The following is a 54,093-nucleotide window of genomic DNA, read 5'->3' as shown; positions in this document are numbered from 1 at the left end:
GCATCGGCGGCAACGCCTGGCTGATGGACAGCGCCCGCCTGCTCACCGCCAAGGCCGTCGACCTTGGCGAGAAGCCCTCGGTGCTGTCGGCCATTCTCAAGTACCACCTCACCGAGCGCGGCCGCGAATGCATCCAGCACGCCATGGACGTGCACGGCGGCAAGGGCATCATCATGGGCCCGAACAACTACCTGGGCCGCAACTGGCAGGTGGCGCCGATCTTCATCACTGTCGAGGGGGCCAATATCCTGTCGCGCAACCTGATGATCTTCGGACAGGGCGCGATTCGCTGCCATCCATTCGTACTCAGGGAAATGTCCCTGGCCGGGCGCGAGGATCACGAGCAGGCGCTGAAGGAATTCGACGACCTGCTGATGCAACACATCCTGTTCGCCGCTGGCAACGCCGCCAGTACCCTGGTGCTGGGCCTGGGGCTGGGCCATTTCGAAAAAGTCCCGGGCGACGCCTTGAGCCAAGGCTACTTCCGCGCCCTCAATCGCCAGGCAGCCGCCTTCGCCCTGCTGGCCGACCTGTCGATGATGTTGCTTGGCGGCGCACTCAAGCGCCGCGAACGCCTCAGTGCGCGCCTGGGCGATGTACTGAGCTACCTGTACCTGTCCAGCGCCGCGCTCAAGCGCTACCACGACCTGGGTTCGCCCGAGCACATGCGGCCACTGCTACGCTGGGCGCTTGAAGAAAGCCTCGGCCAGGCGGAGAAAGCGCTGGACGCACTGCTCGACAACTTCCCCAACCGCTTCATCGGCTGCGCCCTGCGGGTGCTGGTGTTCCCCTTCGGTCGCCGCTACACCGGGCCAAGCGATGAGCTGGATGCCGAGGTGGCCGGGGTGATCGGGAGGCACAAGGGCGATCCAGCCCTGGAAGAACTGCTGGCAGGTTGCTACAGGCCTGAAACTGATGGGGATCCAGTCGCGGCGCTGCAACAGGCCAGCGACTTGCTGGCCGAGGCCGCGCCTCTGCACAAAGCGCTGCATCAGGGCATCAAGGAAGGTAAGGTGCGACCAACGCCGGGGCAATCGCCGATCGACGCAGGCCGGGAAGCCGGGGTCCTGCAACCCTCCGAAGCTCAGCGCCTGCATGACGCTGAAAAGGCCCGACGAACGGTGATCGATGTCGATGCCTTCGACAAGGAGCAATTGCGCCCGACGCCCGGTTCGATCCGATAACCGCCCCCTGTAGGAGCCAGCCTTGCTGGCGAACCACCCTCAAGCCAAGCGCGTGAGCCGGTTCGCCAGCAAGCTGGCTCCTACAAGAGACCCCACCCTCGCCTGAACCGGCGTATACTCCGCGCCCGTTTCAACCATACCGAGGAGCGCCCCATGGCCAACCCCCACCTGGAATACCACCTGCAACTGCTCAACCACCTGCGCACCATCCTGGCCGCACTGGGTGAAGCCGAACAGGTACCGGAGGAAAGCCACGCCCTGTTCCTCGAGCGCTTCGACGAGCTGCTGACCCTGCTGCCGCAGGACCCGCTGGAAAGCCAGTACCTGGGCCAGGACCTGATCTGCCAGGTGATCCAGCGCTACCCGCAGATCGCCCACCTGGTGCCGCGCGACCTGCTGTGGTTCTTCGGCGGCGACTGCCTGCACTTCATGCCCGACGAAGAGCTCGACCTGTACCAGCGCCTCGAAGAGCGCCGCTACGAAGCCGAGCAGAACGGCGAACCGTTCGACTGGCACCAGGAGAAGCAATTGCTGGGGCAGCCAGGCGTCGGCAGCCAGCACTGATCACGACTGGGCGGGTTTCGTACCCGCCCCTTCAACCCCCAAAAAATCAGGGCAAAAAAAAACGCCACTTCATAAGAAGTGGCGTTTTCGATTTGGAGCGGGAAACGAGACTCGAACTCGCGACCCCGACCTTGGCAAGGTCGTGCTCTACCAACTGAGCTATTCCCGCAGGGTGAAGCTTTACCGCATTCGGCGTGAAGCGCCATTTAGACCTTCACCACCTGCACCGTCAAGAACGACGCCGTTTAAACTGGAGCGGGAAACGAGACTCGAACTCGCGACCCCGACCTTGGCAAGGTCGTGCTCTACCAACTGAGCTATTCCCGCAAATGGCGTCCCCTAGGGGACTCGAACCCCTGTTACCGCCGTGAAAGGGCGGTGTCCTAGGCCACTAGACGAAGGGGACAAACCCAACGCTTTTCAGCGCACCAGATCATGAACCTCACGATTCAGCCTGGATTTTCTTTTCCTGCCCTGCCGAAGCAGTGCCGGAGAAACTGGAGCGGGAAACGAGACTCGAACTCGCGACCCCGACCTTGGCAAGGTCGTGCTCTACCAACTGAGCTATTCCCGCATTGGCGTCCCCTAGGGGACTCGAACCCCTGTTACCGCCGTGAAAGGGCGGTGTCCTAGGCCACTAGACGAAGGGGACACGCTACAACATTCACTCCCTGCCGCGTTTCGCTGTGTGCTTTACGCTGCAAGTGGCGCGCATTCTATGGATGCCTTGAGAAGCCGTCAACCCCTTTGTAGAAATTTATTTAAATCAATGACTTCCCGTCTTCATAGGAGGTGATGCAGGATGCGTCCGGGGATTGACGTTGCTTTTCTGACAGCTGCCCGGCAAGCTCATGTCAAAGTGCTACCACCTTGAGAAATCGGGGCCTTGGCCGACACATAGACTGCACGGGAGCTTTCATGGGCAAACCCGCGAGGAAAACACCTCGGCCCTGTCCGCCAGGCTGCACTGTTCGCCCTCCAGCGAACTTACTACACTCAATGATGCAAAACTTCTTCATGAGGCGTTAACGGTGACACCACTTCTGATCACCCTGCTTATCGTTGCGGGTATCGCGCTGCTGATCGTGATCGGCTACCTCAACAATGTGGTCGAGAACGGCAAGCTCGAGCGGGCGCGCCTGAAGGTCGAACTGGCCGACCGCCTGCGCCGCTGTGGCGAGATCACCGAAACCTTCCCCGGCCAGTTCATGACCCCGGCGCTCAAGCTGCTGCTCACCCGCCTGGAGCTGAACCTCAACCAGCGCCAGCTGGCCCTGGACAAACACAGCAGCGAGTTGAAGGCGCGCATCGCCGAGATCGAGGGATTGATCGCCCTGGGCGACAAGATCCCGGTGCGCAACCCGCCCTCGCCTATCCAGACCGAGGTCAAGGCCAAGGATGTGCGCTTCCTGCTGGAACTGATGCACAACCAGATCGTGCGGGCCACCCAAGAGGGTTTCCTGGCCAGCAACGAAGGCAAGTACTGGGTGAAGGAGATCCGCCATATCCTGGTGCTGCTGCACATCGAGTTCTTCAACAACCTCGGGCAGCAGGCGTTGCAGCAGAACCAGCCGGGCCAGGCGCGCCTGGCGTTCGAGCGTGGCGTGCAGTACCTGCGCAAGCAGCCGGAACCTAAACAGTATGATGAGCAGCTCACCTACCTGGAGAAACTGCTGAACCGGGCCAACGCCCAGGTTCTGGACCAGATGGAGCCGGCGGCGGATGAACAGAACGCGCTGACCCAGGGGCTCAAGACCGACGAGGACGAGACCTGGAAGAAGAAGGTCATCTACGACTGATCGATTGGGGTGCAGCCCAGTTCGCCGGCAAGCCGGCTCCTACCGGTATCGTGTAGGAGCCGGCTTGCCGGCGAACAAGGACACACGCAAGAGAAAGGGGCCTTCACAGGCCCCTTCTTCATTTCAGCAGTCGGTCAACTCAAGGAAGATCGCCGCCAAGCGCTCCAGCCCTGCCTGGTCGGCTTCGCTGAAGCGCGCCAGCTTCGGGCTATCCAGGTCTAGCACGCCGACCAGCCTGCCCGCCTTCACCAACGGAATCACCAGCTCGCTGTTGGACGCGCTGTCACAGGCGATATGCCCGGGAAACGCATGCACGTCCTCGACCCGCTGGGTAATGCGGGTGGCCGCCGCGGCGCCACACACACCCCGGCTGAAGGGAATGCGCACGCATGCCACCTGGCCCTGGAACGGGCCGAGCACCAGCTCTTCGTTGCGGTTGATATAGAAGCCCGCCCAGTTCAGGTCATCCACCTGGTTGTACAGGAAGGCCGAGAACTGCGCGGCATTGGCGATGAAGTCGCGCTCGTCGGCGAACAGCGCCTGCACTTGCGCGGCCAGCAGGTCGTAGCCATCGAGGCCTTGGCCACTGGCGTTGAGGTCGATCATTTATTTCTGCTCCAGCAATTGCAGCCCGACCCAGTAGCGGGCGAACTGATAGGCACAACGGCCATTACGGTTGCCGCGGCCGGTGGCCCAGCGCACGGCGAGGATGTCGAGTTCTTCGGTGCGCTGCCAACGCAGCCCGGCCTGGCGCGCCAGCTGGCCGATCCAGTGCTCGACCACATCGAGGAAGTGCTCCTGGGAGAACGGATAGAACGACAGCCACAGGCCGAAGCGGTCGGACAGGGCAATCTTGTCCTCCACCGCTTCGTTGGGGTGCAGCTCGCCGTCGACCATTTTCCAGTTCTCGTTGTCGCTCTGCTTTTCCGGCACCAGGTGGCGGCGGTTGGAGGTGGCGTACAGCAACACGTTGTCGGGGGCCTGTTCGAGCGAGCCGTCGAGCACGCTCTTGAGCACGCGATAGTCACCCTCCCCGGCCTCGAACGACAGGTCGTCGCAGAACAGGATGAAACGCTGTTCGAGCTTTTGCAGTTGCTCGACCACTCGCGGCAGGTCGGCCAGGTGGTCGCGCTCGATCTCGATCAGGCGCAGGCCCTCGCCCGCGTGTTCGGCAAGCAGCGCGCGCACCAGCGACGATTTACCGGTGCCGCGCGAGCCCCACAGCAGGGCGTGGTTGGCAGGCATGCCGTTGATGAACTGGTGGGTGTTGCGGCCCAACTGGTCGCGCTGTTTGTCGACGCCGATCAGGTCGGACAGGCGGATGTCGAGGCTGACCTCCAGCGGCAGCAGGTAGCCGCTGCGGCCGTCACGCTGCCAACGGGCGGCCAGGGTGCGGGACCAGTCGATATCCGGGCGTGGGGCGGGTAACAGGGGTTCGAGGCGCGCGAGAACGGACTCGGCACGGTCGAGGAAAGCGTTGAGGCGAGCGTCCATGGAGGCTCCTAGCAATGATTTCAGTTTCTCTGAAGGACCGCTGTGCGCCCAGTTCGCCGGCAAGCCGGCTCCTACGCATTTTTTTGTAGGAGCCGGCTTGCCGGCGAACGGCCCGCAGCGGTAATCAACTGAAATGAACAGACAGACCCGCCAGCAGCCAGGGCTGATCGGCTATGCTTGCGCAGCGCACGGAGCAAGTAACCGGCTTGGGACCCATGGATATCAAGTTCACCAATCGCCTGTCATACAAGCAAGCCCGGTTGACAGTCCTGGTCGGCTTCATCCTGGGAACATTGCTCAGTCTCATCCAGATCGGCATCGATTATGCCAGCGAAGATGCGTCCATCAACCGTGAAATTCAGGCGCTGCTGAAGATCAGCCACGACACGGCCTCGCGCATCGCCTACAACATCGACAGCGAACTGGCCCAGGAGCTCACCGGCGGCCTGCTCAAGTCGCCCGCGCTGATCCGAGCGCGGCTGATCGACAACAACGAGACCGTGCTGGCCGACGCACAGCGCCCACGCCTGGAGAGCCGCTACCGGCCGCTGTCGGACTTCCTGTTCGGTGACCAGCGCCAGTTCCAGGACCGGCTGTTCCTCACCCATATGCCCGATGAGTACCTCGGCACGCTCTACCTCGATGTCGACACCTACGCATTTGGCGGGCGCTTCCTCGACCGTGCCGGGGTCACCCTGGTCAACGGCTTCGCCCGCAGCCTGGTGCTCACCGGCATCCTGCTCGCACTGTTCTACCTGATGCTGACCAAACCCCTGGTCACGGTGATCGGCGCCTTGAGCGGCAATGATTCGCGCACGCCCAGGCAAACCCGCGTCGACTGCCCCAATGGCCACGAGAATGACGAAATCGGTGTGCTGGTGCGGGTCGCCAACCAGCAGTTCGTCAGCATGGCCACCGAGATCCAGCAGCGGCGCACGGCGGAGAACCGCCTCACCCAGTACCTCAACGAACTGGAAGACATCGTCTCGGCCCGCACCGACGAGCTCAAGGCCAGCAACAGCCGCCTGAGCCAGTCCAACCAGGAGCTGGAGGAAGCCCGCCGCCGCGCCCTGGACATGGCCCAGGCGCGCGCCGCCTTCCTGGCCAACATGAGCCACGAGATCCGCACCCCGCTCAACGGCATGCTGGGCATGATCGCCTTGTCCCTGGACAGCGGCCTGGCCGCCGAGCAGCGCCAGCAGCTGTCGATCGCCCACGATTCGGGCAAGGTGCTGGTGGAACTGCTCAACGATATCCTCGACCTGTCGAAGTTCGACGCCGGCCAGCTGGAGCTCGAGCGCATTCCGTTCGACCTCGGGGCGATGGTCGAGGACACCGCCAACCTGCTGTCGCAGAATGCCGCGCCCAGCGTCGAGCTGACCTGCCTGATCGCTCCGGACTTCCCCAGTACGGTACTGGGCGACCCCACCCGGGTACGGCAGATCGTCAGCAACTTGCTGTCCAATGCCCTCAAGTTCACCCGTTTCGGCCGCGTCGATGTGCGCCTGACCGGCATCGTCGGCGGCGTGCGCCTGGAAGTCAGCGACACCGGCATCGGCATCCCCGAGGAAGCACAGGCGCGGATCTTCCAACCCTTCACCCAGGCCGGTGCCGGCATCACCCGCCAGTACGGCGGCACCGGCCTCGGATTGGCCCTGACCCGCAACCTGTGCAAAGCCATGCAGGGGCACCTGCACATCCAGTCCGAAACCGGCTTTGGCAGCCGCTTCAGCGCCGAGCTGCCCCTGCCCGCCCATACCGAAGCGATCCCGCCGGCACCGCTGGCCGGGCGCATCGTAGCCCTGGGCAAGGCCGGCAGCGGCTTGGCCGAACTGCTGCAGGAACTGCTGCCGCGCTGGGGCCTGGACTATGCGCGCTTCGACAGCGCCGCGCAGCTGGCGGGCAGACCCGTGGACCTGCTGATCACCGACGACCTCGATCACATGCTCGAACTGCGCCCGGCGATCCAGGCGCCGATTCTGCTGGTAACGGCCTACGGCAACTTCCTGCCCAGCGAACAGGCCACCCAGCTGGCGCCCTTGCACCAGCTGGCCCGGCCGCTGGCGCGCAACGCCCTGTACCAGACGCTGCGCCGCACCCTGCAAGGCGAGCCCAACGCGCCGCTGCCCCACGAGGTACCCGCCTCCAGGGAGCGCCGGGCGCGCATCCTGCTGGTGGAGGACAACCCGGTGAACCAGCTGGTGGCCAAGGGCATGCTCGCCAAGCTCGGCTGCCACGTGCAGGTCGCCGCCCATGGGGCCGAGGCCCTGGAATTGCTGGAGCAGGAAAGCTTCGACCTGGTGTTAATGGACTGCAACATGCCGGTGATGGATGGCTACGAAGCCAGCCGACGCATCCGCCAGAGCGGGCGCTGGCCAGAACTGCCGATCGTCGCGCTGACCGCCAACGCCATGCCCGAGGAACGCGAGCGCTGCCGCGCCGCGGGCATGAACGACTACCTGGCCAAGCCGTTCCGTCGCGAAGAACTGCTGGCGCTGATCGACCACTGGGCGCCGGTCAGCGGTTGAGCAGCGCCTCAATGGACGGCTTCAGCGCCTCGGGCTTGGTGGTCGAGCCGAAACGGGTGACCTTGCCGCTGGCCGGGTCGAGCAGGAACTTGGTGAAATTCCACTTGATCTTCTGCGTGCCCAGCACGCCCGGCGCACGCCGCTTGAGCTCGACGAACAGCGGGTGGGCGCCGGGGCCGTTGACCTCGACCTTGCGAAACAGCGGGAAGCTCACGCCGAAGTTGAGCTCGCAGAACTGCGCGATCTCCTTCGCATCGCCCGGCTCCTGCTTGCCGAACTGGTTGCAGGGGAAGCCCAGCACCACCAGGCCTCGCTGGCCGTAGTCCTGCCACAGGCGCTCCAGGCCCTTGTACTGCGGGGTGAAGCCGCACTGGCTGGCGGTGTTGACCACCAGCAGCGCCTTGCCGGCATAGTCGCCCAGTACTTTCTGTTCACCGGAAAGGGTGACGCAGGGAATGTCCAGCAGTGCATCGGCCATGCGTTTGCTCCTTCAATCGCGGGGTTTGAGGTCCAGGCACACCGAGTTGATGCAGTAGCGCAGGCCAGTCGGTGGCGGGCCGTCGGGGAACACGTGACCCAGGTGGGCGTCGCATTGCGCGCAGGTGACCTCGGTGCGGATCATGCCGTGGGAGGTGTCGCGGATCTCGATCATCGCGGCCTCCTCGATGGGTTCGTAGAAGCTCGGCCAGCCGCAACCGGAATCGAACTTGGCCTTCGAATCGAACAGCGCCAGGTCACAGCAAATGCAATGGTAGACACCATCGCCGCGTTCACTGTTGTACTTGCCGCTGAATGGCCGCTCGGTGCCCTTCAGGCGGCACACCTGGTACTGGGCGGGGTCGAGCATGGCGCGCCACTCTTCCAGTGTCTTGTCGATCTTTTGCATGAATGGACCTCGGCAGGCTGAATTTCACCTCGCACCGTCTTTATTTATGGCGCGGGTGGAACGTATATTAGTTGGCTTTCCCAGCCAGCCAGTCTGGCATGCGCCTCGCCCTTTTCAAACCATTGCCGGCGGCGCGCCGCGCCTTGTCCAACCAGGATCACATCATGCAGTTCAGCAAATCGAACAAGCTCGCCAATGTCTGCTACGACATTCGCGGCCCAGTGCTCAAGCACGCCAAGCGCCTGGAAGAGGAAGGCCACCGCATCCTCAAGCTGAACATCGGCAACCCGGCGCCGTTTGGCTTCGAGGCGCCGGACGAGATCCTGCAGGACGTGATCCGCAACCTGCCCACCGCCCAGGGCTACAGCGATTCGAAAGGCTTGTTCAGCGCGCGCAAGGCGGTGATGCAGTATTGCCAGCAGAAGCAGATCGAAGGCGTCGGCATCGAGGATATCTACCTGGGCAACGGCGTGTCCGAGCTGATCGTCATGTCCATGCAGGCCCTGCTGAACAACGGCGACGAAGTGCTGATCCCGGCCCCTGACTACCCGCTATGGACCGCCGCGGTGAGCCTGGCCGGCGGCAAGCCGGTGCACTACCTGTGCGACGAGCAGGCCGACTGGTTCCCTGACCTGGACGACATCAAGGCCAAGATCACCCCGAACACCAAGGCCCTGGTGATCATCAACCCGAACAACCCGACCGGCGCCGTGTATTCGAAGGAGCTGCTGCTGGGCATGCTGGAGCTGGCGCGCCAGCACAACCTGGTGGTGTTCTCCGACGAGATCTACGACAAGATCCTCTACGACGAGGCCGTGCACATCAGCACCGCGTCGCTGGCCCCGGACCTGCTGTGCCTGACCTTCAACGGCCTGTCCAAGTCGTACCGCGTGGCCGGTTTCCGCTCCGGCTGGCTGATCATCTCCGGGCCCAAGCACCACGCCCTGAGCTACATCGAAGGCATCGACATGCTGGCCAACATGCGCCTGTGTGCCAACGTGCCGGCTCAGCATGCGATCCAGACCGCGCTGGGGGGCTACCAGAGCATCAACGACCTGGTGCTGCCACCGGGGCGCCTGCTCGAACAGCGCAACCGCACCTACGAGCTGCTCAACTCGATCCCGGGCGTAAGCTGCGTCAAGCCCATGGGCGCGCTTTACGCGTTTCCGAAGATCGACCCGAAAGTGTGTCCGATCCACAACGACGAGAAGTTCGTCCTCGACCTGCTGTTGTCGGAGAAACTGCTGATCGTCCAGGGCACCGCGTTCAACTGGCCGTGGCCGGACCACTTCCGCGTGGTAACGCTGCCGCGGGTGGATGATTTGGAGCAGGCCATTGGCCGTATTGGTAACTTCCTGCGCACCTATTCGCAGTAAGTTCGGCTCAATAGTTGGGGTGACGCGGCAATCGAGCGCCGCCCGCGCGGCGCTCGATCTCACACGCGCCGCAACACCCACGCCAAACTTCCTTACATCCTGCAACGCTCTATCCCACGGCACCCCCGGCATCCTCTGCCATACTCCGCCGTACACAGTTTGAAATAGTCGCCCGGTTGAATCGCCGCGCCCTCCCCCTTATATACCCCGCAGTACGCAACAAACTCATCCGTCAGGAGAACGTGACAACCATGATGCGCATTCTGTTGTTTGTAGCCACCAACCTCGCGGTGGTGCTGGTTGCAAGCATTACCCTGAGCCTGTTCGGCTTCAACGGGTTCATGGCAGCCAACGGGGTTGACCTCAACCTCGGCCAACTGCTGGTCTTCTGCGCCGTGTTCGGTTTCGCTGGCTCGCTGGTCTCGCTGTTCATCTCCAAGTGGATGGCGAAGATGACCACCGGCACCCAGATCATCACCCAGCCTCGCACCCGCCACGAGCAGTGGCTGCTGCAAACCGTCGAGGAGCTGTCCCGCGAAGCCGGCATCAAGATGCCCGAGGTGGGTATCTTCCCGGCCTACGAGGCCAACGCCTTCGCCACCGGCTGGAACCGTAACGACGCGTTGGTGGCGGTGTCGCAGGGCCTGCTCGAACGCTTCTCGCCGGACGAAGTGCGCGCAGTACTGGCCCACGAGATCGGTCACGTGGCCAATGGCGACATGGTCACCATGGCGCTGGTGCAGGGCGTGGTGAACACCTTCGTGATGTTCTTCGCCCGCATCATCGGCAACTTCGTCGACCGGGTGATCTTCAAGAACGAAGAAGGCCACGGCATCGCCTACTTCGTCGCGACCATCGTCGCCGAGCTGGTGCTGGGCATCCTCGCCAGCATCATCGTCATGTGGTACTCGCGCCGCCGTGAGTTCCGCGCCGACGAGGCCGGTGCCCACCTGGCCGGTACCGGCGCGATGATCGGCGCCCTGCAGCGCCTGCGCTCCGAACAGGGCCTGCCGGTGCACATGCCCGACACCATGAAGGCCTTCGGCATCAACGGCGGCCTCAAGCACGGCCTGGCCGGCCTGCTGATGAGCCACCCGCCGCTGGAAGACCGCATCGACGCCCTGCGCCGTCGCGGTTGATCCCGGCAGTAACAAGAAAGGGCGACTTCGGTCGCCCTTTCTTGTTTGCGATCCCCCTGTAGGAGCCGGCTTTGCCGGCGAAGCAGGCGACGCGGCGCCTGGCACCGGCCTTGCCGGTGTTCGCCGGCAAGGCCGGCTCCTACCGAGCCAGGCGGTAGACCCGCTCGACCAGGCTCGATACCCCGGCCTTGATGAACTTCGGGCTATCTTCGAGAATCTCCAGCCCCTCGACCTCGTCGACCTGCCACCCGGAAAACCCTGCACGCACTTCGGCATCCGGCACCGAGAACGGTGGCCCGTCGATCAACGCCTGGTCGTAATCCAGGGTCACCAGCACCCCGCGACACGCCGTCGGCAACTTCTCGCCCAGCAACGCCATGTAGCGCGCGCGCATCTCAAGCGGCAGCGCAATCAAGGCCGCCCGGTCATACACCCCCGCGCAATCGGCAAGGTCCTCGGCACGCAAGGCAAACACATCCCCACACCAGATCTCCACCTCATCGCTGCGCCAGGCCTCGAACGCGCCGTGCTGCGTCACCTGCGCCGGCAACCCATGCTCGGTGAAGAAATCCTCCACGGCGCGCCGCGACAACTCCACGCCCAGCACCCGATACCCCTGCGCGGCCAGCCAGAGCATGTCCAGGCTCTTGCCGCACAACGGCACCAGCACCCGCGCTCCGGGGGCCAGCCCCAATGCCGGCCAGTGCGCCTGCAGGTACGGGTTCACCTGGGGTTGGTGAAAGCCGATCTGGTTGTCCGCCCAACGCTTGTGCCAGAACGCTGGCTCCATGATTCCTCCGAATTATTCGATAGGTAGCCGTAAAAACTTATATTGGATCTCGATCGTTGGCTGACCGAAGATGGGCCATCTTACCTGCCAGGACTTCGCCATGCTGCCCAGCCTGTTCATCTCCCACGGTTCCCCCATGCTCGCCCTGCAACCCGGCGCCAGCGGCCCGGCCCTGGCCGCCCTGGCCCGCGCCCTGCCGCGCCCGAAGGCGATCGTGGTGGTGTCGGCGCACTGGGAGAGCCGCGAGCTGCTGGTGATGAGCACCCCACAGCCACAAACCTGGCACGACTTCCATGGTTTCCCACCGGCCCTGTACGCCGTGCAGTACCCCGCGCCCGGCGCGCCAGAACTGGCCCAGCGGGTCGCCGAGCGCCTGGGTGCGCGACTGGATGCGCAGCGGCCATTCGACCACGGCGCCTGGGTGCCACTGTCGCTGATGTATCCACAGGCCGACATCCCGGTCATCCAGGTGTCGCTGCCCAGCCAGGCCGGCCCCGCCCTGCAACTGAAGGTCGGCCGGGCGCTGTCGGCGCTGCGCGAAGAAGGCATCCTGCTGATTGGATCGGGCAGCATCACCCACAACCTGGGCGAGCTGGACTGGCATGCCGGGCCGGATGCGGTCGAGCCCTGGGCGCTGGCGTTTCGCGACTGGGTGGTGGCGCGGCTGCAAGCAGGGGACGAGGATGCGCTGGTGGACTATCGCCGGCAGGCGCCATTCGCCGTGCGCAATCACCCCAGTGACGAGCACCTGCTGCCGCTGTACTTCGCCATGGGCGCCGGTGCACGGTTCGGCATCGTGCACCAAGGCTTCACCCTGGGGGCGTTGGGCATGGATATCTATCGGTTCGACTGACCTAAACAGATCGTTAGCATTGGCCCATTCGCCGGCAAGCCGGCTCCTACAGGAGATCGCATGACCCGTAGGAGCCGGTTTGCCGGCGAATAAGCCCGAACAGGCAAAAAAAATCCCCGACCAAGGCCGGGGATTTTTTCATTGCAGCGCCAGGATCAATCCTCGCGGTAGCGACGCAGCTTCAGCTGCTTGCCGGCCACGCGGGTGTCCTTGAGCTTGGTCAGCAGACGCTCCAGGCCATCTTCCGGCAGCTCGATCAGGCTGAAGCTGTCACGCACCTGGATGCGGCCGATGGCATCACGGGCCAGGCCACCCTCGTTGAGGATCGCGCCCAGCAGGTTCTTGGCGGCGATGCCGTCACGGGCACCCAGGGCGGTACGGCAACGCACGCGGCCTTCGGCCAGCGGCATCGGCGCGCGGCGCTCGCGGTCACCACGATCGCCACGGTCGCTGCGCTCACCACGCTCGGTACGCTCACCGCTGCGCTCGCGCGGGGTGTAGGTAGGTACCAGCGGCTGCTCGCGCTCGACGGTAGCGAGGTCCAGCGCCTGGCCATTGGTGGCCTTGCGCAGCAGGGCGGCGGACAGCGCACGCGGGCTGCAACCCAGGGCGGCGGTCAGGCGGTCGAACAGCTCGCCATGGGTGGCTTCCGCTTCGGCTACCAGCGGCGCCAGGCTGTTGGTCAGCTTCTTGATGCGGGCATCCAGCACGGCCTGGGCGTTCGGCAGGCGCGCTTCGGCGACCTTCTGCCCGGTGACGCGCTCGATGACCTGCAGCATGCGGCGCTCACGCGGGGTGACCAGCAGCAGCGCACGGCCTTCGCGACCGGCACGGCCGGTACGGCCGATACGGTGCACGTAGGACTCCGGGTCGTACGGCATGTCGACGTTGAACACGTGGGTGATGCGCGGTACGTCCAGGCCACGGGCGGCGACGTCGGTGGCGACGACGATGTCCAGGCGACCATCCTTGAGCGAGTCGATCACGCGCTCACGCTGGTTCTGGGCGATGTCGCCGTTCAGCGCGGCAGCCTTGTAGCCCTTGGCTTCCAGCGCGGCGGCCAGGTCCAGGGTGGCTTGTTTGGTGCGCACGAAGGCGATCAGCGCGTCGAACTCTTCCACTTCCAGCAGGCGCAGCACGGCCGGGATCTTCTGGTCGGCGTGGACCATCAGGTGGGCCTGGTCGATCGCGGTGACGGTTTGCGTCTTGCTCTGGATCTTGACGTGCTTGGGCTCGCGCAGGTGACGCTCGGCGATCGAACGGATCGACGACGGCAGGGTGGCGGAGAACAGCACGGTCTGGCGCGAGGCAGGGATGGCGTCGAAGATCACTTCGAGGTCGTCCATGAAGCCCAGCTTGAGCATTTCGTCGGCTTCGTCCAGTACCAGGTACTGCACGGTGGACAGGACTTTCTCGTCGCGACGCAGGTGGTCGCACAGGCGGCCTGGGGTGGCAACGACGATCTGGGCGCCATTGCGAATGGCACGCAGTTGTGGGCCCATCGGGGCACCACCGTACACGGCCACCACGTTAACGCCCGGCATCTGCTTGGCGTAGGTTTCGAAAGCGGTGGCTACTTGCAGCGCCAACTCACGGGTTGGCGCCAGGATCAGGGCTTGCGGTTCGCGCTTGCTCACGTCGATCTTGTTGAGGATCGGCAGGGCGAAGGCAGCGGTCTTGCCGGTGCCAGTCTGCGCCTGGCCGATCATGTCATGACCGGCGAGGATGATCGGGATCGACTGTTGCTGGATGGCCGACGGCTCTTCATAGCCGGTGGCCAGGACGGCAGCAACGATGTTCGGATTGAGTTCGAGAGCGGCGAATCCGCCGGTTTCCTGGGTCATGGGTCTGCCTCTAGGTGCATCCGCAAAGACCCATGCTCCAAAGCTGCACATGCCTTGAAAGACCAAACGGTCACCCAGGCAGCTTTGGCGGCGGGGATTTGCGAAAACGATTGAAATAGGAACGTCTTGGGAAGGTCCGCCTAGCGGACGCGCAGCCGAAGCTGGATTCGGAGGATTTGCACCACCTGATTTTGAGGTCCGCTAAAAGACCGGCGCGTACTATACCCGAATCTGGCGAAAACCGTGAGAAATATTTCGAGCAAATGAGCCATTAGGTGGCCACCCTTGCCGAGGCGCTGAATCGATTCCACAACGGTTCGCCGGCAAGCCGGCTCCTACAGGGAGAACGCACACTTTGTAGGAGCCGGCTTGCCGGCGAACCAGGCGGCTCAAGTCGCCGGGCGAACCTGTTTGATCAGGTACTCAAGCGAATACCCCAACCGCGGCGCCAACGCCTCGGCCCGGGCCCGCAGCCCGTCGATATCCAGCGTTTGATCGAGATCGGCCGGCACCAGCAGGATCACATTGCCCTCCTTCACCGGCAGCTCCCAGTAGTGCCGGTGGTACAAACCACGCAACAGCGCCGCGCCCAATGGCCTGCCGTCATCCCCCGCCCACTGGTTGATCACCAGCCAACCACCGGGGTTGAGCTGCTTCTGGCAGTTCTCCAGGAAGCCCCAGGCCAGGTGCCCGACCCCAGGCCCGGTGTCGGTATACAGGTCGACGAACAACAGGTCGGCCTTTTCCGCCGTGGGCAGCAACTCGATGGCATCGCCCACCCGCACATAAAGGCGCGGGTCGTCGTCCAGCCCCATGTACTCCATGGCCAGGCGCGGCACGTCCGGGCGCAGTTCAATGGCCTCGACATCCTCCAGCGGCAGGAACTTCAGGCAGGCCTGCGTGAGGGTGCCGGCGCCCAGGCCCAGGAACAGCGCGCTCTCCGGCTGCTCATGGCACAGCGCGCCAACCAGCATCGCGCGGGTGTAGTCGTACTCCAGCCAGCTCGGGTCGGCGACGAAGGTGCAGCTCTGCTCGATGGCGTCACCGAACTCGAGGAAGCGGTAATCCTCCACTTCGTAAACGCTGATCACGCCAAAGGCATCTTCGACCCGAGCCAGCAGCCGCTCTTCCCGCTCCATCGCCATCCCTACCACCTGCCCGCGCAAAACGCGTATTGTCCGCCAATGCCGGTGGTGCAACAAGCGCACCGCCAGCGGTACCATGGCAGGTACGACCGAACCGACACTTATGGATAGAGCACTCGATGACCCAACCCTGGACCCCCGACAGCTGGCGCGCCTTGCCGATCCAGCAGCAACCGATCTACCCCGACGCCGCCCACCTGCTGAAGGTGGAGCAGACGCTGGCCAGCTATCCGCCGCTGGTGTTCGCTGGCGAGGCCCGCGAGCTGCGCCGGCAGTTCGCCGAGGTCACCCAGGGCCGGGCCTTCCTCCTCCAGGGTGGCGACTGCGCCGAAAGCTTCGCCGAGTTCTCGGCGGCGAAGATCCGCGACACCTTCAAGGTGCTGCTGCAGATGGCCATTGTTATGACCTTCGCCGCCGGCTGCCCGGTGGTCAAGGTCGGGCGCATGGCCGGCCAGTTCGCCAAGCCGCGCTCCTCGGGTGATGAAACCATCGGCGACATCACCCTGCCCGCCTACCGTGGCGACATCGTCAACGGTATCGGTTTCGACAGCGCCAGCCGCATCCCCGACCCCGAGCGCCTGCTGCAGGCCTACCACCAGGCCACCGCCAGCCTCAACCTGCTGCGCGCCTTCGCCCAGGGTGGCTTCGCCGACCTGCACCAGGTGCACAAGTGGAACCTGGACTTCATCGCCAACTCGGCGCTGGCCGACAAGTACCACCAGTTGGCCAACCGTATCGACGAAACCCTGGCATTCATGCGCGCCTGCGGTCTGGACACCGCGCCACAACTGCGCGAGACCAGTTTCTTCACCGCCCACGAAGCGCTGCTGCTCAACTATGAAGAAGCCTTCGTACGCCGCGACAGCCTGACCGGTGACTACTACGACTGCTCGGCGCACATGCTGTGGATCGGCGACCGCACCCGCCAGCTCGACGGTGCCCATGTCGAGTTCCTGCGCGGCGTGCACAACCCGATCGGGGTCAAGGTCGGCCCGAGCATGAACACAGAAGACTTGATCCGCCTGATCGACGTGCTCAACCCGGACAACGACCCAGGCCGCCTCAACCTGATCGTGCGCATGGGCGCCGGCAAGGTCGGCGACCACCTGCCGGGGCTGATCCGCACCGTCCAGCGCGAGGGGCGCCAGGTGCTGTGGAGCTCCGACCCGATGCACGGCAATACCATCAAGGCCAGCAGCGGCTACAAGACCCGCGACTTCGCGCAGATTCTCGACGAAGTGAAGCAGTTCTTCCAGGTGCACCAGGCCGAGGGCAGCCATGCCGGCGGCATCCATATCGAGATGACCGGGCAGAACGTCACCGAGTGCATCGGCGGCGCCCGCCCGATCACCGAGGACGCCCTGTCCGACCGCTATCACACCCACTGCGACCCGCGCATGAACGCCGACCAGTCGCTGGAACTGGCCTTCCTGATCGCCGAAACCCTCAAGCAGGTGCGCCGCTGAGCAACGCCTGACGCAGCCGGCTGCCCTCGTCGCGGGGGCAGTTCAGCTGTACTCGCTCCAGGCCCAGCCAACCCGCCAGGCGCCATAATTCGGTAGCCAGTGCCTGGTAGCCCTCCTCATCCAGCCCCGATGGTTCCTCGTGCACCGCATGCACCGCCAGACGCCCCTGGGCGCGCTCGGCACGCAGGTCCAGACGTGCGGCGATGCGTTCCTTGTACAGGAATGGCAGCACGTAATAGCCGTACACTCGCTTGTGCGCTGGCGTGTAGATTTCCAGGCGGTAGCGAAAGTCGAACAGCCGTTCGGTGCGGCTGCGCTCCCAGACCAGCGAATCGAAAGGCGAGAGCAAGGCACTGGTGGCGATGCGTCGGGGTATTCGCGGCGCCCCCACCAGGTAGCCGGGCTGCTTCCAGCCTTGTACCGTGCAGGCCTGCAGGCGCCCGTCCTCCTGCAACTCGGCGACGGCGGCCTTGCTCTGTTGCGGCGACAGGCGGAAGTAGTCGCGCAGGTCCTGCTCGGTGGCCACGCCCAGGGCGGTGGCCGCGTGCAACAGCAAGCTCTGGTGCGCCTCGCGCTCATCCGGGGGTGACTGGTCGAGAATGGCCAAGGGTAAAACGCGCTCCGGCAGGTCGTAGAGGCGTTCGAAACCGCGGCGCCCGGCCACGGTGACCTCGCCTGCGGCGAACAGCCACTCCAGTGCGTGCTTCTCTTCGCTCCAGCCCCACCAAGGGCCGGCGCGCTCCTCGCGGGTCGACAGGCTGCCGGCGCCCAGCGCGCCCTGGTCGCGCACGGCGGCCATTACCCGTTCGATCACGTCACGACGCTCATGGCCGAAGGTCGCCAGTTGCCGATAGATGCCCTTGCCTTCGCGGGCGTGGGCCATGCGCCAGCGCATGGCCGGGTACAGCTCCAGCGGCAACAGCGAGGCTTCGTGTCCCCAGTATTCGAACAGCCGACGCTGGCGCCGCTTGCCCCAGGCGAGCTGGTCGAGCAAGGCGGGCGAATAGTCGCCCAGGCGGGAGAACAGCGGCAGGTAATGGGAACGCACCAAGGCATTGACCGAGTCGATCTGCACCACGCCCAGGCGCTGGAGCATGCGCTTGAGATGGGCCAGGGTGGCCGGAGTGTCGGGCGATTTGCCGAAGCCCTGGGCGGACAAGGCCAAGCGACGGGCCTGCTGGGTGGACAGTTCGAGGGGCAATGAATGTACCTCCGGTTGATGGTGTATGCACCATAGCATTCGCGGCTGAAGCCGCTCCTACAGGTTCACCGATAGCCCGGGAGCAACAGTGAACCTGTAGGAGCGGCTTTAGCCGCGAAGAGGCCCGCGAGGCTTTCACCTACTCATTTACGCAGCGGATCCTCCCAGAAATGCCGCTCGGCCTCCTGCTGGATATCAGCCCGCGACAGCCCCAGGTCGTGCAGCGTGGCATCGCTCAGGCGCGCCAGCTCATCACGCTGGCGATGCAGTTCGTACCAGCGCACCAGCAACCCGCCGGCCCCGTGCAGCCAGTGGTTCAAGGTGGACACAGGCTGGTGAGCAACGTTGAAATGACCTTTCATCTTGACGCCCTCCTTGTGGATGGCTCCAGTCTCTGCCCGGGCCTAAGATCAATCCAACGAATGTTTCTGATGCCATGCATCTCGGAGATTGATGCAATGTCCCAGTATCAGAGTCTCGACGCCGACGTGCTGCGCACCTTCGTCGCCATCGCCGAGCAAGGCGGCTTCACCCGCGCTGGCGAAGTGGTCAACCGCACGCAGTCGGCAGTCAGCATGCAGATGAAGCGCCTGGAGGAGGACATCCTGCAGCGCCAGCTGTTCGAGCGCGACGGCCGCCAGGTGCGCCTGACCGCCGAGGGGCAAGTGTTGCTGGGCTATGCCCGGCGCATCCTCAAGCTGCATGGCGAGGTGTTCAACACCCTGCGCATGCCGCACATGGTCGGGGTGGTGCGCATCGGCACGCCAGACGACTACGCCATGCGCTACCTGCCGACCATCTTGTCCAGCTTCGCCCAGGACTACCCGCTGATCCATGTCGAGGTACATTGCGACTCCTCCAAGCAACTGATGCTGCGCCAGGACCTGGACCTGACCATCGTCACCCGCGAGCCGGGTAACGAAGTGGGCCAGATGCTGCGTCAGGAACGCCTGGTGTGGGCCGCGGCACAGGGTTTCTGCCCCGAAGAGCAACGGCCGATGCCCCTGGCGCTGTTCAACACCGACTGTTTCTGCCGCGCCTGGACCTGCAACGCACTGGAGCAGCGCGGCATCGAGTACCGCATCGCCTATACCAGCCCGAGCCTGGCGGCGATCTTCGCCATCGTCAGCGCCGGGCTGGCGGTGACCGCGCAGTTGCGCAGCCTGATAGGCAGCGACTTGCGCATGCTCGGGGAAGAGGAAGGGTTGCCGCAGCTGCACATGGCCAATGTGATGCTGCTGCGCAATACGCAGAGCCAGTCGCCGATCACCGACTGCATGGCCGAGTACATCGTCGAAGGCTTCAAGTAGGAGCGGCTTCAGCCGCGATGCGGGCGGCGCGGTGCATGACCCCCGCTTCGCGGGTGATCGCGGCTGAAGCCGCTCCTACAGGTGGTGGTCCGCGACGACCTAGAGCTCGAACCCGAGCACCACCGCACACACCACCAGGAACACGCAGAACAACGTGCGCAACACCTTCTCCGGCAACGCATGGGCCAACTTCACCCCCCAGCTGATGCTGAGCAAACCACCCACCGCCAACGGAACCCCGACGCTCCAGACAACGCTTTGATGCAAGCCATAGGTCAGCAGCGTGACCATGGTGCTCGGCGCCGCCAGTGCCAGCGACAGCCCCTGGGCCACCACCTGGGTGGTGCCGAACACGCTGGTCAGGATCGGCGTGGCCACCACCGCCCCGCCCACGCCGAACAACCCGCCCATGGTCCCGGCGAAGCTGCCCAGCACGCCCAGCCAAGGCCACGGATAGCGCAGCTCGTTGCTCGGCGGCCTTACCGGCAGGAACATCCGCGCCACGTTCCAAATCGCCAAGGCCACCAGGAAACCGACGAAGTACAGGCGCATCGACTGGGCGTCGATGCCCACCGCCCAGATCGAACCCAGCCAGGCGAACAGGAAACTGCACAGCGACAGCGGCACTGCATGGCGCAGTTCGATACGGTTGCGCTGGTGGTAGCGCCACAAGGCCAACAGCACGTTAGGCACCACCATCACCAGCGCGGTGCCCTGGGCCAGTTGCTGGTCAAGGCCGAACAGCACGCCCAGCGCCGGGATGGCGATCAGCCCGCCGCCGATACCGAACAGGCCACCCAGGGTGCCCAACGCAGCGCCCAACACGATATACATCAACCACTCGATCATCAGTGCCTCGATCACCCGCGTTCAAAGATGCAGGCATGCTAACCAGCGACGGCTGGCGGGGAAACGCATAGCAGCGCACAATGGCTTTGCGCATTACGCATAGGCAAATCCATGAGCCCCGATATCCTCACCGAACAACTGAGCCTGTTTCTCGACGTACTGGAGACCGGCAGCTTCTCCGCCGCGGCCCGGCGTCATCCGCTGACCCCCTCCGCCGTGGCCCGGCGCATCGACAACCTGGAAAGCGCCGTGGGCAGCCGGCTGTTCTCGCGCAGCACCCATGCCGTACGGGCGACCCCGGCAGGCAATGCCTTCGCCGAACGGGCCCGGCGCATCATCGAGGAATTGCGCCTGGCCCGCGCCGAGGCGGTGTCGTTGAGCAACGCCCCCGAAGGGCTGATCCGCATTGACGCCCCTGCGGCCTTTGGCCGCCGCCACCTGGCCCCGGCGATCGCCGACTTCCTGGTGGCCTACCCCGGGCTCGACGTGCAACTGCGCCTGATCGACAGCTTCGTCGACCTGCATGGCAGCCACCTGGGCGAGGTCGACCTGGTGCTGCGCGCCGGTCCCCTGGCCGACACCCGCCTGGTCGCCACGCCGCTGGCCTACATGGTGCGCATCGCCTGCGCCAGCCCCGCCTACCTGGCCAGCCGCGGTGTGCCGGCCTGCCCCAGTGAACTGCCCGGGCATGACGGCCTCGACTGGGACGGGCTGGCCCCGCCCTTCGCCTGGCGCTTCAGCATCGACGGCCAGGTGCGCCTGTATCGCCCGGCGCGCATGCGCATGGCCGCCAACAATGCCGAGACCTTGCTGTTCGGCGCCCTGGCCGGGCTGGGTGTCGCCCACCTGCCCACCTGGCTGATCAGCGACTACCTGCTGCGCGGTGAGTTGATTCCGCTGTTCTGCGACAACGGTTTGCCCGAACCGGAAACCAGTGGCATCTATGCCCTGCGCCTGGAACATGAAACGAACTCTCGCAGCCGCTTGCTGCTCGAATTCCTCAAGAGCCGATTCAGCCCGGTGCCCCCCTGGGACCTGGCCCTGCGCAGCGAGCTGCGCTGGCAATGAGCGCGCAAGACATTCGCGTGCTAGATTTTACAACTCAGACGACTCAAGGACCTGCATGAACGCCGACACCCAAGCCCCCTGCGCCGAGCTGCTGCTGGACAACCAGGTCTGCTTTGCCCTGCACTCCACCTCGCTGCTGATGACCAAGGTCTACAAGCCCCTGCTGCAAGCCCTGGGCCTGACCTACCCGCAATACCTGGCCATGCTCGTGCTGTGGGAACAGGACGGGCTGACCGTGGGCGAGATCAGCCAACGCCTGCTCACCGACCCAGGTTCGCTGACGCCGCTGCTCAAGCGCCTGGAAGGCGAAGGCCTGCTCAAGCGCAGCCGCAGCCGCGAGGACGAACGCGTGGTGCTGGTGCAACTGACCGACAAAGGCCGGGCCTTGCAGGCCGAAGCCCGTCGCGTGCCCCATTGCATCCTGCAGGCCAGCGGCCACAGCGCTGAGCAGCTGCGAAAACTCCAGGCCGACCTGCTGGCCCTGCGCGCGCACCTGCAAGAAAACCTCTGACGGCTATGCTGTGAACTGGCTGTTTCGACGAATGGCCGAAGAATTATCTTGCGCACTAAATAATTGCGTGCTAATTTAATTTCGTACCCACTCAGCGCCCCAGGCGCACAGCACATAAGCGAGGCTCAAGATGCAAAAGGTCACTCCGCTGTACATCGCAGAAGCCACCTCCACTGGCGGTCGCGACGGTAAATCCCGCTCCAGCGACGGCAAGCTGGAGGTCAAGCTGAGTACGCCCAAGGAACTCGGCGGCGCGGGCGGTGAAGGCACCAACCCTGAGCAGATGTTCGCCGCCGGTTACTCGGCCTGCTTCATCGGCGCGCTGAAGTTTGTGGCTGGCCAGGAGAAGAAGGCTCTGCCGGCCGATGCCTCGATCACCGCCAATGTGGGTATCGGGCAGATTCCGGGCGGCTTCGGGCTGGACATCGACCTGCACATCAACCTGCCGGGGCTGGCCCAGGCCGACGCCGAAGGGCTGGTGGAAAAGGCGCACAAGGTCTGCCCTTATTCCAATGCCACCCGCGGCAACGTGGATGTGCGCTTGCATGTGACCGTGTAACAGGAAGCAAGCCCTGTAGGAGCGGCCTTGTGCCGCGAAAGGGCCGCAAGGCGGCCCCGGCATTCGCAAACCAAAACTAGATAGTGGATGACGAGTTACTTGCACCATCGCCAGGGGCGCTTCGCGCCCCTTTCGCGGCACAAGGCCGCTCCTACAGGGAATGTGTCTCCCCTGAATTCAGACACAAAAAAACCCGGCCAAGGCCGGGTTTTTCGTGCTCATCGCAAGAAGCAATTACTTCTTGGAACGGCCCTTGAAGCTGTTGTCGCGAGTGTCGATGTCGATCCACTCGTCGATCTGGATGAAGTCGGCAACCGAAATCTCGGTACCGTTCTTCAGCTTGGCAGGCTTCATGACCTTGCCGGAGGTGTCGCCACGGGCGGCGTTCTCGGTGTAGACAACCTGACGGCTGATGGTGGTCGGCAGTTCTACCGATACCAGGCGGCCTTCGAAGAAGACGGCTTCGCAGATGTCTTCCATGCCTTCTTCGATGTACGGCAGAACGGCGTCGATGTCTTCGGCGTTCAGTTCGTACATGGTGTAGTCGGTGGTGTCCATGAAGGTGTACGAGTCACCGCTGATGAACGACAGGGTCGCTTCTTTGCGATCCAGGATCACGTCGTCCAGCTTGTCGTCCGCACCGTATACGGTTTCGGTCTTGTAGCCGGTCAGCAGGTTCTTCAGCTTGGTCTTCATGATCGCGCTGTTACGGCCCGACTTGGTGAATTCAGCTTTCTGAACCAGCCACGGATCGTTATCGATGCGCAGAACGGTACCGGGTTTCAGTTCTTTACCAGTTTTCATTACGAAGTATCCGAATCTGGATGGATTTATAAAAATCGAGGCCGCGTATCATAGCGAATTTCGGTAAAACTGCACCAGCTTCGTGGCAAGGTCCGGCTGAGCGGCCTGCGCCGCGCACCACTGGCGGGCATGCTGGCGCAGTTCTTGCCAGTGCGGCTGCAAGGCTTGCCAGGCCTGCCCCATGGGCCGATCCATGTTCCAGGCCCGCCACAAGCCGGCCAGGGCCTGGCTGGCGGCCTCGGACAATCCGGCGCGATACAGGGTCATGAACGCCTCGAGTTTTTCCCAGTGGGCATTCTCTTCCTGGATATAGATGTGCCACAGCATCGGCACGCCGGCCCATTGCGCGCGCACGAACGAATCCTCGCCGCGCACGGCGTTGAAATCGCAGCTCCACAGCAGTCGGTCGTAGTCGTCCTGGCTGACGAACGGCAACACCTGCACGGTCAACGCGCCACGCCGATGTACCGCGCCCACGGGCAGCTCCGACTCGCCCAGCCATTGGCCGAGGTCACCCAGGATGCGCCCTTGAGGAACCAGCAGATGGGTGGGATGCACATCGGCCACCAGCACGTCGAGCCAATTGCCCAGTTGCGGATTCTCATAGGCGAACAGCGAAATCAACCGGGCATCTGCCTGGGCCTGGATGCCCAGCCCGGCCAGGAAATTCTCCCGCTCTCCAGGCTCCTGCCGGAATAGCTCGCAGCGCGGCAGCAATGAAGCCTCGCGCAACAAACCACCGGTACGCTCGGTGAAGCCCGGGAAGAAGAAGGTCTTGCGCAGCCCATTGGCCTGGGGTGACGGCAGCCCATGGCAGCCCTCCACCCAGTCTTCGGCGCTGAGGTAGTCCAGGTTCAGCCACAACGGCGGCTTGGGCTGCCTGGCCATTGCTTCGACGTACCCCTCGGGCAATTGGCAGGCAAACGCGCCCACCACCACCTGGGCCGGTGTGGCGGCCTGCCATTCGGTTGGCCAATGGCAGACTTCGACACCTTGCTGCCATTGCCTGCCCACCTCCGTGTCGGCCTCGGGGCACAGCCGCGCGAAGGCCGCCAGGTCGTCCACCCACAGGCGCACGGCAAGGTCATGCTCGGCCACCAACTGCCTGGCCAGGCGCCAGGTCACGCCGATATCGCCGAAATTGTCGACGACGGTGCAGAAGATGTCCCAGGTGGTTTTCATCGCCACGTTCCGTTACCTGCGAAAAAGACCGCGGATTCTGCGGATAATTACGCGCGGACAAAAGCAAAATATCCTCGCACCCATGCGACAATGCCGCCACCGAACCGCCTGCCAGGAGGCTGTCATGCCCCGCCCCCGCGAACTGAAGATCACCCTGAAACCCGCGCAACTGATCCTGTGCGTCGCCTTCGGCCTGTGGCTGGGGGCCGTGGCCATCGCCCTGAGCCTGTGGTTGGCCTTGCGCTTGTGGCCTGAACAGGCGCAACCCGTAGCCCAGGCTGTCGCCCCTGCCTTCATTCAGCCCGCGCCGGCCTCGACGCCAGCCCAGCCGGTGGATGCCCAGACGGAAATGTTCGAGCACTACAAGGACATCCTGCACAAGCAGGAACTGCAACAGGCCGCCGATGCAGCCCAGGGCAGCCCGCGCAACCTGAACAACCCCAAATGCCAGTTCTGGCTGCAACAGAACCGCACCGCGCCGACCGACAAGAGCCAGGCCAACGTGCTGGAGTTCTGCTACTGACCATGGACAAGGCCTGCCTGCTCCCGCGCATCATCGCCACCCTCGAACACGACATGGAGGTGCTGCGCCACGCCGCCCAGACCGCCTACGAGGCAGCCACCGCCAAAGAGAATATCGCCGAGAACAAGTACGACACCCTGGGGCTGGAGGCGTCGTACCTGGCCACCGGGCAAGCCCGGCGTACCGCCGAGATCCGCCAGGCGCTGTTGACCTACCAGCAAATGGTTCTACGTGATTACGAGCCGGCGCGGGGGATCCAGATTGGTTGCCTGGTGACGCTGGAAGACGAAAACGGCCAGCAGCGTCAGTTGTTCCTCGGGCCGGAAGGCGCCGGGCTGAAGATTGGCGAGGGTGACTCGCTGGTGACGGTGATCACCCCGCGGGCGCCGCTGGGGCAGCAGTTGGTCGGCAAACGAATAGATGACGAGGTAAGCCTGATGGTGAACGGCATCACCCAGACCCAGCTCATCATCGAAGTCACCTAAACACCGCGCCCCTCTGTAGGAGCCAGCCTTGCTGGCGAACCGGCCGATGGCCATTCCATTGGCAATGGCTGCGCCTTGCATCGCCAGCAAGGCTGGCTCCTACAGGGTCACAGGGGCTGTAACGCGTTGAACCGCTCCGCCAGCCCCTGCTCGGCGAACTGCTCCGCCACGAAATCGATGAACGCCCGGGTCTTGCCCGGCAGCAGCTTGTGCTCGGCGTAATACAGGCTGATGTTGCCATCATCCACGTACCAGTCAGGCAACACCCGGCTCAGCCGCCCGGCGGTGAGGTAAGGGACGGCAAACGGCAAGCTCACCAAGGCAATGCCCAACCCCTGCTCGGCCACGGCGCAAGCGGCGTCGGAGTCGCTCATGGTCATGCTCTGCGGCAATTGCAGCGGGCACTGCTCCTGCCAACGGCTGGTCAACGGCCAGGCGCGCACCCGCCCGGTCTGCGGCGAGCGGATGAGGATACCGGCGTGGGCCTGCAATGCCTGGGGATGGTCGATCTGGGCGTGCCGCTGCAAATAGCCCGGCGCCGCCACCAGCACCCGGTGCGCCGGGGTCAGCTTGCGCGCCACCACCCCCAGCGGCAGCTCGAAACCACCGCCGATGGCGGCGTCGAAGCCTTGCCCGATCAGGTCTACCTGACGGTTGTCGAAGTGCCAGTCCGGGGTGATCGCCGGGTAACGACGCAAGAACTCGCCCAGCAGCGGCAACACGTACAGCCGCCCGAACACCGTGCCCATGCTCACCCGCAGCAACCCGGCCGGCTGGCCTTCGGCGCTGGCCAGGTTGGCGACGGCGTACTGGATGGTGCGGAAACTGTCGCTCACCTCCCCCAGGAAGCGCTGCCCGGCTTCGGTCAGGGTGAGCTTGCGGGTGCTGCGCTGGAACAGCCGCACCCCCAGGCGCGCCTCTAGTTGCGCGACGTTCTTGCCCACGGCGGCCGGGGTCAGCGACAAGCGTCGGGCGGCCTCGGCGAAGCTGCCGACTTCGGCGCTGCGGATGAAGCATTCAAGACTGCTGAAGGATTCCATGGCACTCATTCACAACCAAAGGTTTACTCTGATGATCGTGATTGCGATCTTATCAGCAGGTAATCCTGGGCGGATACTGCCCCCATCCAAGGCATCCGGCCTTGCTTGAACGCAGGAGATCAGCATGTCCCAGCAACTTCCCCTCAGCGGCAAAGTGGCCCTCGTCCAGGGCGGTTCCCGTGGTATCGGCGCGGCCATCGTCCGCCGCCTGGCCCAGGACGGCGCCAAGGTCGCCTTCACCTACGTAAGCTCCGCCCAGACCGCCGAAGCCCTGGCCGGCGAGATCATCAACGCAGGCGGCCAGGCCTTGGCCCTGCGCGCCGACAGCGCCGATACCGGTGCGGTGCAGCAAGCGGTGGCCGATACCGTCAAGGCCTTCGGCGGCCTCGACATCCTGGTCAACAACGCCGGTGTGCTGGCCGTGGCGCCGGTGGCCGAATTCGACCTGGACGACTTCGATCGCCTGCTGGCGGTCAACGTGCGCAGTGTGTTCGTCGCCACCCAGGCGGCGGTAAAACACATGGGCAAGGGTGGCCGGATCATCAACATCGGCAGCACCAACGCCGAGCGCATGCCCTTTGCCGGTGGCGCGCCGTATGCCATGAGCAAGTCGGCGCTGGTCGGCCTGACCCGGGGCCTGGCACGCGACCTGGGGCCGCAGGGCATCACCGTGAACAACGTCCAGCCCGGGCCGGTCGATACCGACATGAACCCGGCCAAGGGCGAATTCGCCGACAGCCTGATCCCGCTGATGGCCATCGGGCGCTATGGCAAGGTCGAGGAAATTGCCAGTTTCGTGGCGTACCTGGCGGGGCCTGAGGCGGGGTATATCACTGGCGCCAGTTTGACGGCCGATGGTGGATTCGCCGCCTGACAGTGCCAGTTCGCCGGCAAGCCGGCTCCTACAGCCTATCCCGTAGGAGCCGGCTTGCCGGCGAACCCACTCAATGACTTGCCACGAGGCGCTGCTCCATCACCTCGAGAAACGCCCGCGCCGCCGGTGTCGGGCTGGGCGACCACACCGCATACAGGTGCCGCACCGGCGCATCCAGCAAGCGCACCATGGCCACCCCTTCGAACCCCCGGGCGATCCGCTCCGGCACCAGCCCCACGGCCATGCCGCGCTGGACGAACTTTTCCACCAGGCGAATATGGCCGATCTCGAACTGCACCCGACGCGTCACCCCCACCGCCTGGAACGCTTCGTCGGTCTGCCGCCGCGCGCCGGTGCCTTCGGGAAAGTCCACCAGCACCTCGTCGACCAAATCGGCCAGGGTCAATTGCGCAGCGCCGGCCAGCCGGTGCGCCGTCGGCAACACCGCCACCAGCTCTTCCCGCGCCAGCAGGCGATGCTGCACGCCGTGCAACACCTCGCCTTGCCACAGGCCGACGAAGCCCACATCCAGCCGCCGTTCGCAGACGTCCGCCATCAGCAGTTCACTCTTGGCCGTGAGCCAGCGCACGTCCACATCCGGATATTGACGGTGGAATACCGCCAGCAGGTCGACCAGATCCAGGGCGGTCAGCGAACTGATCTCACCGATCGACAGACGCCCACGCACCTGCCCGCATGCTGCGGCCACATCATCGGCGATGCGCCGGGCGGCCTCGACCGCTGGCCGGGCGCTGAGCACGAAGGCCTCGCCAGCGGGTGTCAGCCGTACCCGACGCGAACTGCGCTCGAACAGGCTGACATTCAACTGCGCCTCCAGCCGGGCCACCTGATGGCTGAGCGCCGACTGCACCACATGGCAGCGCTCGGCGGCGCGGGTGAAGCTGCCGGTGTCGGCCACGGCCAGGGCGTACTCAAGCTGCTTCAAATTCATCGTTCTATCTGCTTTCGAGATGAATAACGTGAAAACTATACATTGGTGTCATGCCTGATACTTCCTGATACTTGGCCACATTCCACCTTGCCTGCAACGAGACTGCCCATGAACTCCCCGACATTGAGTCGTGCCCTGATCCTGCTGATGGCCACCGCCACCGGCCTGGCCGTGGCCAGCAACTACTACGCCCAACCCTTGCTGCACAGCATTGCCGAGCAGTTCGGGTTGAGCACCGCCAGCGCTGGCACCATCGTGATCGCCGCGCAACTGAGCTACGGCGCCGGCCTGCTGTTGCTGGCACCGCTGGGCGACCTGTTCGAACAGCGCCGGCTGATCGTGACCATGGTGCTGATCGCCACCGTGGGCCTGGTGATCAGCGCCTGCGCGCCGAGCCTGCCATGGCTGATCCTTGGCACGGCGCTGACCGGCCTGTTCTCCGTGGTGGCGCAGGTGCTGGTGCCGCTGGCCGCCGCCCTCAGCGCCCCGGAACAACACGGCCGTGCAGTGGGCACGCTGATGAGCGGCCTGCTGCTGGGCATCCTGCTGGCCCGCACCGCCGCCGGTTTCATGGCCGAGCTGGGCGGCTGGCGCAGCATCTACGTACTGGCTGCGGTGCTGATGGCGATCACCGCGCTGGCGCTGTACCGCAGCCTGCCGCAACACCACAGCCATGCCGGCCTGAAGTACCCAGCGCTGATCGGTTCGGTGTTCCGGCTGTTCGTCGAAGAGCCGGTGCTGCGCCTGCGCTCGCTGCTTGGGCTGTTGGCGTTCAGCCTGTTCGCCCTGTTCTGGACACCGCTGGCGTTCCTGCTGAGCAGCGAGCCCTACCACTACTCCGACGCGGTGATCGGCCTGTTCGGCCTGGCCGGCGCGGTGGGCGCGCTGGCGGCCAACTGGGCCGGGCGCCTGGCCGACCGTGGCAAGGGCGCGCTGGGAACCACGGTGGGGCTCGTGGCGCTGTTGCTGGCGTGGGTGCCGCTGGGCTTTGCACAAAGCTCGCTGGTGGCGCTGCTGGTGGGCGTGCTGGTGCTGGACCTGGCGGTGCAGTTGATCCATGTGAGCAACCAGAATGCGGTGATCGCGCTGCGCCCCGAAGCGCGGACGCGGCTCAATGCCGGGTACATCACCTGCTACTTCATCGGCGGCGCACTGGGTTCGTTGCTGGGAACGCAGCTGTTCGAAGTGCATGGCTGGATGGGGATCGTCGCCGCCGGGCTGCTGATCGGTGCCTTGGCGTTGGTGGTGTGGGGGCTGGCGGAGCGCAGGCGGGTGAAGGTGGCGCCCAGCGCAGCCCATTGAGCTGACATAGCCTCCGTAGGAGCGGCTTTAGCCGCGATCACCCGCAAAGCGGGTGGCAGATACCGCGTTGCATGCATCGCGGCTGAAGCCGCTCCTACAGGTTCCTCTTCAGGACCTGCCACCCAGAAACGCCTCATCTACCCGCGCCAGCTGCGTCTCGCTCAATACCCCCGCCTCGTAGTGCAGCTTGATCCACGCCAGCAGGTAGTCATACCGCGCCTGGGCCAGGTCGCGCCGGGTGGTGGCCAGCTGCTGTTCGGCGTTGAGCACGTCCAGGTTGACTCGCTCGCCGCCTTGCACGCTCTTGCGGGTCGACACCACCAGCGCCTCCGCCGCCACCAGCGCCCGTTCATAGGCGCGCAGGCGGCTGGCGCCCGACTCGCAGGCGTTGTACTGCTTGCGCAGCTCGATCAGGGTGCTGCGGGTCTGCCCGTCCAGTTCGTATTCGGCCTGCTCCAGGTGCCGGCTGGCCTGGCGCGTCGAGGCCGACACCCCGCCACCGGCGAAGATCGGCACGCTGACCTCGATCCCCACGGTGTTGGTGTCGTAGCGCTGGTTGTAGGTGTTGCCGCTGTCCGACTCCTGGCGCCGCGAAGTGGCGAAGGCCGTGACCCTGGGCAAGTGCCCGGCACGGTTGCGCTCCACTTCGTAGCGCGCCACATCCAGGGCCTGGCGTGACGAGGCCAGTTGCGGGTTGTTGGCCAGGGCACGCTCCTGCCAGGCACCGTACCCCGTCGGGTCGACCATCGGCAGGGCAAAGCCGACACGCAGCGGTGCCAGGTCCTCGACGCGCACGGCCGGTTCGCCGATCAGCGCACCCAGCTCGCGCAGGGCGGCATCCTGGTTGTTGCGCGCCTGGATCTCCTCGGCATCGGCCAGCTCGTAGCGGGCCTGGGCTTCGAGGATGTCGGTGCGGGTCCCCTCGCCGGCGTCGAACAGCCGCTGGTTCTGCTGGAACTGCTGGCGGTAGGCCTGCTTGCTGGCCACGCTGATGCCAATCTGGTCCTCGGCGAACAAGGCCTGGGTGTAGCTGGTCATCACCCGCACCAGCAACTGCTGGCTCTGGTCGCGGAAGGTTTCATCGGCGAACAGCGCCTGGGCCACGCCCTTGCGGTAGGCCGAATAGGCTTCGTAGTCGAACAGCGGCTGCTGGAGGATGAAGCTGGAGCCCATGCTGTTGTAGTTGCGGTCTTCTTCCTGGCGGCGCGAATCCCCCAGGTACTTCACCTTGGAGTCGTTGCGGCCCTTGTTGTAGTTGTAGTTCAGGGTCGGCAGCAGGCCGGCGCGGCCGATGGCGCGGTATTCCTGGCCGGCCTGCTGGGCCTTGAACGCAGCCAGGTAGGTCGGGTCGCGGCGCAGCGCCTGCTCGTAGATCTGGAACGGCCCCATGGCCGCCTGGGTGGCCACCGGCAGCCAGGCACAGGCTGCCAGCAGCCCGATCAGTGGGAACTTCTTCACTGGGCGGTCCTTATTCTTCGGTCAAAGCAGTGCCTGCGCGGTCGAGCAGGGGTTTGAACAGGTAGTTGAGCAGCGAACGTTCGCCGGTGCGCACGAACAGCTCCGCCGGCATGCCAGGGCGGATCGCCAGCCCTTGCAGGCGCGCCAGCGCTTCTTCGCTGACGGTACTGCGCAACACGTAGTACGGCTGGCCGCTGCGCTCGTCGATCAACTGGTCGGCCGACACCAGCGCCACCTCCCCCGTGACCCGCGGTGTGCGGTTCTGGTTGAAGGCGGTGAACAGGATGTCCACCGGCAACTGCGGCGCAACCTTGTCCACCAGGTTGACCGGCAGGCGCCCTTCCACTTCCAGCGCGGTGCCTTGTGGCACGATCTCGAGCAACGTGTCGCCGGGGCGCACGACAGCGCCTTCGGTGTGTACGCCAAGGTTCACCGCGATGCCGTCGGCCGGCGCCTGGATTTCGCTGTGTTGCAACTCGAAGCGTGCCGAGTTGAGCTGTTGCTCCAGGGTGGCGGCCTTGACCTGGGCCTCGGCCAGTTGCGTACGCACCTCTTTCTGGTATTCCTCGCGACGTTGTGCAAGGTTCAGCCGCGACTCGACGATCACCTGCTCCAGCCGCGCGCTCTCGCCGGCGTTCTGCGCCAGGTCGCGCTGCACCTGGGACAGCTGGCGCTGGTACTCCAGCACGCGGTTGCGCGGGATGTAGCCGTCGCCCGCCAGCGGGCGCAGGTTGTCCAGTTGCTCGCGCAACGAGTCGGCCTGGGCCTGCAGGTCGCTGCGGGCACGGCGCATACCGGCCAGCTGGGCCTGGGAGCCATCGATGCTGGCGGCCAAGGCGCCCTGCTCACGCGCCTGGACCTGGCGGCGGCTGTCGAACAGCTGGCGCTGGCCTTCCAGGATCAAGCCGAGTTTGGCGTCGGCATCCTCGACCAGGTCGGCGGGAAACTGTACCTGCCCGAGGTTGTCGCGTTCGCTCTGCCAGCGCGCCAGGCTGGCGCGGGTCATGCGGTACTGGGCCTGCAGCGCGTCGACATCGGCCTGTACCTGGGTGCGGTCGAGGCGGAACAGCGGTTCGCCCTGGCGTACCTGCTGGCCCTCGCTGACCAGGATCCGGCTGACCACGCCACCGGCCATGGACTGCACCGCCTTGCGCTTGCCCGAGACCACCACGGTGCCTTGCACCGGCACCCCTTGGTCGAGCGGGGCCAGGCTGGCCCAGGCCATGAAGCCACCGAAGCCGACCAGCGTCAGCACCCAGCCCAGGCGCACATGGAAGCGCGCGTCACGTTCATGCCGGCTCATGCGCCACCTCCGGCCTGCAGCGGTCGTTGCGCCGGCGCCTGGCCGAGCGCGTGGAGAATGTCGCGCGCCGGGCCGAAGCCCTGCATACGGCCTTCGTTCATCACCAGCAGCTTGTCGGCCTGGCCCAGCGCCGAGCTGCGGTGGGTCACCAGCACCACGGTGCGGCCCAGGGCCTTGAGTTGGAGGATGGCGTTGGCCAGGGCCGCCTCGCCGGGGCTGTCGAGGTTGGAGTTGGGTTCGTCGAGCACGATCAGGCACGGGTTGCCGTATAACGCCCGGGCCAGGGCAATGCGCTGTTTCTGGCCACCGGAGAGGTCGCCGCCATCTTCGCCCAGGCGCGTGTCGTAGCCCTTGGGCAGGCGCAGGATCAACTCATGCACCCCCGCCAGGCGCGCCGCCTCGACCACCTTGTGGCCGTCCAGCTCGCCAAAGCGGGCAATGTTCTCGGCGATGCTGCCGCGCAGCAGTTCGATGTTCTGCGGTAGGTAGCCGATATGCGGCCCCAGGGCCTCGCGATCCCATTGATCGAGCTCGGCGCCGTCCAGGCGCACATGCCCGCCCAAGGTAGGCCAGACGCCCACCAGGACCTTGGCCAGGGTTGACTTGCCGGAGCCCGAGGCACCGAGCACGCCCAGCAACTCACCGGGCTCGAGCTGGAAATGCACTTGCTGCAACGTGGCCTGGGTGCGCCCGGGGGGCGCGGCGCTCATCTGCTCCACGGTCAACTGCCCGGTCGGTATCGGCAGCGGCATCGGCACAGGCGCTTCAGGGTGGTCGCGCAGCAAGCTGTCCAGGCGCTGGTAGGCCAGCTGGGCGCCGCTCCACTGCTTCCACACGGCGATCAACTGGTCGATCGGCGCGAGCACCCGGCCCATCAGGATGGAACCGGCGATCATCATGCCGGGGGTCATCTGCCCCTCGATCACCAGCAGGGCGCCCAGGCCCAGCACCAGCGACTGCAGGCACAGGCGCAGGCCTTTGCTGGTGGCGGTGATCACCGCCGAGGTGTCGCTGGCCTTGTTCTGCAGGTCAAGGAAACGCCCGTGCAGGTCGAACCAACGCCGACGCAGGGCCGCGAGCATGCCCATGGCCTGGATGCTCTCGGCGCTCTGCAACTGGCTGCCGGCCAACAGCGTCGATTGCTGCTGGATGCCACTGGCTTCGACCAGGGTCTTGTGGGTGAGGCGCTCGTTGAGTACGGCCAGGGCGATCAGCAGCAGCGCGCCGACCGTGGCCATGACCCCCAGCCAGACGTTGAAGGCAAAGATCACCGCCAGGTAGATGGGGAACCACGGGGCGTCGAAGAAGGCGAACAACGCAGGGCCGGTGACGAACTGGCGCAGTTGCGTGAGGTCACCCAGGGCCTGCCCGGCCGCGCCATCGCGATGGCGCAAGTTGCGTTCGAAGGCGGCGCGGTAGACATTCAGGTTGAAACTTTTTTCCAGCTGGTTACCCACCCGGATAACAATGAAACTGCGCACGGCTTCGAGTGCGCCGATATATACAAAGAAGCCGACGACCATCAAGGTGAGTACCCACAAAGTTGTGGTGCTCTGCGAACTCAGTACACGGTCGTACACTTGAAGCATATAAATAGACGGCACCAGCATCAGGATATTGATCAAGGCCGTAAAACAGCCAACGCTGATCAACGTCGACTTATGTTCGCCGAGCGCTGCCCACAAGGGCGCCCCGGGCTTCCTGCTCGGTAGTTTCATGTTTCGCCCTTTTAAACCCGGCCGCTCGAAAGTGCCGGGCCGGGTTTAGTTGTCCAGGCGCTCAAGCACCAGTTGAGTGCCGCTTGGCGTGGTCCAGCCGTAACGCTGGGCGCCTTCGCGACTGAAGTGCACCACGGTGCTGCCGTCGCCGCCCACCAGGGCCAGGGTGTCGGGGGTCACCAGCCAGCTGCCGGGGCGCAGGCCCAGCAGGCGCTCGGCGCACGCCAGGTCGCCGTCCAGCTTGCCTTCGCTGGCTGCCAGGCGCAGGTCGCAGGCCTGTGCCTTTTGTTGTTCGGGGTAAAGCTGCCAACGCCCGGCCAGTTGCGCGGCGTTGGGGAGTAGCAGGCTGCTCGCCATACCTACCTCGGTCATCAACATCAATGGGATCGCGGCCAGCGCGAAGATTCGTTGCAACGTTCGCATCCGTCCACCTCGTCGGCAGAAGGGGCGACGCTTGCGCGCCGCCCCCACGTACATCAGACCACGATGTCGGTGACAGCGGCCTGGCCAACGGTGGTCACCAGGAAGTCAGCCGAGCTGTTCCCAGTGAAGTCGATGGACAGGCTGCCCAGGTTGGTGCCCTGGTCGTAGCTCAGCACGGCTTCGCCGGCATGGCCGGTGAAGGCGTTGACGAACTGCAGCGGCAGCTTGTTCACGGCGAACGCGGAAATCGCCGACAGGTCGATCTTGTCCTGACCCGAGGTGAAGTCCATGATCCGGTCCGGCGCAGCCTTGGTGGAATCGCTGATAGCGCCAAACACGAAGGTGTCCGCGCCAGTGCCACCCCACAGCTGGTCGGCACCGCCACCGCCGTAGATGATGTCGTTGCCGGCACCACCCTTGAGCACGTTGGCCAGCGCGTTGCCGATCAGCAGGTCGTTACCCGAACCGCCGAAGGCGTTTTCGATGGTCACGCCCTTGGCGATGGACACGTTGCCGATCATGCCGCCAACATCGGAGAACGACGCTTCGTTGAGGTTGATCTTCTGGTTCTGGGTGAACCCGGAGAAGTCGAAGGTGTCGTTGCCGCCACCGTCCCATACCGAGAAGACCAGCTTCGACGAGGCCGAGGTGGCCGAGTAGAAGTCGCGATCAGCGGTGGAGTTGAAGCCGTAGGTGGTGTCGCTGGCACGGGTGGCATAGTTGGCGCCGTACAGCTTCTGGATCGCCAGGATGTCGTCCATCAGCGGGGCCGAGGCGTAGTACTGCCCGCCGCCCTTGACGAAGTTCTGCCCGTTGTTGCTTTCGCTCCAATAGCTCATGACGCTGTAGCCACGGGTGTCCTGGGCGTAATCGGCGTCGGCGTAGGTCGGGTTGCCCTGGCCGGCGTTGTAGTCGCCGGGGTGGGACAGGCCGAGCACGTGGCCGATTTCGTGGGTCAGGGTTTGACGCCCGTAGTTGCCGGTACCCGGGGTGGTGTTGACCTGGTAGCTGTTGTTGATCAGGTACCAGGATTCACCCTTGTGCGAGCCCGGGGTGTCGAACGGCAGGTAGGCGAACGCCGCGCCACCGTTGCTCGCGCTGAAGTTGCCGAAGGTCATGTGGCCGTCACCGCCCGATGCGGCCTCGGTGAAGGTGACCTTGGCCACGTCCGCCCAGGACTGCATGGAGAGCTTGGCCTGCTCTTTCTGCAGGTCGCTGAACTGGCTGAACGTGCCCAGCTTGCGCGTGTAGAAGTCGGCAGGAGCCTTGGTCAGGAAGGTGTACGAGAAGCTGATCGTGCCATCCTTGTTCAGGTCCTTCCAGTAGGCGCCATCACGCAGGATGTGATCGGCGGCCTGGTCGGCCGTGAAGGACTTCTTGCCATTGATTTTCGCGCCGCCGCGATCGTACTGGTGGGCAAAACTATCAATCTGGCCGAAGGAAGAGCTCGGACCCTTCGGTTGCAGTGCGGAAACGGCCGAAACAATAGCGCTTTCTTTGACTTTCGACATGCAGATTACTTCCTTGTTTACAAAAAAGCAGTTGATGTCAGACAGGAGTTTCCCAACTTGGCGAGAGCGTCCTGTCACTCGCCTTTATGCGGCGCAAAAAAACTGACACATGTTGAAACTACCTGTCCAGCCTTTTTTGGCTTCATTTTTTCGTTTTCGAACACGGTCACTGATCCGTACTTTTTTCTCGGAGCTGCGCTATACCGGCCCCGGCTGATACAACCATTAGTTCTATTAATGAATCGATGACTAATTGGTCACCGAATCGAAGTTTACTTTCGAAAATGCGACTTTCGCTTGAACATCTCAATCGCGGCTTCGTTCTAGGCGCTTAACTACGTGACAACCCGCCGCACGACCCTCCGTCGCCTGGCCGTTGACTTGTCAACGCCCCTGGCGCTCAGTAGGCGTTGGTCACAGCCCCTCCCTGACAGGACGACACAATGACAAGACTCACGGTGCAATCCGGCGATTTCTTGCAAGGTGAAGGCGAGTATCGCAATGGAGCGCTCACACTCAAGACCCCACGCAGCCCCTCGCCAGGCGAGCGTATTTCACTCACCCGCATCAAGGACCTCAGGTTGGCCAACCTCGAATCGACCCGCAGCCTGGGCAGCGCCCTGGGTTGGGGCGTGGCCGGGGCGCTGGTGGCCGGCCCGGTCGGTCTGCTCGCCGGGCTGCTGCTCGGCGGCAAGGAGGACGAAGTCACCTTCGTCGCCACGTTCAAGGATGGACGCAAGCTGATGGCCATCACCGATGGCAAGACCTGGTCGAAGATCGACGACAACTGGCGCAAGCATCAGCGTCCGGCTGCGGCCTGAGTCCGCAGCCACCTCGTTCTGTAGGAGCGGCTTTAGCCGCGATCACCCGCAAAGCGGGTGCCAGGCAACGTATTGCCTGCATCGCGGCTAAAGCCGCTCCTACAGAATTCGTCTTAGGCATATGGCCTTCCCTCCTGAAACATCCAAACCCGTGCTTGGCAGCCTGCTACCATGGCGCCCTTTTGCCTGCCCGACAGCCGCCGGCCAATAACGGCGCGTCCGCCTTCCAAGGAGCCTTGCATGACCTCGCTTCGCCCCCGCCTGCCCCTCGGCCTGCTCAGCCTCGGCCTCGCCCTGCACAGTGGCCAGGGCCTTGCCGCCGACAGCGTGACCCTGGCCCCCGTGCGCGTCTCGGAGGTTTACGGCAACGAGGGCTACCAGGCACGCGAAGCCCAGGTCGGCGGCCTGCACAACGCCCCGCTGCTGGACACGCCCGCCTCGGTCAGCGTGTTCAACCGCCAACTGCTCGACGACCGCCAGGTGCGCACGTTGAGCGAAGTGCTGCAAAGCGACGCCTCGGTGGGTGAAAGCTACGCCCCGGTCGGCTACTACGAGAACTTCAACGTGCGCGGCTTCGAGCTCAACGCCGCCAGCAGCTACCGGATCAACGGCCAGACCATTGCCGGCGAACAGAACGTGGCATTGGAGAACAAGCAGCAAGTCGAGCTGCTCAAGGGGCTCTCCGGGCTGCAGAGCGGCGTGTCGGAGCCCGGCGGCCTGGTCAACTACGTGACCAAGCGCCCGGAAGATGTGCGCAGCGTCAGCGTCTCGACCAACGAACAGGGCGAACGCTACCTGGCCACCGACCTGGGCGGCTGGTTCGGCACCGAGCGCCAGTTCGGCCTGCGCGCCAACCTGGCCCATGAAGATATCCGTTCGTACGTCGACCATGCCGACGGCAAGCGCGACTTCGCCTCGCTGGCCTTCGACTGGCAGATCAGCCCGGATGCCGTGCTGGAACTGGACGCCGAGTACCAGCACCGCGAGCAGTATTCGGTACCGGGCTACCAGTTGCTCGGCGGCACCCAGGTGCCCCATGGGGTCGCCCCCAAGGACCACCTGGCCAGGCAGTCATGGGCGAAGCCGGTGCAGAACGATTCGCTGAACCTGGGTGGTCGCTTCAAGTACCGGTTCAACGACACCTGGAACGGCACCCTCAGCGCTTCGCGCAGCAAAGTGGTGATCGACGACTACAGTGCGTTTGCCTGGGGCTCGAGCGAAGGCGCGTTCTTTGGCAGCACGGGCGACTATGACATCTACGACTTCCGAAGCCCCGACGACACCCGTCGCATCGACGAAGCGCAAGCCATGCTCGATGGACGTTTCGATGCGCTGGGCGTGGGCCACGAATTGACGGTGGGTGCCAGCGCCCAGCGTCGTACGCTCGATCAGCGGCCGTATTACAACGAATGGTTGGGTACCGGCAACATCTACACCGGCGCCCCCGCCCTGGAACCCTCCGACAAATCCATCGGTTCCAGCGAGCGCCGCCTGGACAGCCGTCAATATGGCCTGTTCCTCAGCGACCGGATCACCCTCAACGAAAACTGGCAAACCGTGATCGGCGCCCGGGAAGTGCGCCTGGACGAGAAGACCTGGGACGAGAACGGCGTTGCCGGTCGGCATACCCAGCAGTATCAGTTGCTGCCCAATGCGGCGCTGATCTACAAACCACAACCGGACACCACGCTGTACGCCAGCTATTCCAAGGGGCTGTCCGCCGGAGGAACAGCGCCCTGGTTCGCCAGCAATGCCGCCGAAATCCTCGCGCCCACCCTGTCGCGGCAGATGGAGGTTGGTATCAAGCGAGACTGGCAGGGCATGAGCTTCAGCGCCGCCCTGTTCCAGATCCGCCAGGCCTACCAGTACGCACGCCCCGAGGGCGCCAGTTTCACCTATGTGCAGCAGGGCCAGCAGAAGAACACCGGCCTGGAACTGGGCGCCAGTGGCCAGGTGACCTCGAACTTGCAGATCCAGGCCAGTGCCGCGGCGATCCGCGCGCGCGTGCAGAACAGCGGTACCAACGCCTACGAAGGCCACCAGGCGATCAACGTTCCTCGCCTGCGCGCCGCCGTTCACGCCGACTACGCCCTGCCGGTACCCGGCCTGGCCTTGCTGGGTGGTGCGCGCTACAGCGCCAGCAAGTACGCCAGCCAGGCAGGTAATGTCGAAGTCGGCGGCTACACCGTGTTCGATATCGGTAGCCGCTACCGCACCCGCATCGGCGGCTACGACACCGTGCTGCGGCTGACCGTGGACAACATCTTCGACAAGCGCTACTGGCGCGACGTAGGCGATTACCTGGGCGACAACTACCTGTTCCAGGGCGCGCCGCGTACCGCTCGACTGTCGGCTTCCGTCAGTTTCTGACAGTCATTGTGATGTGCTGACTGCACGGGCCCTTTCGCCGGCAAGCCGGCGAAAGGGCCCGTTCAGACAACATCAAATCTTGCTTGGGCCACAACTCTTCACGCAGTAAAACAAAAAGCCCCCGAACCTTTCGATTCGGGGGCTTCTCGTAGAATGTGGCGGTGAAGAAGGGATTTGAACCCTTGATACGATTTCTCGTATACACACTTTCCAGGCGTGCTCCTTCGACCACTCGGACACTTCACCGTTTCTCTTCAAGCTATTCAGCCTGTCGAGGCGCGCTAATTTAGTAGAAGAGCTTTTCTTTGGCAAGCATTTTTTTCAGAATTTTCATGCGCTTAAGCCAATTCCCCGAAAACGCAGGCTTATCAAGGCAATGCTGCCATTGTGCCCAGCGCTTTTTCCCACCGCCAAAGCCCTACCCCGACTAACCAAGGGATGTCGGCCCGGCGCTGACTGGCCAGTCAGCCTTGGCGCTTTACCTGGCCGGCGCCGCTGGGTAACGTCGTCGCCACGCCATCCAAAGGACTCTGCCATGAGCGAGCTGATTACCTACCACGCCGAAGACGGCATCGCCACCCTGACCCTGAACAACGGCAAGGTCAACGCCATCTCGCCGGATCTCATCGTCGCCTTCAATGCCGCCCTCGACCGCGCCGTGGAAGAACGCACCATCGTGATCATCACCGGCCAGCCGGGCATTCTGTCCGGCGGCTACGACCTCAAGGTGATGACCGCCGGCCCCAAGGAGGCTATCGGCCTGGTGACTGCTGGCTCCACCCTGGCCCGCCGCCTGCTGTCGCACCCATTCCCGGTGATTGTCGCAAGCCCCGGCAATGCCGTGGCCAAAGGTGCCTTCCTGCTGCTGTCGGGCGATTACCGTATCGGTGTCGAAGGCCCCTACAAGATCTGCCTGAACGAAGTGCAGATCGGCATGACCATGCACCACGCCGGCATCGAACTGGCCCGCGACCGCCTCAGCCGCGCCGCCTTCCAGCGGGCGGTGAACAATGCCGAGATCTTCGACCCGCAGGGCGCGCGCGAAGCGGGCTTCCTTGACAAGGTAGTGCCGGCCGAACAGTTGCATGAAGCCGCCCTGGCGGCGGCCCGCGAGTTGAAGAAGCTGAACATGCTGGCGCACAAGAACACCAAGCTGAAGGTGCGCAAGGCACTGCTGGAAGCGCTGGACGAGGCGATCCTGCAGGACCAGAACCACATGGGCTGATCGCCGAGCCTATGCCTCTGTAGGAGCGGCTTCAGCCGCGATCACCCGCGCAGCGGGTGCCGGGGACACGGCGCCTGCATCGCGGCTGAAGCCGCTCCTACAAAGACCCACCAGACGCTCACCGAGTATTTGCCCCGGACAGTGCACACCCGTACACTGCGCCGCGACTGACTGGTGTGAGCCGTTCCATGCTTTATATCTTGCGCATGCTCCTGCTGGCGCTGCATTTCCTGCTGGTTGGCGTGCTGGGCCTGCTGATCGGCCTGCTACGCCCCTTCAACCCGGATAACAGCCGCGTGTTCGCCCGCCTTTATAGCGTGCCGGCCGCCTGGTTCATGCGCATCCGGGTAAAAGCCGAAGTCGGCCCGTTGTGGGACCAGCCGCCCGGTTGCGTGATCATCGCCAACCACCAATCCAACTACGACCTGTTCATCCTCGGCCAGGTAGTGCCTCGGCGTACCGTCGCCATCGGCAAGAAGAGCCTGGGCTGGATCCCGCTGTTCGGCCAGTTGTTCTGGCTCGGTGGCAATGTGCTGATCGATCGCAAGAACGCCTACCAGGCGCGCAAAGCCCTGCAGGCGACCACGCGCACCTTGCGCGACGACACCTCGATCTGGATCTTTCCGGAAGGCACGCGCAACCCCGGCGAGCAATTGCTGGCGTTCAAGAAAGGCGCCTTCCACATGGCCATCGAAGCCGGCGTGCCGATCGTGCCGGTGTGCGTCAGCCGCTACACAAAGCGCCTGGGCCTGAACAGCTGGCGCCAACGCACGGTGATCATCCGCTCGTTGGCCCCCATCGCCACCGCCGGCCTCACCTCGCAGGACATCCCCGCACTGATCGAACAATGCCGCACCCAGATGCAGCACTGCATCGACCACATGGAACACGAACTCCCCGTGTAGGCCCGCAATTCTTCACGCCCCACAGGTTGCCCCGGGCCGCCTTACAGCCCAAGCTGTCACGGTGTTCAACCGAATAAGCGGACAACCATGGGTCGAGTCGTCGCGTCGGCGGTGTACAGCGCCGGCAGGAAGGTCACCAACATCAGCCTCGACGAAGGCGCCGAGTGGGCCCGCAAGCCCGGGCACTTCGTCTGGATCGGCCTGGAAGAGCCCAACGCCGAGGAGCTGGCCAACCTGCAACGTCAGTTCGGCCTGCACGAACTGGCCATCGAGGATGCCCTGGAAAAACACAGCCGGCCCAAGCTCGAGACCTTTGGCGACGCGCTGTTCATCGTCACCTACTCGCCGGTGCGCCACGAAGGGAAGCTCGAGTTCATCGAAACCCACATCTTCGCCGGCAACGGCTACATCATCACCTGCCGCAACGGCCACTCGAAGTCCTACGCCCTGGTGCGCCAGCGCTGCGAGGCGCGCCCGCTGCTGCTCGAACATGGTGAAGACTTCGTGCTCTACGCCCTGCTCGACTTTGTCACCGAGAACTACCAGCCTGTCAGCGAGGCGATCCATGGCGAGATCGAGGAGCTGGAGCAAAGCGTGCTCGGCAATTCGCTGAAGGAAGAGGACATCCAGCGCCTGCACAGCCTGCGCCGGGATATCCTGCGCCTGCGCCGCTACGTGGCGCCGATGGTGGAGGTCAGCGAGGAGCTGCAGCGTCTGAGCTTCCCGTTCATCGACAAGAACATGCGCCCGTATTTTCGCGACGTGCAGATCCACGTCACACGGCAGATGGAAGACCTGGCCGGTATCCGCGACATTGCCAGCCAGACCATCGAGATCGGCATGCTGCTGGAGTCATCACGCCAGAGCATCACCCAGCGCAAGTTCGCCGCCTGGGCGGCGATCCTGGCGTTCCCCACGGCGATTGCCGGGATCTACGGGATGAACTTCCAGAACATGCCGGAGCTGGGCTGGCATTACGGTTACTTTGCCGTGCTTGGGGTAATTGGGTTTGGGTGTTCGGGGTTGTACTACAGTTTCAAGCGATCGGGTTGGCTTTAGCCCATTCGCCAGCAAAGCTGGCTCCTACAGGTACCTCCGCAACCCGTAGAAGCCACCCTTGCTGGCGATGCCCGGCATAGCCGGGCCGGCCCGACCATCACACCGTGCTATCGCCCACCTTGGCCGGCTGCTGAATGAAGCGCAACATCCACTCCCCCACGAGGTCGCCCTGGTGTTCGCTCGCCAGGCTGGCCACGGCCTTCTGGTAAACCTCCTCCCCCAGGAAGTCCTGACGCGCATCGAGCAACGCGCGCGAATAGTCGTGGACGAACTCTGGATGCCCCTGGAAGCACAGCACCTGGTCACGGATGTGGTAGGCGGCGTTCGGGCAGAAGTCGCTGGAGGCAATCACCGTGGCACCCTCGGGCACTTCGGTGACCTGGTCCTGGTGGCTGATCAGCAGCGTCAACTCGGTCACCTCCGGGTCCATCCACGGCGCATGGGCTGCCAGGCTGTAGCGGTGGATCCCCACCCCCCAGCCCTTGTCGGCACGCTCGGCCTTGCCACCGAGGGTCAGCGCCAGCAACTGGTGGCCAAAACACACACCCAGCAGTTTCTCGCCACGCCCGTACAACTTGAGCAGGTAGGCCTTGAGCGTCTGGATCCACGGGTCGCTGCCGAACGAATCGGCCTTGCTGCCGGTCACCAGGTAGGCATCGTAGGCTGCATCGTCTGCGGGGTAGTCGCCGTTCATCACGTTGTACACGTCGAACTCGGCGGCGACCGGCTGACGCGAGAACAGCTGCTCGAACATCCTTCCGTAGCCCTGATACTGCGCAACCAGCTCAGGTCGCAGGACATCGGTTTCAAGGATGCAGATGCGTAACGACATAGGAATAGTCCTGAACGACATGTGTGTGGGAATTGCTGTAAAGACTGACGCGAAAGGGCTGTACAAGCAAGTAGGATGTCCAGACGAACGGTAGGCCCTGTAACCCTTGGTAACCCTGCCCGCGCACTCGTCTAGCCCCAGCGTGGCAGCGGTGTGGCCAGTGGCCTTAAAACCAGTTGAAATCATCGAAATCACGGTTAGAACAAAGGGTTCTGAAACAGGGATGACGCGGGCCCTACTGTTGGTTGTATACCCAGACACAAGAGGCAAGCAGAGACGGTGCTTTGTCGTCCCACTGCGATCGACCCGACGCGCGACAGGGAAGCCAAGGGTTATTCAGGAATAACAACAAGAAGGCGGTCCGCCATGTTCAGACAATCGAAAGTACGCCAAGCAGGGCTCATTCTCTTCGCCACCACACTGCTGCTGATACTGCCGAACCTCACCCGGCTGTTCGGTTGAACAGCGCAGTGGCCATTAACGGCAATGCGCAGGTAACCTGCCGACCTTGATGGTTGGAGATTGCCCATGCGCGCGTGCCTCACCCTGATCTGCCTGCTGCTTGCCTTGCCTTCCTGGGCGGCGCAACTGACCCTGGAACTGGGAGCCGTCAGCCGCCACTGGCAAAGCGAACAATTGCTCGGCCACCCCCAGGCCCGCGATATCACCATCGAGCAGGACGTCACCTACAAGCGCACCCTGCATTACCGCGCCGTGCCGCTAGCCGCGCTGCTTGAGGGAGTAGAACCGGGTGATCACCTCCAGGCCATCGCGCTGGACGGTTTCGCCGCCGAGATGCCGGCCGCCTCGTTGCTGCAGCCAGGCCCGGCGCAGGCCTGGCTGGCCATCGAGGATCCAGCCCACCCCTGGCCTTCGATCGGCACAGGGAAACCGAGCGCGGGGCCCTTCTATCTGGTCTGGACCCAACCTCAGGCCAGCCGCATACGCCCGGAGCAGTGGCCGTTCCAGATCAGCACGATTCGCCGCCTGGCAGCGGTCGAGGCACGCTTTCCCGCCTTGCTGCCCGATCCGGCCCTGGCCCTGGACGACCCTGTGCGCCAGGGCTTTGCCTTGTTCCAGCAGAACTGCCTGGCCTGTCATCGCTTCAATGGCGCGGGCGACGCGCAACTGGGGCCAGACCTGAACCTGCCGCACAACCCCACCGAGTATTTCCAGCCGGCATTCCTGCGCCAGTACATTCGTGATCCCCAGAGCCTGCGGCGCTGGCCGCAGGCGAAGATGCCAGGCTTCTCGCCGCAGGTGCTCAGCGAGCAGGAGCTTGATGCGGTACTGGCTTATCTGAAGCATATGGCTGGGCGCAAGGCCGGCGACTAGCGCGCGGCCCTGTTCGCCGGCAAGGCCGGCTCCTACAGGTACGTATGCAAGCAGCTCAGGCGATCGGCCGCTCCTGCTTGACACCCCAGCCTTCGACCTCGCCACCAAACGGCGAAATGGCACGCTCGAAGGATTGTTCGAAGGCCCCGATGCCGCCATGGGTGGCGTACATGACCTTGCTCAGTTCCAGGTGCCAGGCACCGTCGTCCCGCTCGCTGACCTGCGCATTGAGAGACTCGCCGCGAAACGCCCCGGCAGCGCGTCGGGCGCCCGCCTCGTCAGGGAAGACGGCATAGAACTCGATGGGGTGGATGCGGGTGAAATCGAAACCGCCAGCTTTCATCTGGCGCAGGACACTGCTGCTGATGTCTTCGTTCTGGCTGCTCATGAAACGTCCTCCTGCAAAGCAATGGATAGACTTTCAGTGCACGACGCACCTGCCTGGCAACGGTGCCATGCCTGGCAATTAGAGCTGATGCAAGACGCGAATCGAACCGACACAGGCCCGCAGATTAGGCCGGTGCCTCACTCCAGCGTAGTGCCTGTGCAGGCACCACGCCAGAAGCCTGCTTTCAGGGGACTTCACGGATATCGGTGATGACGACGCCGTTCTGCTCCTTGAGCCAACGCGCCGTGGGTGAATGGGTACGGCCCTGGAAGTCGTTGAGGTCCAGCTCGTCCATGACCGGAAACAGATGCGAACGTATCGCGCGCGCGGCGTCTTCCTCGCTGGGGCACTGCTCGGCATTGAGCAGCAGCGACGTCGGCTCGCCTTTCTGGTCGGCAAAGATGACTTCCCACTCTTTCATCGATTGGCCCTCGCTATACGCGCAACGGTGAGTGATACCCGTAATAGCTGACCGCCATACGGGCTCGTCGTTCAGGGGTTCAGACCGGCAACGCAAAAAAAAGCCCGCCGATAACGGCGGGCTTTCCTGGTGCGTATCACTTACTTCGGCGTGCCGTGCACCACACCGGCGGTATTGTCCAGCAGGCTCTTGGTCGCTGTCTGGATATACGCCTCGAGACGCTTGAGCATCTGCGGCTGGTCCGGGCTTTCGATCAGCTCGGCCTTGAACTCGCGGCCCAACTGGTAACGGTACATGCGCGGGGACATGTCCTTGGACTCGATCAGGATGCGGTCACCCTGCACCAGGCCGACGATCTGCTCGCTGCCCGACGGCTTGATCATGCCCACGCCCTCGTCGCCCTCAGGCAGGTTGAGCAGGTCGCGGCCCCAGCACTGGTGACGGGTCTGGCCACCCAGGCGGCCCATGATGGTCGGCACGATGTCGACCTGGGTACCGACAGTGTGGCTCACCGCGCCGAACTTCTCCTGGATGCCCGGGGCGATCAGCAGCAGCGGCACGTTGAAGCGGCCCAGGTCCAGCTCGGTGACCTGCTGGTGGTTGCCGAAGCCATGGTCGCCGACGATGACGAACAGGGTTTCCTTGAAGTAAGGCTCCTTGCGCGCCTTCTCGAAGAACTGGCCCAGGGCCCAGTCGGAGTAGCGCATGGCGGTCAGGTGTTCGTCCAGGCGCCCCTGGCCGGTGACCTTCTCGACCGGCAGGTTGCTCGGCAGCGCGTACGGCGTGTGGTTGGACAGCGTCTGCAGCAATGCGTAGATCGGCTTCTTGCCGTCATGCTTGGCCAGCTCTTCGTTGCCGCGGTCGAACATGTCCTGGTCGGACACGCCCCAGGTCGGGTCGGAGAACACCGGGTTGATGAAGTCGTTGCGGCCGATGAAGGTGGTCATGCCCTGGTTGCCGAAGAACCCGGACTGGTTGTCCCAGGCGAAGTCGCCGTTGTAGACGTACACATCGTCGTAGTCGCGGGCGCTGAGCAGCGCCGGCAGGCCGGACAGCTTGTGGCCACCCTCCGGGGTCTGCATCAGGTACTCGAAGCCCGGCAGGTTGGGGAAACAGGCCATGGTGGCGAACATGCCCTGGTGGGTATGGGTGCCGTTGGAGAAGAAGCGGTCGAACAGCAGACCCTCCTTGGCCAGCTTGTCGAAGTACGGGGTGATGTTGTTCGGGCTGCCCAGGGCGCCCACCGAGTGGCCGGCGAAGCTCTCCATGAGGATCACCACGACGTTCTTGATCGGCAGGGTGCGGCCCTGCGGCGGCACGAAATCACGGCGGATGGCGGCCTCGTCGGCATCGACCAGGGTGTCGTGGGCGGTCAGCAGTTGCTCACGCACGCTCTGGGTGGCCTCGTCCTGCTTGAGCACCGGCTTCCAGATATTGGCGCGGTCCTCGCCATAGCGGCTCTTGGCGGCGTCGATCAGTGTCAGCGTGCCGTTCAGGCCCAGCTGGTTGACGAAGTTCGAGTCCGTGGTGAAGGCGTCGCCCCAACGCATCGGCGGGCCTTGGCGCAGGGTGCCGCGGGCGGCGATCACGGCCACCAGGAGGATCACCATGAACACCGCCAGGCGGCCGTACCACGGTGCGACCGAGCGACGGCCAGAGGCCTGGACGGAATCACCCGCGCCACGGGTCAGGCGATCGATGCCCTTGAACAGCAAGCTCAACAGCCAAGTGCCGAACAGCCACGCCAGCAGGTAGCGGACCACCGGGAAGCCGTACCAGAGCATGCTCATGACGGTCTTGGGGTCTTCCTGGATGTACTGGAACACCAGGCCGTTGAGGCGCTGGTGGAACTCACGGTAGAAGTCCATCTCCATCAGGCCGAGGAACATCACCACGCTCGAGGCGATGGTCAGCCAGAAACGGAACAGCCCACGTCGGGCCATCAGCCAGGGGCTGAGCACGGCCAGCAGCAGCGGGATGCTGATGTACACCACCACCCGCAGGTCGAACCGCAGGCCGTTGAAGAAGCCTTCGGCGACGGTCGAGTAAGGGGTGTCGCCGATCATGTCGCTGTTGTAGACCAGCAGCGCCAGGCGTACCAGGCTGAGCATCAGCATGATCACCAGGCCGCTGAGCAGCGTGTAGGCCAGGTGGGATTTCAGGGTTGGCGAGAACGAGCCTCGCACGCCCTGTTGCTTCAAGGCGTCCGTGTTAGCCATGAATGGAGAGGTCCTAGGATTGCGGTTTGCGGGAAGGCGACAATCGCCAACAGCCTGGAGGTCCGACCATTACCGTGGCCACGGACCAAGGCCGCATTGTGCGGCGCGAATTCTCAAAAATCGAGTGTGAAAATTTTGTCGAAGGGCCGGCCAGGACCCTCGCCGCATCTATATCCGAATGTTGCCCCGCGGCCCGGCGATCGCCCAGATGATCAGCCCCAGCACCGGCAGCAGCACGATCAACAGTATCCACAGCACCTTGATCCCCACCTCCGCGCTGCTCTTGAGCACATTGAGAATCGCCCAGATATCCAGGGCCAGGATGATCAAGCCAACCAGGCCATTGAAGGTCGAACCCATGGCGCCGCCCCCACTAGATGACAGTGTTGCAGAGCATAGCTGGCTATGACGCCGATAGAGGGGAATCCTTGGCCGGCCACGCCGGTCACTGGATAGACTGCCGTAATCCACCGTCCCGAGGTCCGCATGCCCCCAGCCAATACCCAACTCTCGATGATCGGCGCCTGGCGGCAACAGGCGATCGACACCCCCTGGCTCAGCGCCGGCCTGCTGCTGAGCCTGCTCGCCATGCTCGCCTTGCTGATGGCGAGCGTCTGGAATGCCATCAACGGCGACCACGCCGACAACCTTCACCTGGCATTGCTCGGCGGCCTGTCCGGCTTCGGCGCCACGGCCCTCGGCGCGGTGCTGGCGGTGGTCCTGCGTGATGTCAGCGCGCGCAGCCAGGATGTGATGCTGGGCTTCGCCGCCGGGATGATGCTCGCGGCCAGCTCGTTCTCGCTGATCCTCCCCGGCCTGGATGCCGCCCGGGAAATCACCGGCAACGGCCCGGCCGCAGCCTTTACCGTGGTGCTGGGGATGGGGCTGGGCGTGCTATTGATGCTCGGGCTCGACCGTTTCACCCCGCACGAGCACGAAAGCACCGGCCCCTGCGGGCCGGAAGCCGAGCGGATCAGCCGGGTCTGGCTGTTCGTGCTGGCTATCACCCTGCATAACTTGCCCGAGGGCATGGCCATCGGCGTGAGCTTCGCCAACGGCGACCTGAACATCGGCCTGCCGTTGACCAGCGCCATCGCCATCCAGGACATCCCCGAAGGGCTGGCCGTGGCCCTGGCCTTGCGCGCCACGGGGCTGTCGAACTTCAAGGCGGCGCTGGTGGCGATCGGTTCCGGGCTGATGGAGCCCCTCGGGGCGGTCATCGGCCTGGGGATTTCCACCGGCTTCGCCCTGGCCTACCCGATCAGCATGGGGCTGGCGGCGGGGGCGATGATCTTCGTGGTGTCCCACGAAGTGATCCCGGAAACCCACCGCAACGGCCACCAGACGGCGGCGACCCTTGGCTTGATGGGCGGGTTCGCGGTGATGATGTTCCTTGATACCGCGTTGGGTTGAAAGACCAATGCGCAATCCCTGTAGGAGCGGCCTTGTGCCGCGAAAGGGCTACGCAGCAGCCCCGGGATTCCAGCGTTGGCGCAAGGATCTTGGGGCCGCTTTGCGGCCCTTTCGCGGCACAAGGCCGCTCCTACAGGGGAGTAGGTAACCCCCCGGCTCAGACGTGTACCGCCACTTTCAGCGCCTCCAGCGCCGGCTCCACCTTGATCCCCACCGCCGCGCCCAATTCCAGCACCCGCGCCAGGTCGTTCTGCCCCACCATCACCATCTGCAACTCGTCATCGAGCAACTGACTGAAGTTCAGCAGCACATAGCCGCCGGCTTCCTTGTTCAGCGCCCCCATCTGCACCTGGATGCGGTTGAGCGCGGTCAGCGGCTCGGTGCGCGCCAACTGCTTGGGCTTGAGGGTGAACGGCACGCTCTTGTCGAACGAGTCGCTGATCTGCTGGAACAGGTCCTGGTAAGTGTCAGCCTGGAACACCACGGTATCAGGCAAGCTGCCAAGCACCACCCATTCGCCCAGCGGGATCGGGAAGGTGTCGTCGTAGTTGATGTCCGGGTTGGCGGCGAGGAAGGCGGCGGGGTCGGCGTAGGCCTGGGCGGCCTCGTCGGCGATGCGCTCGATGACGTCATCGGGCAGGCAGCCGGCGCCGATGAGGCTGATGAATTCGAGCAACTGGTCTTTCATTGGGGGGCCCTGCGGATTGGCGTAAAAGGCGCCAAGGATAGCCGCAAACGCCCCCAGGGGGTTAGCCGGGCAGCGCCTCGAGGCGCGCTGCGGTATCCATCGCGCCCATGGTCCGCGCCGCGATCAGCGCCGTGATGCCCGCGGCATCGCGGTGCGCCGGATCGGCACCCTGGGCCAGCAGGTGATCGAGGATCTCCAGGCGATTGAACATGGCCGCCAGCATCAGCGCGGTGCGGCCATCAGCGGCGGCGGCATCTACCGGCACGCCCTGCGCCAGCAGCACGCGGATCATCGCCAGGTCGCCCTTGAACGCTGCACCGGCAATGGGCAACTGACCGTTGTCGTTGGCGATCAGCGGGTCGGCGCCATGGGCCAGCAACACGCGAACCGCCTCTTCATGACCGTGATAACTGGCCAGCATCAGCAAGGTGTCGCCCTTGTGATTGCGCAAGTCGGCCGGAAGACCACTGGCGAGCAGGCGCTCAAGCATGGGCGCATCACCGCGACGGGCGCACTCGAAGACTTCTTCGGCGAAGGCGGCGGTCGCTTCGGCGGACTGTTGATCGGACATCGGGAACCTCCTGGCAATTTCGTGGGGCCAAGTGTTGGCCAGGCACCCTCCAGGGGTCAAAGCGGCAGATTCTATGGGGCAGAGAGAACAAACCTATTACCGTGCATTTTGCACTGTGCAAAATGCACGACATTGCAAAATGCAAACAGCCCGATATCAAAAGTAAACATAACCTATTGTTTTATAAGGAATTTATAAAAACAGAAAGACTGGCACGCTCACTGCAAATCCCAACTCACGTCTGCCAGCACAACAGTCAGGAGTTGCCATGGACCTCATTCAGGAAAAATTCACGTCGGTGTTCTCGGCCTACCAGGTCGCCACTCAGTCACGACCAGACGGCGGCATCCTGCTGACCCTGCGCGCCGCTGATGGCGTGGTGACCCGTCGCGTGCTGTCATACGCACAATTGCACAGCGCCGAACAGCTGTCCTGGGCCATCAGCGCCATCCGCCGCGACCTGGCCGAACAGGCCTGCGACCTGCCGGTGATCTCGAGACTGCAAAGCCAGCAGCGCTTCGCCCTGCCAACCTATCGCTGATCGCTCAGAGCTCGTCGAGCCCCGGAAACTGCCGGGCACCGGCATCACCGGTGAACCGCGGCTGCATGCCCTGCGTGCTGTCGAACAGGCGCAACGCCAGGCAGAACGGGGCATCGCCCAGGTCCAACCAGCGCCGTACCGTTGCTGGAATCACCAGTACATCGTCCTTCTCGCACAATACGGCATGGATGAAGCCGCCCAGGCGCAAGTTAACCTGGGCCCGTCCGCTGATCACCGCGAACACTTCCTCGCCGTCATGCACATGCTCATCGCGCAGGTCGTCCAGGGCCGGATCGACTCCCTCGCGGCTGAGCACGGCGAATGCGGCACTGCCGTGGGCCGTCATCAATCGATCGAGCGGCTCGCGGCAGGCCTCCAGGACCTCACCTTCGCTGCTGCCCGGGCGCAGTCGCGCCCCCGATTGCCAGCGACCGAAACGCACGCCCTGCTCGGCCAGCGTCGCGGCGATGTCGTCGTGGTGGGTCAGCACCTTGTTCGGCAGTTCCGGGCTGGACGGGTCGAAAACACTGAGGATGCTCATCAGGGGTCGTTCCTGCTTTCTTTCAGATGGAGGGCAATGATAACGGCTGCGGCCAGTGCCGCGACGCTGGCCATACCAAAGGTGAAGTGCGGGCCCAGCCATTTCCAGCTGTAGCCCGAATACAAAGCGCCCAAGGCGCCACCGGTACCGGACAGCGCCGCGTACAGTGCCTGCCCCTGGCCCTGCTGGCGCGCACCGAAACTGGCCTGGACGAAGGCGATGCTGGCGGCGTGGAAACAACCGAACGTGGCGGCGTGCAGAACCTGGGCGAGTACCAGTACCGCCGGGATCTCGGCCAGGTTGCCCAGCAACAGCCAGCGCACGGCGGCCAGCAGGAAGCTCGCCAACAGCACCCGGCGCACCGAAACCCGCGCGAAGATCCGGCTCATCATCATGAACACCAGCACTTCGGCCACCACCCCCAGCGCCCACAGCAGGCCGATGGCGCCACGGCTGTAGCCCAGGTGCTCCAGGTGCAGGGTCAGGAAGGTGTAGTAAGGGCCGTGGCTGAGCTGCATCAGCGCCACGCAAATATAGAAGGCCACCACGCCGGGGGCCGCCAGTTGCCTGAGGAAGCCCCCTGCCCTACCCCGGTCGGTCTGCTCCACCGGCTGGGCATTGGGCACCCACAGGCTGGCGACGACGATGCCCGCCATGATGGTCACCAGCGCCACCGGGTAGATGTCCAGGCTCAGCCATTCGAACAGGCGGCCCAGCCCGACCACGGTGAGGATGAAGCCGATCGAGCCCCACAGCCGGACCTGACTGTAGCGTGAAGTCTGGCCATGCAGGTGGGCCAGGGTGATGACCTCGAACTGTGGCAGCACGGCGTGCCAGAAGAACGCGTGCAGCGCCATGACCAGCGCCAACCAGGCGTAGCTCTTGCCGAAGAAGATCAGCGAGAAGGTCGCCAGCGTCGCCAACGCCCCCAGGCGCACGATCAACAGGCGCTGGCCCGTGCGGTCACCCAGCCAGCCCCAGAGATTGGGAGCCAGGCAGCGCATCAGCATGGGGATGGCCACCAGTTCGCCGATGCGTGCCGGGGAGAAGCCCAAGTGGTCGAAATAGAGCGCCAGGAACGGTGCGGTGGCGCCGAGCAGGGCGAAGTAGCAGAGGTAGAAGCTGGACAGGCGCCAGTAGGGGATGGGGGGCATGGGCTTGATCGATAGGTCGGTTTGGCCTTGCGGTCCCTTCGCCGGCAAGCCGGCTCCTACCGAGGCGCTGTCGTACCTGTAGGAGCCGGCTTGCCGGCGAAAGGGGCCACCCTGATATCAGAGCTGCCCCAACACCGGGGTATGTACCGTGACACCGGCATTCTGTGCGCGATGACGCAGCAAGTGGTCCATCAGCACGATGGCCATCATCGCCTCGGCGATCGGCGTGGCGCGGATGCCGACGCAAGGGTCGTGACGGCCCTTGGTAATCACCTCGACCGGATTGCCGTCGATGTCGATCGAGCGGCCGGGCGTGGTGATGCTCGAAGTAGGCTTGAGCGCCAGGTGGGCGACGATCGGCTGGCCCGAGGAGATGCCGCCGAGAATGCCGCCGGCGTTGTTGCTGAGGAAGCCTTCGGGGGTCAGCTCGTCACGGTGCTCGGTACCACGCTGGGCGACACTGGCGAAACCGGCGCCGATCTCCACGCCCTTGACTGCGTTGATGCTCATCAGCGCGTGGGCGAGCTCGGCATCGAGGCGGTCGAAAATCGGCTCGCCCAGGCCCGGCATCACGCCTTCGGCGACCACGGTGATCTTCGCGCCCACCGAATCCTGGTCACGGCGCAGCTGGTCCATGTACGCCTCCAGCGCCGGCACCTTGTCCGGGTCCGGGCTGAAGAAGGCGTTCTGCTCCACCGAGTCCCAGGTCTTGAACGGGATCTCGATCGGGCCGAGCTGGCTCATGTAGCCGCGCACACGGATACCCTGGGTGGCGAGAAACTTCTTGGCGATGGCGCCGGCCGCCACGCGCATGGCGGTCTCGCGCGCCGAGCTGCGACCACCGCCACGGTAGTCGCGCAGGCCGTACTTGTGGTGGTAGGTGTAGTCGGCATGGGCTGGGCGGAACAGGTCCTTGATCGCCGAGTAGTCCTTGGATTTCTGGTCGGTATTGCGGATCAGCAGGCCGATCGAGCAACCGGTGGTGCGGCCCTCGAACACCCCGGAGAGGATTTCCACCTCGTCCGGTTCCTGGCGTTGAGTGGTATGCCGGCTGGTGCCGGGCTTGCGCCGGTCGAGGTCGTGCTGCAGGTCGGCGAGCGAGATCTCGAGGCCCGGCGGGCACCCATCGACAATGGCGACCAACGCCGGCCCATGGCTTTCGCCAGCGGTGGTGACAGTGAACAGCTTGCCGTAGGTATTGCCGGACATGGACGCTCCGCGAGATCAGCCTGAAATGAACGAAAGCGGCCAGTATACGGAAAACACCACGGTAATGGTGGCCCGTGCTGACCTCAATGTAGGCGCCGGCTTTGCCGGCGAAGGGGCAGCGAACCTTCCACAAACCCCAAGGTCGAAACCAGACCTCCCCAGATAGTACCCGTTGATGAAGTCGCGCCTCGCCGCCCTCCTCCTGCTGCTTTGCACTGGTCTAGCCCAAGCCGCCCCCACCGTGCTGCAACGCCCTATCG

At 64.4% G+C, this 54,093-nt stretch carries 54 protein-coding genes and 6 tRNA genes (2 of these 60 only partly in view); 25 read left to right on the top strand and 35 right to left on the bottom strand.

Annotation, left to right across the window (positions count from 1 at the left end; all coding sequences use genetic code 11):
• On the top strand, positions 1 to 1,184 hold the 3' portion of the coding sequence (locus NGM28_RS14285) for an acyl-CoA dehydrogenase (RefSeq protein ID WP_252090549.1). The gene continues 1,264 nt to the left of window position 1, outside the view; only the last 1,184 of its 2,448 coding nucleotides appear in the window; its start codon lies off the left edge, out of view; the stop codon is at positions 1,182 to 1,184.
• Between the two features lie 153 nt (positions 1,185 to 1,337).
• Entirely contained in the window at positions 1,338 to 1,748 is a 411-nt protein-coding gene (locus NGM28_RS14280) for a PA2817 family protein (protein WP_240065835.1), read from the top strand.
• Positions 1,749 to 1,841: 93 nt separating this feature from the next.
• Here NGM28_RS14280 and NGM28_RS14275 read toward each other — a convergent pair.
• The 5 genes from NGM28_RS14275 to NGM28_RS14255 form a co-directional block, all read right to left on the bottom strand.
• A tRNA-Gly gene (locus NGM28_RS14275) sits at positions 1,842 to 1,917 on the bottom strand.
• An 82-nt stretch (positions 1,918 to 1,999) separates the two neighbouring features.
• Positions 2,000 to 2,075, bottom strand: a tRNA-Gly gene (locus NGM28_RS14270).
• A 3-nt stretch (positions 2,076 to 2,078) separates the two neighbouring features.
• A tRNA-Glu gene (locus NGM28_RS14265) sits at positions 2,079 to 2,154 on the bottom strand.
• 92 nt (positions 2,155 to 2,246) lie between these two features.
• Positions 2,247 to 2,322: transfer RNA gene (locus tag NGM28_RS14260), tRNA-Gly, on the bottom strand.
• A 2-nt stretch (positions 2,323 to 2,324) separates the two neighbouring features.
• Positions 2,325 to 2,400, bottom strand: a tRNA-Glu gene (locus NGM28_RS14255).
• Positions 2,401 to 2,779: 379 nt separating this feature from the next.
• Between NGM28_RS14255 and NGM28_RS14250 the strand changes: the two genes are divergently transcribed.
• Complete coding sequence (locus NGM28_RS14250) at positions 2,780 to 3,547, top strand: hypothetical protein (RefSeq protein ID WP_240065834.1); 768 nt, start codon at positions 2,780 to 2,782, stop codon at positions 3,545 to 3,547.
• Between the two features lie 123 nt (positions 3,548 to 3,670).
• On the opposite strand, the gene msrC is transcribed toward NGM28_RS14250, so the two are convergent.
• Positions 3,671 to 4,153 carry a free L-methionine (R)-S-oxide reductase MsrC gene (msrC, locus tag NGM28_RS14245; protein ID WP_240065833.1) on the bottom strand — a complete coding sequence of 161 codons (483 nt, stop codon included), beginning with the start codon at positions 4,151 to 4,153 and terminating at the stop codon, positions 3,671 to 3,673.
• Positions 4,154 to 5,041, bottom strand: coding sequence for an ATP-binding protein (locus NGM28_RS14240; RefSeq protein ID WP_240065832.1), 888 nt, complete (start codon positions 5,039 to 5,041; stop codon positions 4,154 to 4,156).
• A 173-nt stretch (positions 5,042 to 5,214) separates the two neighbouring features.
• Between NGM28_RS14240 and NGM28_RS14235 the strand changes: the two genes are divergently transcribed.
• Positions 5,215 to 7,569: a hybrid sensor histidine kinase/response regulator gene (locus NGM28_RS14235; protein ID WP_240065831.1), complete on the top strand. Its 2,355-nt coding sequence runs from the start codon at positions 5,215 to 5,217 to the stop codon at positions 7,567 to 7,569.
• On the opposite strand, the gene NGM28_RS14230 is transcribed toward NGM28_RS14235, so the two are convergent.
• Positions 7,559 to 8,047: a glutathione peroxidase gene (locus tag NGM28_RS14230; protein WP_240065830.1), complete on the bottom strand. Its 489-nt coding sequence runs from the start codon at positions 8,045 to 8,047 to the stop codon at positions 7,559 to 7,561. The genes NGM28_RS14235 and NGM28_RS14230 overlap by 11 nt on opposite strands.
• A gap of 12 nt (positions 8,048 to 8,059) precedes the next feature.
• Positions 8,060 to 8,455, bottom strand: coding sequence for a peptide-methionine (R)-S-oxide reductase MsrB (gene msrB / locus NGM28_RS14225; RefSeq protein ID WP_240065829.1), 396 nt, complete (start codon positions 8,453 to 8,455; stop codon positions 8,060 to 8,062).
• A gap of 164 nt (positions 8,456 to 8,619) precedes the next feature.
• Between msrB and NGM28_RS14220 the strand changes: the two genes are divergently transcribed.
• On the top strand, positions 8,620 to 9,831 hold the full coding sequence (locus tag NGM28_RS14220; protein ID WP_240065828.1) for a pyridoxal phosphate-dependent aminotransferase: 1,212 nt from the start codon (positions 8,620 to 8,622) through the stop codon (positions 9,829 to 9,831).
• A 251-nt stretch (positions 9,832 to 10,082) separates the two neighbouring features.
• On the top strand, positions 10,083 to 10,970 hold the full coding sequence (htpX, locus tag NGM28_RS14215; protein ID WP_011532856.1) for a protease HtpX: 888 nt from the start codon (positions 10,083 to 10,085) through the stop codon (positions 10,968 to 10,970).
• 139 nt (positions 10,971 to 11,109) lie between these two features.
• On the opposite strand, the gene NGM28_RS14210 is transcribed toward htpX, so the two are convergent.
• The gene (locus NGM28_RS14210; protein ID WP_252090548.1) at positions 11,110 to 11,760 is read right to left on the bottom strand and encodes a thiopurine S-methyltransferase; all 651 of its coding nucleotides are present in this window, start codon (positions 11,758 to 11,760) and stop codon (positions 11,110 to 11,112) included.
• A 100-nt stretch (positions 11,761 to 11,860) separates the two neighbouring features.
• Between NGM28_RS14210 and NGM28_RS14205 the strand changes: the two genes are divergently transcribed.
• Positions 11,861 to 12,613, top strand: coding sequence for a DODA-type extradiol aromatic ring-opening family dioxygenase (locus NGM28_RS14205; RefSeq protein WP_252090547.1), 753 nt, complete (start codon positions 11,861 to 11,863; stop codon positions 12,611 to 12,613).
• Positions 12,614 to 12,768: 155 nt separating this feature from the next.
• Here NGM28_RS14205 and NGM28_RS14200 read toward each other — a convergent pair whose 3' ends face one another.
• Positions 12,769 to 14,457, bottom strand: coding sequence for a DEAD/DEAH box helicase (locus NGM28_RS14200; protein ID WP_011532849.1), 1,689 nt, complete (start codon positions 14,455 to 14,457; stop codon positions 12,769 to 12,771).
• A 389-nt stretch (positions 14,458 to 14,846) separates the two neighbouring features.
• Positions 14,847 to 15,602, bottom strand: a complete 756-nt coding sequence (locus NGM28_RS14195) for a spermidine synthase (protein WP_240065825.1) — start codon at positions 15,600 to 15,602, stop codon at positions 14,847 to 14,849.
• 119 nt (positions 15,603 to 15,721) lie between these two features.
• Here NGM28_RS14195 and NGM28_RS14190 point away from each other — a divergent pair, with 119 nt between their 5' ends.
• The gene (locus tag NGM28_RS14190) at positions 15,722 to 17,068 is read left to right on the top strand and encodes a class II 3-deoxy-7-phosphoheptulonate synthase (protein ID WP_240065824.1); all 1,347 of its coding nucleotides are present in this window, start codon (positions 15,722 to 15,724) and stop codon (positions 17,066 to 17,068) included.
• On the opposite strand, the gene NGM28_RS14185 is transcribed toward NGM28_RS14190, so the two are convergent.
• The gene (locus NGM28_RS14185) at positions 17,049 to 18,269 is read right to left on the bottom strand and encodes a winged helix-turn-helix domain-containing protein (RefSeq protein ID WP_252090546.1); all 1,221 of its coding nucleotides are present in this window, start codon (positions 18,267 to 18,269) and stop codon (positions 17,049 to 17,051) included. The two genes, NGM28_RS14190 and NGM28_RS14185, sit on opposite strands and share 20 nt — an antisense overlap.
• A gap of 143 nt (positions 18,270 to 18,412) precedes the next feature.
• Positions 18,413 to 18,631, bottom strand: a complete 219-nt coding sequence (locus NGM28_RS14180) for a DUF1127 domain-containing protein (RefSeq protein ID WP_044488695.1) — start codon at positions 18,629 to 18,631, stop codon at positions 18,413 to 18,415.
• Between the two features lie 96 nt (positions 18,632 to 18,727).
• On the opposite strand from NGM28_RS14180, the gene NGM28_RS14175 reads away from it, so the two are divergent.
• Positions 18,728 to 19,579, top strand: a complete 852-nt coding sequence (locus tag NGM28_RS14175; RefSeq protein ID WP_240065822.1) for a LysR substrate-binding domain-containing protein — start codon at positions 18,728 to 18,730, stop codon at positions 19,577 to 19,579.
• Positions 19,580 to 19,678: 99 nt separating this feature from the next.
• On the opposite strand, the gene NGM28_RS14170 is transcribed toward NGM28_RS14175, so the two are convergent.
• Positions 19,679 to 20,428 carry a sulfite exporter TauE/SafE family protein gene (locus NGM28_RS14170; protein ID WP_240065821.1) on the bottom strand — a complete coding sequence of 250 codons (750 nt, stop codon included), beginning with the start codon at positions 20,426 to 20,428 and terminating at the stop codon, positions 19,679 to 19,681.
• A gap of 111 nt (positions 20,429 to 20,539) precedes the next feature.
• Here NGM28_RS14170 and NGM28_RS14165 point away from each other — a divergent pair, with 111 nt between their 5' ends.
• From NGM28_RS14165 to NGM28_RS14155, 3 genes are all read left to right on the top strand, one after another.
• The gene (locus tag NGM28_RS14165; RefSeq protein WP_213660120.1) at positions 20,540 to 21,496 is read left to right on the top strand and encodes a LysR family transcriptional regulator; all 957 of its coding nucleotides are present in this window, start codon (positions 20,540 to 20,542) and stop codon (positions 21,494 to 21,496) included.
• A 55-nt stretch (positions 21,497 to 21,551) separates the two neighbouring features.
• Entirely contained in the window at positions 21,552 to 22,007 is a 456-nt protein-coding gene (locus NGM28_RS14160; RefSeq protein WP_240065820.1) for a MarR family winged helix-turn-helix transcriptional regulator, read from the top strand.
• Between the two features lie 130 nt (positions 22,008 to 22,137).
• Positions 22,138 to 22,566, top strand: a complete 429-nt coding sequence (locus tag NGM28_RS14155; RefSeq protein WP_240065819.1) for an organic hydroperoxide resistance protein — start codon at positions 22,138 to 22,140, stop codon at positions 22,564 to 22,566.
• Between the two features lie 234 nt (positions 22,567 to 22,800).
• On the opposite strand, the gene efp is transcribed toward NGM28_RS14155, so the two are convergent.
• Positions 22,801 to 23,370, bottom strand: a complete 570-nt coding sequence (gene efp, locus NGM28_RS14150; RefSeq protein WP_060483780.1) for an elongation factor P — start codon at positions 23,368 to 23,370, stop codon at positions 22,801 to 22,803.
• A 48-nt stretch (positions 23,371 to 23,418) separates the two neighbouring features.
• Positions 23,419 to 24,552: an elongation factor P maturation arginine rhamnosyltransferase EarP gene (gene earP, locus NGM28_RS14145; RefSeq protein WP_252090545.1), complete on the bottom strand. Its 1,134-nt coding sequence runs from the start codon at positions 24,550 to 24,552 to the stop codon at positions 23,419 to 23,421.
• 124 nt (positions 24,553 to 24,676) lie between these two features.
• Between earP and NGM28_RS14140 the strand changes: the two genes are divergently transcribed.
• Together NGM28_RS14140 and NGM28_RS14135 are read left to right on the top strand one after the other, a co-directional pair.
• Positions 24,677 to 25,075 carry a hypothetical protein gene (locus tag NGM28_RS14140; protein ID WP_252090544.1) on the top strand — a complete coding sequence of 133 codons (399 nt, stop codon included), beginning with the start codon at positions 24,677 to 24,679 and terminating at the stop codon, positions 25,073 to 25,075.
• A gap of 2 nt (positions 25,076 to 25,077) precedes the next feature.
• Positions 25,078 to 25,560, top strand: coding sequence for a GreA/GreB family elongation factor (locus NGM28_RS14135; RefSeq protein WP_252090543.1), 483 nt, complete (start codon positions 25,078 to 25,080; stop codon positions 25,558 to 25,560).
• Between the two features lie 107 nt (positions 25,561 to 25,667).
• On the opposite strand, the gene NGM28_RS14130 is transcribed toward NGM28_RS14135, so the two are convergent.
• The gene (locus NGM28_RS14130; RefSeq protein ID WP_240065815.1) at positions 25,668 to 26,600 is read right to left on the bottom strand and encodes a LysR family transcriptional regulator; all 933 of its coding nucleotides are present in this window, start codon (positions 26,598 to 26,600) and stop codon (positions 25,668 to 25,670) included.
• A gap of 124 nt (positions 26,601 to 26,724) precedes the next feature.
• On the opposite strand from NGM28_RS14130, the gene NGM28_RS14125 reads away from it, so the two are divergent.
• On the top strand, positions 26,725 to 27,474 hold the full coding sequence (locus tag NGM28_RS14125) for a 3-oxoacyl-ACP reductase family protein (RefSeq protein WP_252090542.1): 750 nt from the start codon (positions 26,725 to 26,727) through the stop codon (positions 27,472 to 27,474).
• Between the two features lie 70 nt (positions 27,475 to 27,544).
• Here NGM28_RS14125 and NGM28_RS14120 read toward each other — a convergent pair whose 3' ends face one another.
• Positions 27,545 to 28,426 (bottom strand): LysR family transcriptional regulator, encoded by an 882-nt coding sequence (locus tag NGM28_RS14120; protein WP_252090541.1) that lies wholly within the window; start codon positions 28,424 to 28,426, stop codon positions 27,545 to 27,547.
• A 108-nt stretch (positions 28,427 to 28,534) separates the two neighbouring features.
• Between NGM28_RS14120 and NGM28_RS14115 the strand changes: the two genes are divergently transcribed.
• Complete coding sequence (locus NGM28_RS14115; RefSeq protein ID WP_252090540.1) at positions 28,535 to 29,728, top strand: MFS transporter; 1,194 nt, start codon at positions 28,535 to 28,537, stop codon at positions 29,726 to 29,728.
• A gap of 108 nt (positions 29,729 to 29,836) precedes the next feature.
• Here the strand turns inward: NGM28_RS14115 and NGM28_RS14110 are convergent, their stop codons facing one another.
• The 5 genes from NGM28_RS14110 to NGM28_RS14090 all read right to left on the bottom strand — a co-directional run bounded on the left by NGM28_RS14110 (position 29,837) and on the right by NGM28_RS14090 (position 36,141).
• On the bottom strand, positions 29,837 to 31,117 hold the full coding sequence (locus NGM28_RS14110) for a TolC family outer membrane protein (RefSeq protein ID WP_240065860.1): 1,281 nt from the start codon (positions 31,115 to 31,117) through the stop codon (positions 29,837 to 29,839).
• A 79-nt stretch (positions 31,118 to 31,196) separates the two neighbouring features.
• The gene (locus tag NGM28_RS14105; RefSeq protein ID WP_252090539.1) at positions 31,197 to 32,489 is read right to left on the bottom strand and encodes an HlyD family type I secretion periplasmic adaptor subunit; all 1,293 of its coding nucleotides are present in this window, start codon (positions 32,487 to 32,489) and stop codon (positions 31,197 to 31,199) included.
• Positions 32,486 to 34,207, bottom strand: coding sequence for a type I secretion system permease/ATPase (locus NGM28_RS14100; RefSeq protein ID WP_240065810.1), 1,722 nt, complete (start codon positions 34,205 to 34,207; stop codon positions 32,486 to 32,488). Before NGM28_RS14100 ends, NGM28_RS14105 begins: the two co-directional genes overlap by 4 nt.
• Before the next feature lie 45 nt (positions 34,208 to 34,252).
• Positions 34,253 to 34,630: an AprI/Inh family metalloprotease inhibitor gene (locus NGM28_RS14095; protein WP_240065809.1), complete on the bottom strand. Its 378-nt coding sequence runs from the start codon at positions 34,628 to 34,630 to the stop codon at positions 34,253 to 34,255.
• Between the two features lie 53 nt (positions 34,631 to 34,683).
• Positions 34,684 to 36,141: a serralysin family metalloprotease gene (locus NGM28_RS14090; RefSeq protein ID WP_240065808.1), complete on the bottom strand. Its 1,458-nt coding sequence runs from the start codon at positions 36,139 to 36,141 to the stop codon at positions 34,684 to 34,686.
• A gap of 443 nt (positions 36,142 to 36,584) precedes the next feature.
• On the opposite strand from NGM28_RS14090, the gene NGM28_RS14085 reads away from it, so the two are divergent.
• A complete protein-coding gene (locus NGM28_RS14085; RefSeq protein WP_011532826.1) occupies positions 36,585 to 36,962 on the top strand; it encodes a hypothetical protein in 378 nt (125 codons plus the stop codon).
• Between the two features lie 240 nt (positions 36,963 to 37,202).
• Positions 37,203 to 39,332: a TonB-dependent siderophore receptor gene (locus NGM28_RS14080; protein WP_252090538.1), complete on the top strand. Its 2,130-nt coding sequence runs from the start codon at positions 37,203 to 37,205 to the stop codon at positions 39,330 to 39,332.
• 156 nt (positions 39,333 to 39,488) lie between these two features.
• Here NGM28_RS14080 and NGM28_RS14075 read toward each other — a convergent pair.
• A tRNA-Ser gene (locus NGM28_RS14075) sits at positions 39,489 to 39,578 on the bottom strand.
• Positions 39,579 to 39,867: 289 nt separating this feature from the next.
• On the opposite strand from NGM28_RS14075, the gene NGM28_RS14070 reads away from it, so the two are divergent.
• The 3 genes from NGM28_RS14070 (at position 39,868) to NGM28_RS14060 (ending at position 42,521) form a co-directional block, all read left to right on the top strand.
• Positions 39,868 to 40,557 (top strand): crotonase/enoyl-CoA hydratase family protein, encoded by a 690-nt coding sequence (locus NGM28_RS14070; RefSeq protein WP_252090537.1) that lies wholly within the window; start codon positions 39,868 to 39,870, stop codon positions 40,555 to 40,557.
• Positions 40,558 to 40,745: 188 nt separating this feature from the next.
• A complete protein-coding gene (locus tag NGM28_RS14065; RefSeq protein ID WP_240065805.1) occupies positions 40,746 to 41,462 on the top strand; it encodes a lysophospholipid acyltransferase family protein in 717 nt (238 codons plus the stop codon).
• Positions 41,463 to 41,549: 87 nt separating this feature from the next.
• Entirely contained in the window at positions 41,550 to 42,521 is a 972-nt protein-coding gene (locus tag NGM28_RS14060) for a magnesium and cobalt transport protein CorA (protein ID WP_240065804.1), read from the top strand.
• 97 nt (positions 42,522 to 42,618) lie between these two features.
• On the opposite strand, the gene NGM28_RS14055 is transcribed toward NGM28_RS14060, so the two are convergent.
• Positions 42,619 to 43,353, bottom strand: coding sequence for an amidotransferase (locus NGM28_RS14055; RefSeq protein ID WP_252090536.1), 735 nt, complete (start codon positions 43,351 to 43,353; stop codon positions 42,619 to 42,621).
• A 528-nt stretch (positions 43,354 to 43,881) separates the two neighbouring features.
• Here NGM28_RS14055 and NGM28_RS14050 point away from each other — a divergent pair.
• Positions 43,882 to 44,688, top strand: a complete 807-nt coding sequence (locus NGM28_RS14050) for a c-type cytochrome (protein WP_252090535.1) — start codon at positions 43,882 to 43,884, stop codon at positions 44,686 to 44,688.
• A gap of 55 nt (positions 44,689 to 44,743) precedes the next feature.
• Here the strand turns inward: NGM28_RS14050 and NGM28_RS14045 are convergent, their stop codons facing one another.
• From NGM28_RS14045 to NGM28_RS14030, 4 genes are all read right to left on the bottom strand, one after another.
• On the bottom strand, positions 44,744 to 45,076 hold the full coding sequence (locus NGM28_RS14045; protein WP_011532819.1) for a ribonuclease E inhibitor RraB: 333 nt from the start codon (positions 45,074 to 45,076) through the stop codon (positions 44,744 to 44,746).
• A 184-nt stretch (positions 45,077 to 45,260) separates the two neighbouring features.
• Positions 45,261 to 45,497, bottom strand: a complete 237-nt coding sequence (locus NGM28_RS14040) for a hypothetical protein (protein ID WP_240065801.1) — start codon at positions 45,495 to 45,497, stop codon at positions 45,261 to 45,263.
• A 140-nt stretch (positions 45,498 to 45,637) separates the two neighbouring features.
• A complete protein-coding gene (locus NGM28_RS14035) occupies positions 45,638 to 47,716 on the bottom strand; it encodes an LTA synthase family protein (protein ID WP_252090534.1) in 2,079 nt (692 codons plus the stop codon).
• A 168-nt stretch (positions 47,717 to 47,884) separates the two neighbouring features.
• Entirely contained in the window at positions 47,885 to 48,076 is a 192-nt protein-coding gene (locus tag NGM28_RS14030) for a PLDc N-terminal domain-containing protein (protein WP_240065799.1), read from the bottom strand.
• Positions 48,077 to 48,202: 126 nt separating this feature from the next.
• Between NGM28_RS14030 and NGM28_RS14025 the strand changes: the two genes are divergently transcribed.
• Positions 48,203 to 49,129, top strand: a complete 927-nt coding sequence (locus tag NGM28_RS14025) for a ZIP family metal transporter (protein WP_240065798.1) — start codon at positions 48,203 to 48,205, stop codon at positions 49,127 to 49,129.
• Positions 49,130 to 49,286: 157 nt separating this feature from the next.
• On the opposite strand, the gene NGM28_RS14020 is transcribed toward NGM28_RS14025, so the two are convergent.
• Together NGM28_RS14020 and NGM28_RS14015 are read right to left on the bottom strand one after the other, a co-directional pair.
• Positions 49,287 to 49,817 carry a hypothetical protein gene (locus NGM28_RS14020; protein WP_252090533.1) on the bottom strand — a complete coding sequence of 177 codons (531 nt, stop codon included), beginning with the start codon at positions 49,815 to 49,817 and terminating at the stop codon, positions 49,287 to 49,289.
• 61 nt (positions 49,818 to 49,878) lie between these two features.
• A complete protein-coding gene (locus tag NGM28_RS14015; protein ID WP_252090532.1) occupies positions 49,879 to 50,388 on the bottom strand; it encodes an ankyrin repeat domain-containing protein in 510 nt (169 codons plus the stop codon).
• A gap of 268 nt (positions 50,389 to 50,656) precedes the next feature.
• Between NGM28_RS14015 and NGM28_RS14010 the strand changes: the two genes are divergently transcribed.
• Entirely contained in the window at positions 50,657 to 50,929 is a 273-nt protein-coding gene (locus NGM28_RS14010) for a DUF3509 domain-containing protein (RefSeq protein WP_213660093.1), read from the top strand.
• Positions 50,930 to 50,933: 4 nt separating this feature from the next.
• Here the strand turns inward: NGM28_RS14010 and NGM28_RS14005 are convergent, their stop codons facing one another.
• The 3 genes from NGM28_RS14005 to aroC all read right to left on the bottom strand — a co-directional run bounded on the left by NGM28_RS14005 (position 50,934) and on the right by aroC (position 53,833).
• Positions 50,934 to 51,470 (bottom strand): oxidase, encoded by a 537-nt coding sequence (locus tag NGM28_RS14005; RefSeq protein ID WP_252090531.1) that lies wholly within the window; start codon positions 51,468 to 51,470, stop codon positions 50,934 to 50,936.
• Positions 51,470 to 52,624, bottom strand: a complete 1,155-nt coding sequence (locus NGM28_RS14000) for an MFS transporter (protein ID WP_252090530.1) — start codon at positions 52,622 to 52,624, stop codon at positions 51,470 to 51,472. Before NGM28_RS14000 ends, NGM28_RS14005 begins: the two co-directional genes overlap by 1 nt.
• 117 nt (positions 52,625 to 52,741) lie before the next feature.
• On the bottom strand, positions 52,742 to 53,833 hold the full coding sequence (aroC, locus tag NGM28_RS13995) for a chorismate synthase (protein WP_240065793.1): 1,092 nt from the start codon (positions 53,831 to 53,833) through the stop codon (positions 52,742 to 52,744).
• Between the two features lie 175 nt (positions 53,834 to 54,008).
• On the opposite strand from aroC, the gene NGM28_RS13990 reads away from it, so the two are divergent.
• Positions 54,009 to 54,093, top strand: partial view of an alpha/beta hydrolase gene (locus NGM28_RS13990; RefSeq protein ID WP_240065792.1) — the 5' end (the start) only. It continues 875 nt past the right edge of the window; only the first 85 of its 960 coding nucleotides appear in the window; it begins with the start codon at positions 54,009 to 54,011; its stop codon lies beyond the right edge, outside the window.

It is taken from the genome of Pseudomonas sp. MWU13-3659 (assembly GCF_023757525.1).
Classification (GTDB): Bacteria; Pseudomonadota; Gammaproteobacteria; order Pseudomonadales; family Pseudomonadaceae; genus Aquipseudomonas; species Aquipseudomonas entomophila_E.
The sequence above is the reverse complement of the archived record's forward strand: the minus strand, read 5'-3'. Positions and strand labels throughout refer to the sequence as shown.

Bases quoted from the DNA above. Each gene is read 5' to 3' on its own strand.
- NGM28_RS14280 (WP_240065835.1), top strand. From the start codon at position 1,338: ATGGCCAACCCCCACCTGGAATACCACCTGCAACTGCTCAACCACCTG.
- msrC (WP_240065833.1), bottom strand. From the start codon at position 4,153: ATGATCGACCTCAACGCCAGTGGCCAAGGCCTCGATGGCTACGACCTG.
- NGM28_RS14240 (WP_240065832.1), bottom strand. From the start codon at position 5,041: ATGGACGCTCGCCTCAACGCTTTCCTCGACCGTGCCGAGTCCGTTCTC.
- NGM28_RS14235 (WP_240065831.1), top strand. From the start codon at position 5,215: ATGCTTGCGCAGCGCACGGAGCAAGTAACCGGCTTGGGACCCATGGAT.
- NGM28_RS14230 (WP_240065830.1), bottom strand. From the start codon at position 8,047: ATGGCCGATGCACTGCTGGACATTCCCTGCGTCACCCTTTCCGGTGAA.
- msrB (WP_240065829.1), bottom strand. From the start codon at position 8,455: ATGCAAAAGATCGACAAGACACTGGAAGAGTGGCGCGCCATGCTCGAC.
- NGM28_RS14220 (WP_240065828.1), top strand. From the start codon at position 8,620: ATGCAGTTCAGCAAATCGAACAAGCTCGCCAATGTCTGCTACGACATT.
- htpX (WP_011532856.1), top strand. From the start codon at position 10,083: ATGATGCGCATTCTGTTGTTTGTAGCCACCAACCTCGCGGTGGTGCTG.
- NGM28_RS14210 (WP_252090548.1), bottom strand. From the start codon at position 11,760: ATGGAGCCAGCGTTCTGGCACAAGCGTTGGGCGGACAACCAGATCGGC.
- NGM28_RS14205 (WP_252090547.1), top strand. From the start codon at position 11,861: ATGCTGCCCAGCCTGTTCATCTCCCACGGTTCCCCCATGCTCGCCCTG.
- NGM28_RS14200 (WP_011532849.1), bottom strand. From the start codon at position 14,457: ATGACCCAGGAAACCGGCGGATTCGCCGCTCTCGAACTCAATCCGAAC.
- NGM28_RS14195 (WP_240065825.1), bottom strand. From the start codon at position 15,602: ATGGCGATGGAGCGGGAAGAGCGGCTGCTGGCTCGGGTCGAAGATGCC.
- NGM28_RS14190 (WP_240065824.1), top strand. From the start codon at position 15,722: ATGACCCAACCCTGGACCCCCGACAGCTGGCGCGCCTTGCCGATCCAG.
- NGM28_RS14180 (WP_044488695.1), bottom strand. From the start codon at position 18,631: ATGAAAGGTCATTTCAACGTTGCTCACCAGCCTGTGTCCACCTTGAAC.
- NGM28_RS14175 (WP_240065822.1), top strand. From the start codon at position 18,728: ATGTCCCAGTATCAGAGTCTCGACGCCGACGTGCTGCGCACCTTCGTC.
- NGM28_RS14170 (WP_240065821.1), bottom strand. From the start codon at position 20,428: ATGATCGAGTGGTTGATGTATATCGTGTTGGGCGCTGCGTTGGGCACC.
- NGM28_RS14165 (WP_213660120.1), top strand. From the start codon at position 20,540: ATGAGCCCCGATATCCTCACCGAACAACTGAGCCTGTTTCTCGACGTA.
- NGM28_RS14160 (WP_240065820.1), top strand. From the start codon at position 21,552: ATGAACGCCGACACCCAAGCCCCCTGCGCCGAGCTGCTGCTGGACAAC.
- NGM28_RS14155 (WP_240065819.1), top strand. From the start codon at position 22,138: ATGCAAAAGGTCACTCCGCTGTACATCGCAGAAGCCACCTCCACTGGC.
- efp (WP_060483780.1), bottom strand. From the start codon at position 23,370: ATGAAAACTGGTAAAGAACTGAAACCCGGTACCGTTCTGCGCATCGAT.
- earP (WP_252090545.1), bottom strand. From the start codon at position 24,552: ATGAAAACCACCTGGGACATCTTCTGCACCGTCGTCGACAATTTCGGC.
- NGM28_RS14140 (WP_252090544.1), top strand. From the start codon at position 24,677: ATGCCCCGCCCCCGCGAACTGAAGATCACCCTGAAACCCGCGCAACTG.
- NGM28_RS14135 (WP_252090543.1), top strand. From the start codon at position 25,078: ATGGACAAGGCCTGCCTGCTCCCGCGCATCATCGCCACCCTCGAACAC.
- NGM28_RS14130 (WP_240065815.1), bottom strand. From the start codon at position 26,600: ATGGAATCCTTCAGCAGTCTTGAATGCTTCATCCGCAGCGCCGAAGTC.
- NGM28_RS14125 (WP_252090542.1), top strand. From the start codon at position 26,725: ATGTCCCAGCAACTTCCCCTCAGCGGCAAAGTGGCCCTCGTCCAGGGC.
- NGM28_RS14120 (WP_252090541.1), bottom strand. From the start codon at position 28,426: ATGAATTTGAAGCAGCTTGAGTACGCCCTGGCCGTGGCCGACACCGGC.
- NGM28_RS14115 (WP_252090540.1), top strand. From the start codon at position 28,535: ATGAACTCCCCGACATTGAGTCGTGCCCTGATCCTGCTGATGGCCACC.
- NGM28_RS14110 (WP_240065860.1), bottom strand. From the start codon at position 31,117: ATGGGGCCGTTCCAGATCTACGAGCAGGCGCTGCGCCGCGACCCGACC.
- NGM28_RS14105 (WP_252090539.1), bottom strand. From the start codon at position 32,489: ATGAGCCGGCATGAACGTGACGCGCGCTTCCATGTGCGCCTGGGCTGG.
- NGM28_RS14100 (WP_240065810.1), bottom strand. From the start codon at position 34,207: ATGAAACTACCGAGCAGGAAGCCCGGGGCGCCCTTGTGGGCAGCGCTC.
- NGM28_RS14095 (WP_240065809.1), bottom strand. From the start codon at position 34,630: ATGCGAACGTTGCAACGAATCTTCGCGCTGGCCGCGATCCCATTGATG.
- NGM28_RS14090 (WP_240065808.1), bottom strand. From the start codon at position 36,141: ATGTCGAAAGTCAAAGAAAGCGCTATTGTTTCGGCCGTTTCCGCACTG.
- NGM28_RS14085 (WP_011532826.1), top strand. From the start codon at position 36,585: ATGACAAGACTCACGGTGCAATCCGGCGATTTCTTGCAAGGTGAAGGC.
- NGM28_RS14080 (WP_252090538.1), top strand. From the start codon at position 37,203: ATGACCTCGCTTCGCCCCCGCCTGCCCCTCGGCCTGCTCAGCCTCGGC.
- NGM28_RS14070 (WP_252090537.1), top strand. From the start codon at position 39,868: ATGAGCGAGCTGATTACCTACCACGCCGAAGACGGCATCGCCACCCTG.
- NGM28_RS14065 (WP_240065805.1), top strand. From the start codon at position 40,746: ATGCTTTATATCTTGCGCATGCTCCTGCTGGCGCTGCATTTCCTGCTG.
- NGM28_RS14060 (WP_240065804.1), top strand. From the start codon at position 41,550: ATGGGTCGAGTCGTCGCGTCGGCGGTGTACAGCGCCGGCAGGAAGGTC.
- NGM28_RS14055 (WP_252090536.1), bottom strand. From the start codon at position 43,353: ATGTCGTTACGCATCTGCATCCTTGAAACCGATGTCCTGCGACCTGAG.
- NGM28_RS14050 (WP_252090535.1), top strand. From the start codon at position 43,882: ATGCGCGCGTGCCTCACCCTGATCTGCCTGCTGCTTGCCTTGCCTTCC.
- NGM28_RS14045 (WP_011532819.1), bottom strand. From the start codon at position 45,076: ATGAGCAGCCAGAACGAAGACATCAGCAGCAGTGTCCTGCGCCAGATG.
- NGM28_RS14040 (WP_240065801.1), bottom strand. From the start codon at position 45,497: ATGAAAGAGTGGGAAGTCATCTTTGCCGACCAGAAAGGCGAGCCGACG.
- NGM28_RS14035 (WP_252090534.1), bottom strand. From the start codon at position 47,716: ATGGCTAACACGGACGCCTTGAAGCAACAGGGCGTGCGAGGCTCGTTC.
- NGM28_RS14030 (WP_240065799.1), bottom strand. From the start codon at position 48,076: ATGGGTTCGACCTTCAATGGCCTGGTTGGCTTGATCATCCTGGCCCTG.
- NGM28_RS14025 (WP_240065798.1), top strand. From the start codon at position 48,203: ATGCCCCCAGCCAATACCCAACTCTCGATGATCGGCGCCTGGCGGCAA.
- NGM28_RS14020 (WP_252090533.1), bottom strand. From the start codon at position 49,817: ATGAAAGACCAGTTGCTCGAATTCATCAGCCTCATCGGCGCCGGCTGC.
- NGM28_RS14015 (WP_252090532.1), bottom strand. From the start codon at position 50,388: ATGTCCGATCAACAGTCCGCCGAAGCGACCGCCGCCTTCGCCGAAGAA.
- NGM28_RS14010 (WP_213660093.1), top strand. From the start codon at position 50,657: ATGGACCTCATTCAGGAAAAATTCACGTCGGTGTTCTCGGCCTACCAG.
- NGM28_RS14005 (WP_252090531.1), bottom strand. From the start codon at position 51,470: ATGAGCATCCTCAGTGTTTTCGACCCGTCCAGCCCGGAACTGCCGAAC.
- NGM28_RS14000 (WP_252090530.1), bottom strand. From the start codon at position 52,624: ATGCCCCCCATCCCCTACTGGCGCCTGTCCAGCTTCTACCTCTGCTAC.
- aroC (WP_240065793.1), bottom strand. From the start codon at position 53,833: ATGTCCGGCAATACCTACGGCAAGCTGTTCACTGTCACCACCGCTGGC.